The organism is Leptolyngbya iicbica LK (assembly GCF_004212215.1).
Taxonomy (GTDB): domain Bacteria; phylum Cyanobacteriota; class Cyanobacteriia; order Phormidesmidales; family Phormidesmidaceae; genus Halomicronema; species Halomicronema iicbica.
The window spans coordinates 55,402-113,072 of sequence record NZ_QVFV01000009.1 but is presented as its reverse complement, the minus strand read 5'-3'; the positions used below and the strand labels follow the sequence as shown (position 1 = coordinate 113,072).

Below are 57,671 nucleotides of genomic sequence, written 5' to 3'. Positions count from 1 at the left end.
GCGTATGTGGGGCTTGCCAGAGCAAATGGACTGGTACATTCGGCGCTTTCAAAAAGTACTGGCCGAGTCGGAGTTGGCCCGGGCGCTGTCGCCGTTTATCCAGCCCGTTGCAGGAGCCGTCCTGAATATTAGCGGGAGCCAAGAGTCCATCAACCAGCCCGTACAGCAGGCACGAGATTTTCTAGCCGCCGGGCGACAAGTGGTGCAGTCGGCATCACATCATTTGAGCTTTTTGGTGACCACGGCGGAGCCGGGCGATGCCGACATGGCGCGCTATCTCTGGGGGAGTGCGCAGCAAATCGGCATGACCGTAGGGGGCGCGATCGCTTACCAAGCCCAACTGGACGATCAAACTTTTGCCCCGTTGCCCGTCCATGACTTTCCTCCGTTGGCTGACGGCAACTGGCAACCATTGATGGCCGCCGTCCCGAGTTTGGATGCGGCCGTGCAAAATGCTCCTTCGCCAGTCGTGATTAACGAGGCAGAAAAGCAGGTCAAGCTCTTTTTGCCCGGCTTTAGCAAGGCCGATATTGACCTGACACAATACGGCCCCGAGGTGACGGTCACAGCAGGCGACCAACGACGCAACCTGTTTTTGCCAGCCAGCCTCAAAAACCGTTCAGTGCAGGGAGCCAAATTTCAGGAAGACTATCTCATTCTGTCGTTTTAGACAGGCTCGGGAAGGGGATCGTGAGCGATCACGGCTTTCCCCATAGCGCTGGAAGATTGGAAATTTGTGGGTAATCGAACACCCTAAACAGCGAAGTTTTGGGTTACCTTACTAACTTTGACGCGATCGTCCGGAGCGTTCCGACGAGGTCGCCCGTTCTCAGGTCATCGACAGTCAATATCCATCACAAACGCAGATAGTCACTGGAGATTTTATATGGTTGACCCCGTATCGGAAGCACCACAGGATGCAGTAGAGGCGGCGAAAGGGAGCAAAACACGCCAGCTCTTGGGCATGAAAGGGGCTGAAGCGGGTGAAACTTCCATCTGGAAAATTCGCCTCCAGCTGATGAAGCCGATCACCTGGATTCCACTCATCTGGGGAGTCGTCTGTGGTGCGGCCTCGTCTGGCCAGTACGTCTGGAATTTGGAATGTGTCTTAATTGCGGCAGCCTGTATGTTGATGTCTGGCCCGCTGCTGACCGGCTATACCCAGACCATTAACGACTTTTACGATCGCGAAATCGACGCCATTAACGAGCCCTATCGGCCCATCCCCTCCGGCGCTATTTCCGTTCCTCAAGTGGTGGTGCAGATTTTGGTGCTGCTAGGCGCTGGCGTGGGTGTGGCCTATGCGCTGGATCAGTGGGCTGGGCATGAGTTCCCCACGATTACCGCGCTGGCAATCGGCGGCTCTTTTTTGTCTTACATCTATTCAGCGCCACCGTTAAAACTGAAGCAAAATGGCTGGCTGGGCAACTATGCCTTGGGCGCGAGCTACATCGCGTTGCCTTGGTGGGCCGGACACGCCCTCTTTGGCGAACTCAATCTGACGATTGTCTTGCTCACCCTGTTTTACAGCTTGGCTGGACTGGGCATCGCGATTGTGAACGACTTCAAAAGTGTGGAGGGCGATCGCCAGCTGGGGCTCAAATCTTTGCCCGTGATGTTTGGCGTGGGCACCGCCGCGTGGATTTGTGTATTGATGATTGACCTGTTTCAAGGGGGCGTAGCAGCTTACCTGATGAGCATTCATCAAAACCTGTACGCGGTTATTCTGGTGCTGTTGATTATTCCGCAAATCACCTTTCAGGACATGTACTTTTTGCGAAATCCCCTGGAAAATGATGTGAAGTATCAGGCCAGTGCCCAGCCCTTTTTGGTGTTAGGTATGTTGGTCACGGGCCTTGCTTTAGGCCACTCGGCTTTGGTGTAAACCCCTTGAAGCGTCGCTGTTCAAATGGATCGACAACCTCGCGGGTCGATTACGGTTTCTTGGATAGCGTCTCTGGTATAGAGTGTGCTGAAGCGATCGCGGTAATGTTTCAATATCAGTTTGGTGAGAGGCTAAGTTGAGTCGTGGCTAATACTTTCGTTCAACGATTCAGACAATTATTTGCCAGTTCCAAAGCGGCTCCTTCTGCGCGGCCACATTCGAGACCAGTAACCAGCAGCTCATCATCAGCGGCGCAGCGGCAAGTGTATCCATCGGCCTCCCCTGGGGCGGACACTGAGCAGGAGCCCCGCCCGCCCTATCGCCGTCCCCTCCACTATCGTCCCCTGTTTTGGCTGGTGTTAGTCGCAGGGGCCATCAGTGCCACGGGGGTGAGTCGCGCCCATCGCATTTGGCAGACAACGGAAGCCGATTTGCCCGCTGTGACCGACTTAGAAACGTTTGAACGTCAAGGCACCATTACGATCACCTCGGCAGATGGCGTCATTTTGCAGAAAATCGGTCCCGCCACCCGTCAAAAGATCGAGTACGACGACATTCCCGATACGCTAATTGCCGCTTTCATTGCGTCGGAAGATCGGCGCTTTTACGAGCACAGTGGGATTGACTATCAGGGCATTGCGCGGGCAACTTTGGCCAATGTGCGCCAACGCGATGTCGTCGAGGGGGCTAGTACCATTACGCAACAATTGGCCCGGATCGCCTTTCTCGATCAAGAGCGGAGCTTGCAGCGTAAAGCCCGAGAAGCCTTGCTGGCCCTCAAGATCGAAGACGAATTTACCAAAGCTGACATTATTGAGAGCTATCTCAACCTGGTTTATCTGGGGGCCGGAGCCTATGGCGTGGCGGATGCCGCCTGGGTCTATTTCGGCAAGCCCGTAGATGAGCTGACGCTGTCGGAGGCGGCTTTAATTGCGGGCATGGCCCCGGCGCCAAGCGCCTATTCCCCTCTGGTTGATCCGCAAGCGGCAGAAATCCAACGCAACATTGTGATTCGCCGCATGTTGGAAAACGAAAAAATCACTCAGGCAGAAGCTGACGCCGCCTTAGCGGAAGAAGTAGCCACCACCCCCAATGAGCCCAAGTTTCTCTACAGCGAGTTTCCCTACTTCACGATTTTTGTCCAAAAGCAATTGAGTGAGATCTTGCCACCCGAAGTGGTCGAAGCCGGGGGGCTAACGGTTGAAACCACTCTGAACACGGACTGGCAAAAGAAGGCTCAGGAAACCATTAATGAAACTGTAGAGACGGTGGGAAGCCGCCAGCGGTTCAGCCAAGCCTCTTTAGTCGCGGTTGATCCCCGCAATGGCGAAATTAAGGCGGTCGTGGGGGGGACAGACTTTAACGACAGCCAATTTAACCGGGCAACCCAGGCGCTCCGACAACCAGGTTCTACCTTCAAGACGTTTGTCTATACAACCGCGATCGCTGCCGGATTTGACCCCAACAAAACCTATGCTGACGCCAAGTTCGTAGTCGACGGCTATGAACCCAAAAACTACAACGGCAAATACAGCGGCACGGTCTCTATGCGCCAGGCGCTGACCTCTTCCGTCAATATTGTGGCAGTCAAAGTCTTAATTGATGTGGGCTTTGATCCGGTCATCAATATGGCCCAGCGCATGGGCATCGAATCCGAACTGCGCCCGACCTATTCCCTCGCCCTTGGCGCGTCTGAAGTCACCCTGTTAGAACTGACCAGCGCCTATGGCACGCTAGCCCGTCAGGGCCAGCATCACCCAGTACACAGCATTCGTCGAGTCCGCGATAGCTCAGGCAAAGTCATCTACGAGATTGATAACACCCCGACCCAAGCCGTTGACGAAACCACCGCCGCGATTATGACCTGGATGTTGCGAGGTGTGGTGGAAGGTGGCACCGGGGGACGAGCTTACATTGGTCGTCCCGTCGCGGGCAAAACGGGCACTTCGGAAAACGATCGCGATTTGTGGTTTATCGGCTACATTCCCCAATTGGCGGTGGGAGTGTGGCTGGGCAATGATGACAATAGCCGCACTTGGGGTGTGAGCAGCTCGGCAGCGGCCGCCTGGGGCGATTTTGTCTCTAAGCTGTTGGATGATATCCCCGAAGAGGACTTTCCTCCCTTGCCCCAGCTCGCAGGCCGTAAGGGCAGTATCGAAGCCGAACCGATTAAACCCGGTCGCGTGAGAGCAGCCACCGCCTCAGATGATGACGAGGATGCGGCTGAGAATGCCGCCGCTGAGAGTGCCGATTCGGACGCCGGGGATGCTAGCGCCGACAGCGCGGCCGATCCTGCTCCGAGTGGCGCGGGGTCGCTGAGCGATATTGGTGGGGGGGCACCAAGCGAACCGGCGCCCACGCCCGCACCAACGCCTGAGCCTGAAGCCCCTGCACCTACCCCGGTTCCCGAACCCGCGCCCGCGCCCGCGCCGGCTCCGATTCCCGAACCCGCAGCCCCCGAACCCGCCCCCATCCCCGAACCGGCACCCGCTCCGGCCCCTGCACCGCCACCGCCAGAGCCCGCGCCCGTCCCCCAACCCGCACCTCCTTCTAACGACGGCTAAGGAGATTGTATGCAAAGCCGTGTTTGATTCATCGAGTCACGCTAGCGGGTGTTGCCTGGCACCTGAATTTCGCTTCAGGAGTTCTCTAGAAATAAATTTCCCCTCGTAAGTTGGTGTCGAGGAACGAGACCCAACATGCTTGAATCCTTGATGCTGTTGGGTTTCCTGACGTCAACCGCAACCTACGCCGCACCTTCTTTCGGGTAATTTCTTTTGCGGAGATCCCCTTAGGAGTTCAGCTTCCCAATTACTCGCTTAGATGACCACTTCGGGAATCTCTTCAAATGCTGTCAGCTCAGTCACGAGATCGTTCGTGTGGGCGCGCTGACAGCGAATCGTAAACGGACAGCGATCGCATTTTTCCAGTTCGTCAGTAATCTGTGGAAAGGGAATACCGACGGCCAACAAATCAGTGAGCCGTTGCGTCAGCCGTTCTAAATCTAGGCGAGTTTGCTGATGCTGTGGCGCAGAATAGGGGATGCGCACCTGCTGCGGGGTGAGTTTCCCAGACTGAGCATCGACCGTGCGCACAAACCAGTAGGTCATCGAAATAGCTGACGGCGGATAGTCGGTGGTTTCGGCCAGCACATACAAATAGAGACGGGTTTGCCAATCTCTTTGCAAATGAACCAAGCTTTTGGGCTGTAAGTAAGTCTTCCAATCCACAATTTCGGCTCGATCGCCCCACAGCCGCAGCAGGTCATACACCCCCGTCAGCCAAAAATTTTGGAAGATCAGCGATCGCTCATGCTCACTCTGACGAAACACTTCTCCTGTCGTGTCAAAGAGCTCTGGAGCTTGAGCTTGCAGTTGGGTCAGACAGGTTTGCAGTTCGGTATCGGCTTGCAGCACCGGGTCAATGGGCAACCCCATCTCGCGCTGTTGCATCAACAGGTGAAAGCGATCGCCCCACTGTTGCGCCGCCAGCAACTCCGGGGACGACGGCACTGACAGCGACTCCAAAATCGTGTGCTGATAGCGCCGGGGACAATATTCCAGCAGACTCAGTTGACCTTGCGACAATCGCAGCACGGCGTCTAAGCTTCGCCCCCCACGACCACATTGCGAATGCGCAGACTCGGCCCACCGCAGCCCACGGGCAGCCCACTTTGGCCCGCCTTACCGCAGCCTCCCGACTCATCCCAATAAAAGTCGTCGCCAATGCCCTCAATATCTGCCAGCGTGCGAAACACATTGCCCGATAGCGTCACGTCCCGCACGGGTTCCGCCAGTTCGCCATCGCGAATCATCCAGGCTTCCCCCGCCGTAAAGGTGAACATTTCACCATTGGTCATGCCGCCGAGCCAGTTTTTGGCGTAGACCCCTTCTTGAATGCCGGAGAACAGATCGGCCACCGGCGTGTTGCCGCGACCAATCCACGTATTGGTCATGCGCACCAAGGGCGGATAGTGATAGCTGAGGCAGCGGGCATTACCCGTAGGCTGCTCATCCAGTTTGCCTGCCGTCTCGCGGGAATGCAGCCGTCCCACCAAGACGCCATCTTGAATCAACTGCGTGGTCGTGGCGGGGCACCCCTCGTCATCATAGTTGTAGCTGCCGCGATGACCTTCGAGGGAGGCACCATCAAAAATTTGCAGATTCTCAGGGCCAAAGCGACGGCCCAGAGTCATGACTTCCAACAAATCAGGGTTTTCATAGGCCATGTCGGCTTCCGAGAGGTGGCCAAAGGCTTCGTGGACGAACAAACCCGACAACACCGGGTCAATCACCACTTCGTAGGTGTTGCCTTTGACCGGGGGCAAATCTAAGGCGGCGACTGCTCGTTCGGCGGCACTGCGCACCTGCGTATCCAGATTTTCCAGATCTTCGAAGGCTTGGCGGGAGCCATTCGTTTCTCGCCCGGTTTGGACGGTGTCCCCATTCCGCGCCGTCGCCGCCAAGCGCAATTCCATATCCGACCAGCTCTGCTCGATGTGGGTGCCTTCGGAGGTGACGAGCAATAGCCGTTGAGTGACGTCGTTATAGCGGACGGAAGTGGTGGCAATGCGCTCGTCCACACTCTGCAAGATGTCGTCGTAGTGGGTGCAGAGGGCTTTTTTGCGCGTTAGGGAAATGGTGCGAGGGTCGGTCCCCCGCATCAAGAGAGGCGATCGCACCTGCACGGGATCGATCGCCGCCAAGAGAGTTTCATCATCGCCCACCAACCGAGCCGCGTGAATCGCGCCCTCAATTCGCTCGATCAAATCTTCTAATTGGTTAAAGCTGGCAAAGCCCCAGCCGCCTTTGTGACAGGCCCGCACCTGCCCGCCCAGAGAAATGCCTTCACTCAAGGTCTCGACCTTGCCCCCTCGCAGCAAAATGTCGGTGCCTTCCGACTCTTCCAACCGAATGGCCAGAAAATCGACGCGATCGCGGTACTGGTCAATCAACGCAGCAATCTGATCGGTGTAGCGGTCAAACGATTGCGACATGCCAGTAGCCTCCAATTGGTCGCCCGACTTGAACTTTAACTATTGTGCCGCTCTTTTTCCAAATCGGTGCCCCCAACCAGGAGTAGTCTAGAATCACAACTACAGCTTTGTGGCTGTTATCCTCCCTGTTGTGAACCGAGATTCCGGCTGAGCTTGCCGCCATGACCCAAGAGCTAGAGTATTCATTGCCCCCAGCCATTCGCCGCATCTCCGGCGCGTTTCGGCGCTTTGGCTGGATTAGTTTTTGGGCCCAGATTGTCTTGGGGGTGATTGCGAGTTTGGCATTGTTGTTTGCGATCGCCAGCCTCTCGGCCCGCAGTGGTGGCAATAATCCTGGGGCTGGGGCCGGACTCTTTTTCACGTCAGTGGGGCAAATCACCGTCTTTGTTAGCGCGTTTTGGGCCTTTCGCTACACTCGCCTGGGCCGACAACTCCGCAGCCGCGACGAGACCAAACGCCCCAAACCCAAAGACGCCATCCGCACGTTGAAAATTGGCCTGTTCATGAGCCTCGGCGGCATGCTCGCCACCCTGCTGGGCGCAGAAGCCACTGTCGGAGCCCTCCTGGCAAAAGCGCTGTCTCAGCCCCAAGGCGCAGCCGTGTTTGGGGCGCCGGGCAACGTCAGCCAATATGTACAGCCTCTCGATATTTTTGTCATCCAGGCCAATACCAATATTCTGCTCGCCCATTTTGTCGGGTTGGTGTTGACATTGTGGATTATGAATTCTTTGGACAATACTTAGAGCTCATCTCAGGGAACCGTCCCCGCTTTACCTGATTTTTGGGTTGTGAAGCTGTGAAGCAGCCCCCAAGCACCGCAAATCACGATGGGCCCCTCAAGTTTTACTCGCCGCAATGAGACCATTGCCAACCGTAACTGAACGGGCGAAACCATTGCATAGATGGCTTAACATGCAATAGTGAGCACGACATGGCTGGGGCGATCGCACCATGGATATTCAACCGTTTTACGACTTTTTTGACTGCTGTGTGGGCGAATGGGTGACTGAGCGCACCTATCACTACCTGACCCATCAAGAAGTCGAGCGATCGCGTACGGAATTCGCCGTGGCCCCCATCACCCGCGACCTCAAAGAAAAAGTGTTGTCGGATAACCAGTATGGCGAGGTCGAGGACATCGACACCATGCCAGGATTTCGCCTCGGCTTTCACACCGTTTCTGAAACGGGCGAAGAGGTGAGTCAAGAACTGCGCATGCTGTTTGTCCCCCGACTCACGGGCGACGGCTTTTTGGAAGGAGATTATTTGCGCGATCGCGCCTATGAAGAGGCCAAGCCCATCATTTCCCACTTTCGCTTTGGCCTGCACCATCGCGAACTGCTGATGACAACCCGCTACACCCAGGTCGTTTCAGTGGACTCCATCACGCTGGTGAATCCGACCCTGCGCATTCGCCGCATTTTGAATTATCAGCGCCCCCCAGTCGATCACGCGCCACTCGAAACGGTGCGGTTAGCTGGGTTTGGCGTCGAGCAAAAGCAGCCCTAGGCCATGTATAGCAGTTATCTTGAAGTCTGATTGGTCTGGTGGCGCCAATCAGACTTCCGCTTTATGGTGATTACGAGAGGCATCCATCGGTTGAAGCTCGTCCTGCTGAGGTGGTGCATCTAACACGGTGACGCGGGCAAATTTCAGCCCCGTGACGCCTTGCAACGGTTCCACTGCACCCTGTTCGATATCGCTGCCGACCCAGCCTTCGCGCTGCAAATAACGCAGATACTCCTGATATTCCTTCCATTCCTCATTGGTGGAATAGACGAGCGTGAGGCAGCCGGGTTGAGTAATGCGATCGTGGGTCGTGGCATCAAGGGCTTTGTCGATGCGCTTTTTCACGATTTCATAGCGGGTGTCGCGGGTGCCCCGCACGTCAAACAACCGTTCAGTGCTTTCGTCGTGGGTGATATCTACCGTGCTGTCTTGCACTAAAACCAGGTGAGTCAGGTCCATATCAGTAGCGTGTTCTGCCTTGAGTCGAAAGCCCGTGCGAGCACAGGCACAAACGGCCCGGAGCTGCTCGTACCGCAAACTCCGCAGATGAAAGGATGAAAATCGCTGATCAATGGCGCTGCCCGCATAAATCATGTGATCAATGCCGTCAGTCGCTTCGATGTCGCAGTAGTGGGGCGAGACACACTGCATAGTGCGCTGCCAGCGTTGCCAGGTATCGCGCAGTGAAAGGTTGATGTGCTGCACGGTCTGGTCATAGCGCGATCGCGCATCGTACACACAGTCATGTTCGTTATCTTTAGCCGCGTCATAGGCCGCGATCGCCGACCGCACAGTCTCCCCACAGGTTTTGAAAAAGTCGAAGTGGGCTTCTAAATTTTCTTGCAGATATCGCAAGAGCGTAATCTCGGCATCGACCGTGATACCTTGCTGGAGCTGCTCAATCGTGGCTTGCAGATCTTGCTTAAATTGCGCCGCAAACGCCGTCTGGGTGGCTTCGTACACTGCCGTCGCGATCGCCAGCGCCAGCCGAAACTGGGTCAGTAAATCTTGCTGAATGGCCCGATTGCGTTCGTTAGAAGAGCCGCGAATATCGGAAATGCCATAGAGCGGATACACTTCGCGAAAGGTGATGGGCGCGGGCGGCAAGCCCAAGCTGCGCCGCTCAGCTTCTTCTTCAAATCGCCACCGCACCGATTCGTGAATGTGAATAAATCGCTCGTTGACGCTTTGGCGCATGGCAATGGTCAAGGCCGGAGCCAGGGTTTTGCCATTGTGCTCGTCGATCGCATCAAAGGCATCAGGTTGGTCGCTCATCACTCCCACTACGCCTAGCAACTGGGGCGAGTCTTGTAGACGGACTGATTTCAGCACCAGGGGCAAGATTAACAGTGACTGGGCACCGCGCTGGCGCAGCATCGGTTCGCAAGCCGACAAACACGGTACGCTCAAATCCTTCAGATTCAGCACAGTGCCTGCAGAGGCCGCTTTGAACAACACCGATTCTTGTAGGCAGTCGGCGGGCAGCGGATGCGTCGTCCACTCGGGTTTGTCCAAATCCAAATATAAGGCGGCGTTGCTATCTTCAGCCGTGAGAATAAAGCTATCGGTGGCGCGAAATAGCCGCTTCAGCAGCGTATTGGCCTGCAAAAAGCGGCGGGGTTGCAAAATCGATTCGCGATCTAGCAACAAGTGGATCAGCCGTTGCGTGACCTCGCGATCGCTAACGTCCATTCCCTCAACCAAAACCACTCCACTGGCGGTGTAGGTTTGCGGGTTGAGCAACTGCAACACCGCTTGCAACGGCGAATGGGCATCTTGGAGCTGCTGTAACACCTCACCCGCCTCCGGCGATTCCGGCCAGCAGCGATCCAAAGCCGCTTGCACTGCCGGGTCCAGGGTCAGCAGTTGGAGGCGATCGCTACTCACGGTAAATTCCACAAAGCGGGCGCGATCGCCATCCAGCGAACTCACCGAGACAATTAACGACTCATGCAGCCAGCGCGAGGGCAACAGGTCGCTCTGCCCATAGCGTTCGGTCAAAATCGCGTTCAAAATATGCCGCCGAATCCGCTCGCGTACCCACAGCTGATCATCGGGCGACAGTCGCTGCAACACAGCCGCCCCTAGCGATGGCGGCGCATCCACCATGCCGACCAACTGCCGAAAGCGATCGCTGGTCCACTCAATGCGGTGGGTGGCAATATCGATCGCGGCCACCAGCAGCCGACTGTGGTGCTCCAGCACCGACCACCAACTCGGTACGGTCACGGGTTCAAATTGCGGTGACTGCTTTGCTTGACCATCTGGCATTGTGGGGTTCCCCTGCTGATCATGATTGGTCGATCCCAAGACAGCGTGTCCGTCATCCATCTGCGACAAGTCTCGGAAGAATTTGAATCGGCGGTTCAGCTGAAGACTCTGATGCACCTTGCCCACTTACCCCTTGGCCTGCAATACGCCTACCCCTACAGCGGGTCAGAGCAATTTTCCAGAAACCCGTCGGCATCAAAGCCATAGTCCAAGGCATCAACCCCTTACAATAGAGATTCTGAAAAACCGTTAAAACGGCAAGGTACTCAACGACTATTTTGCCTACTTTAACCTTCGTTTCCGCTAACTTGCAGCAAATTGACTTATGTTTGAAGCCCTTTCTGAACGATTTGACTCGGCCTGGAAAAAGCTCCGAGGCCAAGACAAAATCAGCGAAGCCAATATTCAGGAAGCGTTGCGGGATGTCCGTCGCGCGCTGCTAGAGGCGGATGTCAACCTGCAAGTGGTCAAAGCATTTGTGGCCGAAGTGCAAGCGCAAGCGCTAGGGGCGGAAGTCGTTTCGGGCGTGAATCCGGGTCAGCAGTTCATCAAAATCGTCAACGACGAGCTGACGAAACTGATGGGGGAAACCAACGCTCCCCTGGCGAAGGCAGAAACCGCGCCAACGGTGATTTTGATGGCGGGCTTGCAGGGGACGGGTAAAACTACCGCGACCGCCAAACTCGCCTTGCACCTGCGCAAAGAATCGCGATCGGCCATGATGGTCGCCACCGACGTCTACCGTCCCGCCGCCGTGGATCAGCTCATCACCCTGGGAAAACAGATCGACATTCCCGTCTTTGACCTGGGCACGGATGCCAACCCCGTCGAGATTGCCCGCCAGGGAGTCGCCAAAGCCAAAGAAGACGGCATCGACACCGTCATTGTGGATACGGCTGGCCGTCTGCAAATTGACCCCAAAATGATGGCGGAACTGGCCCAGATCAAGGAAGCCGTGCAGCCTGATGAGGTGCTGCTGGTGGTGGATGCCATGACCGGGCAAGAAGCCGCCAACCTGACCCGCAGCTTTCATGAAGAGATCGGGATCACTGGGGCCATTCTCACCAAAATGGACGGCGACTCGCGCGGTGGTGCGGCGCTTTCTGTGCGACAAATTTCCGGCCAGCCGATCAAATTCATCGGCGTGGGGGAGAAAGTTGAGGCGCTGCAGCCCTTCTATCCCGATCGCATGGCTTCCCGCATTCTGGGCATGGGCGACGTGCTCACCCTGGTGGAAAAAGCCCAGGAAGCGGTGGATATTGCCGATGCCGAAAAGCTCCAAGAAAAAATTCTAGAAGCGAAATTCGACTTCGATGACTTCCTCAAGCAGACCCGCCTGATGAAAAATATGGGCTCCCTCGGCGGCATCATGAAGATGATTCCGGGGATGGCGGGCAAAATCTCCGACGATCAGTTGCAACAGGGCGAAACCCAACTGCGCCGGGTCGAAGCCATGATCAAATCTATGACCAAGGAAGAGCGCAAAAACCCAGAATTGCTCTCCAGTTCACCCAGCCGTCGCCGCCGCATCGCTCGTGGCTCGGGCTACCAAGATAAGGACGTGAGCAAGCTGGTCAGCGACTTCCAAAAGATGCGCACCATGATGCAGCAAATGGGCTCCGGCCAGATGGGGATGCCCGGCATGGGCGGCGGCTTCCCCGGCATGGGGGGTGGTTTTCCGGGCATGGGCGGTGGCTTTCCGGGCATGGGCGGCGGCGCCCAACCGGGCTTTCGTGGCTATCCCGGCATGGGCGGCGGCGGCAAAAAGAAGAAAAAGAACAAGAAAAAGAAAGGCTTTGGCGATCTGTAACGAGCGTCCTGCACAGCAGCGATCGCCGATCAAATCACAACCCAGTCGGAAGCCTTGGATGGGTGGATAGATTAATGAGTTACAGGCTCAGTTTCTTTTTTTGCCATATTCCTCAGCTCATGCGAGACTCCAGGGCGGCAGGAGGCTGCTAGCAAACTTGAATCAGTCTTTGTGGCGGTGGGCTAAATTTGCGTTAAACGATTTTATCGTCGTCGCCATAAACTAAAAAAACGCACGCCGTCTGGGGGCCGCCAAACCTATGACCCATGTCACCCCTACCCACGCTGAGAGTTGGATCGCGCGCTGGTGGCAGTCGCTCGGGCCATTTGCTCGCACACTGGTGATCTTGCTGGCCGCGCCGCTAGCAGTTCTTAACGTGTGGGCTTTGGCTCGCATTTTTGATTACTTTCGGGAAATTTTAGTGGCAGTGATCATTGCGTCACTGTTGGCGTTTTTGCTGGGCTACCCTGTCAGCTGGTTGCGGCGATTAGGCATTCGTCGCGGCATTGCCTCCGTTGTGGTGCTCCTGGGGGCGATCGTGACCTTTTTGACGGTGGGCATCACGATCTTCCCGCTGGTGTTTGAACAGGCGCAGCAGTTGGTGACTAAATTGCCGGAATGGTTTGACTCCGGCAAAGGACAACTGCTGATGCTCGATAGTCGCTTTGAAGCCTGGGGACTCCCCTTTAACCTGGACGGGGTGATTAGCCAGATTAACGATCGCCTCAAAGTCCGGTTTGAAGCGATCGCCGGCGAAGCACTCAACCTGACCTTTGGCGTCGCTCTCTTCACGGCCAACAAATTGCTGGATGTGGTGCTCGCGATCGTGCTGACCTTTTACCTGTTACAGCACGGTGATGACGTGTGGGGCGGCATCGTCATCTGGCTACCGGGCAAGGCGCAAGAGCTCTTTTCTGAAACCCTACGGCAGAGCTTTCGCAACTACTTTTTGGGGCAGGTGGTAGTCGCGTCACTCATGGGCACTACGCTGACCGTGATTTATGTTGCCCTGCAAGTCCCCTTTGGTCTGTTGTTTGGCATCAGCATTGGCCTCGCGGCGTTGATCCCTTTTGGGGGCACCGTCAGCATCATTATCGTCACGCTGCTGGTCGGTCTGCGCGATATCGGCATTGCGGTCAAAGTGCTGTTGGTGTCGGCCCTGGTGCAACAATTGGTCGAAAACGTTTTGGCTCCCAGAGTGTTGGGCAGTTTTACCGGCTTGAATCCGTTTTGGGTGTTCATTGCACTGTTATCCGGGGTGCGCATTGGCGGACTGCTGGGAGTCATTGTGGCGGTGCCGATCGCCGTCGTCGTCAAAGAGGCCCTTGCAGCCATTCGGATTGCCCGCCAAGACCACGATGCTGCCGCCGCGATATCACCATCGCCCGACAAATCCGCCAATGGTAATGGCATGGATACGTCTGCGACCGCTGCGACCGCGATCGCCCCCCCGCCGGAACCGTAAAATGCCCACCCGACAGGAACGTCACCATGCATATCTGGGTCGATGCCGATGCTTGCCCGCGCGTCATTAAAGAAATTATCTTTCGGGCAGCGCGGCGCGTCAGCGTCGCCACCACCCTAGTCGCTAATCAAGAATTGACCATTCCAGCGTCTGATTTGATTGAAGCGGTGCAGGTTAAAGCGGGCCTCGACGTGGCAGACACCTACATCGTGCAGCACCTCAAAGCAGGGGACCTGGTCATCACGGCAGACATTCCTCTCGCAGCGGAGGCGATCGCCCAAGCCGCTTACGCCCTCACCCCCCGAGGCGAATTTTTAGATCGCGGCATCATTCGCCAACGGCTCTCAATGCGCAACTTTTTGGACGAGTTACGCAATAGTGGTGTCGAAACAGGTGGCACACCGCCCTTTCACGCCCGCGATCGCGAAGCCTTTGCCAACCAACTCGATCGCTTTCTCACCCAACACACCTGACCCTCGCTGCCTGTCATCCTGATCCCCCCTATGAACCAAGGCTGGATTTACCGCGATCGCGTTCCTCCGGTGGCTGCCGGACAAACCCTGCTGGACTATTACGCTCAACGCTACCGCCATTCCACCCGCGAGGAGTGGCGCACCCGCATCGAGCAAGGGCAAGTCACCGTCGCCGACACCCCCGGTCATGCCGATCAGCGGCTGCAAACTGGACAACTCTTGGCATACCATCGCGCTCCCTGGCAAGAACCTGACGTGCCGCTGAACTTCGACGTGCTTTACGAAGACGAGGATTTGTTGGCGATCGCCAAGCCCTCGGGCCTTCCCGTCCTTCCCGGCGGCCAATTTTTGGAACATACGCTGCTACACCAACTGCGGCAGCGCTTTCCCCAGAACCCGCCCACCCCCGTGCATCGACTAGGACGGGGCACCTCAGGGGTGATGTTGCTAGCGCGATCGCCGTTAGCTCGGGCTGACCTCAGCCGTCAGTTACGCCAAGCCAGCGATCGCCAACGCCCGGCCACCCATTTTCACAAAAGCTATCGAGCGCTCATTGGCCCCAGCGATTTACCTGATACGTTTGAGGTGTCAGTGCCCATCGGGCCAGTTCCATATCCAGGTTTGGGAACCCTTTTCGCCGCGACCCCATCCGGCAAATGGGCCTACAGTCAGGGTAGCGTCTTACAGCGACAAGCCCACCAAACGTTGCTGGAGGTCAACATTGCCACCGGCCGCCCCCATCAAATTCGAATCCATCTGGCAGCGATCGGCTATCCACTCTTGGGTGATCCCCTCTATACGTCCGGGGGCCATCCTCTCAAAACCATGGCCACTGACAAGTCACCCATCCCCAGCGATATCGGCTACCACCTGCACGCCCATCACCTGAATTTCACTCATCCTCGCCAGCGCACTACGTTGCAAATCACCTGCCCGCCACCCCTGTGCTTACAAGTCAAATCTGAGGGCGGCGATCGCAAATATCCACTCACTCCAAATGAGGATAGCGCTACTCAGAGTACCTTCTAGGCAGAACCCGGAAAACACCACTAAGTGACAACGAAACTGAATGACTTAACCTTGTTCGCCACGTAAAACTCATCGAGCCCAGCAACAAATAAGAGCGTCCCACAATTTAGAGACACTTCCTTGGCCACGATAGGCCCACCACTACTATGATTGAGCCGCAGTCGTAGTCGGTCGGCAGTTAGAAGGCTCAACGCTGAACTTAACTAAATCCGCTAATTCTTGTAGCTGGTTAATCGCTTCGGCCCCTTCGAGTTTCATCAACTCTCTATCGTCACGCATTTCCGTCCAGGTAATGCCATAGTCGGAAACCAAAAAGCGAATCAGATGACTATCACCCAGGCTTACCATAAAGGATGCACTGTTCATCTGCCCACCACAGGTATAGCAAGAAGCCAAATATCCTCTGTTCTCAAGAACGATGGATAAAGCTTGCAAATTCATAACTAGATCTTGCACAAAACTCTTGTGCTGTTCCGCCAGGCGGACAAACATGGCATATCTCCTTCCGCTGCTAGATTCCTATTTTAGCCTTAAATCTTTAGATTGTCTTAACAAAGTCAGCAATGGACTCAATGACTTCTAAAAATGCCCCCTATGTATGTGAGAACGCTTGCTCAGGCCGTGTTTGGAAGGGCTTACTGTTTAACTGATAGACATCACCTTAGCGTTCAGAGAACAAAGTCTCTGTAGCTTTTTAAACGATTAAAAACGGGCTTAAGGTTTTGTTCTAACGCATTTTGAATGGAATCGCCTGTTGTGCCTATAAGTTTTCACCAAGTCGCAAATAACTTATTTTTATTTGTCCAACATTAACTTATCGAGATATTTAAGTTTTTTCTAGCTCCCTTGGAGGGATGTTTAAATACCTACAATCTGGCTAAAACCACTGCTGTCTCTACGATTTATCCTCATTAGATGGATCGTCAGAATGAAAGGTTATCAGCCGACTGACTGCCAAAACTCTCGTAGTTCCTATGCTGCCGTCAATGAGGTAAAGTCCTCCGGGCATAGCTTGGCTAAAGCGCCAGCGTAAATTACCGAAACTGTTGCTGTTCTTGGGTTTCCCTGCAGCTAGTCCAAGCTGTGCAAAGAACTTTTGTCAGGCAGTGAGGGGTAACAGGTTGCAACGTTACTAATGTTGGCTCGGCACCAGCTACTTGTGGGGTATGCAAGTTTCCTGCGTACAAATACCGCATCCCCTTCTGACTGGAGCGGCTAACTGCTGATTGATCTTGGGGTTGCTCGGCGTTATTCAGGAGTCAGCAATTCCCAGCGTCAGACTCTCCTGGGTCGAATGTTGGCAATCAACTCAACAACCTTGCAGAGGAAAAAACGTAAGCAAGATTTTGGGCGGCTAGCTCATGACAGTGCTCATCGAACCTTGGCTTGAGAAGATTGAAAGCCTCTTGGGCTTTTCCCAAAGGTGTGGCGGCATGGCATGCACGGCTCTTGATGAACTACGGGGAGACACGATTGTTACACCCACAGACCGCTCAGACACCTTATTTAGGCTGCGGTTGGGGGTATCAGTCTAGGAAGTAGGAGCTTTCACGGTAGTATCGTTGATGGTGTCAAAAGAGTTTGAGTGATGGTTGAACGGCCTATTAAGAAGTCGGAGAAAGCAGCCCGCGACGCCCAAGAGGGCAATAGCGATAGCGAAGGGCGGAGTGATAATCGCCGCGATCGCAAGGGTCGTAAAGGCGGCAAAGGTAAGGGACGGCGCGATCGCGAAGAAAAAGCTCCGGCAGTACCTCCCGCATTGATGCGGGGACCGAGACCCAAGCCGAAGGTTGAGGAACCGGAACCCGAAGCGAGCCCCGAACCCCAAGCGAGCTCCGAACCAGAAGCGACGGAAGCGTCCCCCGAAGCGGCAGCAGCAGACGCTCCCACAGCTGATGCTCCGGAAGCATCTGAACCGTCGACTTAGTTACCAACAGCCGATTAGCGAAATTTGTAGACAAAAAAATCCCCGGTCATTTGACCGGGGATTTCTATCAGGGTGCATCTACCGTTCCACTGTTCTTCGCTGTGGGTGAATAATCCGGATAGCTGAGAAGAGTTTTCTACAAGTTCAGTAAATTTGCGGGGAATACAACAGCGGCTGGCAGCGCTTCTGCCTGGCTCTCTTAGGTGGGTCAGTCATGGATACTGGATGAAGTGACGTAGCCGCCAGTCGGGGGCGCGAGATGAATCATCGTATTGCCGTTGTGGGCACCGCTGGTGCCGGTAAGACAACCTTGGCACAGGCCATTACCGCAAGGTTGCAAATTCCGCATATCGAGTTAGATGCGCTGTTTTGGCAGCCGGGTTGGCAGCCCTCGGCCACCGAAGAGTTTGGGGATAAGGTAACTGCCGCTACAGCTGGCAATGATTGGGTTGTTGACGGCAATTATTTACGAGCGCGACTCATTGTTTGGGAACGAGCTACCGTCGTGGTCTGGCTCAATTATTCATTACCGTTGATCCTTTGGCGGGTAACTCGGCGCACGATCGCCCGCAGTTGGCAGCAGCAAGAACTATGGAATGGCTGCTACGAAACGTTTCGCAAAGGCTTTTGGAGTCGTGATTCCATCATTCTGTGGGTGCTGAAAACTTACCGCCCAAATCGCCGATCGCTGCCCGATTGGTTAGCCATGCCGCAATATCGACATTTACAACTGGTGGAACTGCGATCGCCCGCCGAGGCTGAGACCTGGCTGCGATCGCTCCCTGAGAGCATCGCCACGAGTGGCCCAGACACCATCACGCCGAATCACGACAACTGATCGAGCTGGGCAAAATTGTAGGGAGCGGTGAAGTTGTTGTAACGAATGCGCAGGCGATCCTCAAATTGCTCGTCAAGCTCCTCAATCGCCTGACTAAACTTCACTTCATCCTCCCAAGGAATCAGGTAGGCCGTATTGTAAATCATGGCATCGGTGAGGGGATCATTCTCTAAAACTTCGATGGCGAGGGCATTGAGCCGTTGCCGGAAGGCATTGATAACGTCATCCTTGCGCTCGGTCATGGCGGTTTCAATGGCCTGACCAATATCAACAATTTGATCCATGCTCAGCTGCTGACCTTCTAAGCGATCGCGCTCAGCCCGTAGCCCAGCATCTTCTTCCATCAACTGATTGAGTTCGGCGTCAGGCCCCCATAAAAGTTTGACGCTGACCTCACGACGCCCCTCTAATTTGGCAAACAAGCGTTTGAGGGCATCGCCACGAGGGGTGATTAACTCCTTGATGACGCGATCCCAAGTCTCGATGATGAGGCCAAATTGTAGCGGCAACAGAGTGCGATACCCCACCTTCATCGCCGCCTCGAGCACCCGCTCATGGCCTAACAAATTTTTGCGGCTGGCCAGGTAACGTTCTTGCTGCGCCACCGAATACAAAAACACAAACTCATCAATGATGTGAGTGTGAATCGGCTGTTGATCCAACCCCTGCACCTCCAAATCTTGTGGCCCCGGCGCAGGAAAAATTCCGTATAGATATAGCAGTTGTGGCATAGCTAGCCATCAGAGAAACAATGAGGATGCGCTGAAAGCTTACCTCAGTTCACCGGTTTCGAGGTCAACACTAATCGTAATTTTGCTTGAATCAGATTGAGTTGCGCCAGTCCCAAGTCAACATCACCTTCGACGACAACGCCTGTATCGAGCAAGCGATCGAGCAATTCCAGCAAAGACGGTGAGTCAGACGTCTCGCCCGGATAGTAGCCACCGTTTCGAGGCAGCAAAGCCCCTAGCTCTCCAAGATCAATGTTGAGGTCAGCGGGATCGATTTCAAAAATCTCGCACAGCCGCACAATCTCGGCCTCCAATCGCCGCAAACTTTCAGCCGCGCGATCGAGCTGTTCATCGGCTAAATGCCCCGACTCCATACGACGAATCACTTGGGCTTCCATGAGCTGGCGCACCAATTCAGTCACCGTTAGCAATAGCGGTGCCAAACCGGCATCCGCATTGCCGGAACGCGCCAGGGCAAAATCACTTTCTGAAGGGGTATTTTCCGGAGGTGTCATGGGTTTAGCTTAGCGCTTGCCCTCTCAACCCCAACCGTAGGGATACGCTTTTTGATACTTTTGTGGCGACGGTGGCATTGGCCGCCTAGGGCCGCGATCGCCAGACGCCATTCAGCCATTGACGGCGAGCATCTTGGGTGAGCGCTTGAGCCCGCCCCATGACCATGCGTCCTTGGTCAAGCCGCTGACCTTGATCGGCTTGGGTTAACCGACGGCATGAGCGAAAGCTAGGAATAGTGCGGCTGCTAGCCACCTGCTTCATCGTACGAATTTGAATCATGATCGCTCCGTAGAAATGACACTGGAAAAATAGCTGACAGATATCAGGATGAGTTGCCGTTAAGTAACGTCTAGACGGGGGTTGATTTTGCTGTCTATGAGGCCCCGATGGAAATGCCTGGCATACATGGCACAGCGACAGAAGATGAGATAGCTGGGGTTGTCAGCTCCCCAGCGATCGCGGCCAACAGTCGCGAATCGTTTTCCGCGCAGGACTCATCTTCGTCTTACAACAACCCTGCTAGCTGCGCTATTTTTCCCGGTTGGTGAAGCGATCGAATCACCACGTCAAACCTTGTCACAACTCTGCAATGGCCGGAATACGAGCCGACAAACTGCCGGCGGGCAACCGCCCAAAACTATGCCAGCAAAATCACCAGCAAAATAAAGCCAAATACAGAAATTCCGGATTGCAAAAAAATGTCGAAAGTGGGGCGATTGTCTATGGCGGTATATTTCATCACGATTAACTACCTCTGAATAGCAACTACAGATTCACTGCGACTTGAGAGAATTTTTTAGAGGGATTATTCACCTCAGTAGAGCCAATCTACGAAATCGCTAAGGTACTGTATTTCTACATCTTTAGAATGCCCAATTCACAAAAAATTGGTGTGATCGTGCGCATACTTCATAGAGCCTTCATCAAAAACTGCTGGTGGCGCAAGACTTGAGATCGCCTTAGGGATCGATATATCAGAAAAATTACGTAGCAGGCCCCAAACAACATGCTTGGGGGGTGAGGGTCAAAAGGGTTGGCGAAACAAGAATATCTAGTTAGCCAGCCAAGAGCATTTTAGAGAACGGACTAATACTGAATCCTGCTTACATACCCTCGATTTTTAGGCGCGAATGGCCGTTCGCTCTTACGAGATAGCGCTTTTGTTCAAGGTGTTTGCATTCGGATTCGGCCTCACACAACTATCCCAAGATGAGTTGTGTGAGGCCGAAGAGAAGAGGCCAAAATCCCCTGATCAAATGACAGTTCAAGGGATCAGCGGCAGTGCCTCGGCTCAGGGGTGACTGAATGACTTGATCGCACTAAGGAACGAGATGTTCATTGAGGCAGTCGATGGCCGTATCAATGCTCAGGGCAGCGGTCTGCAGGTTAGTGTCTTCTAGCCCTGCAGCCAGGCAATATTCGAGATAACCCAATTCGATCACCAGGCGTTTCACGATCGCCCGCAGGCGATGTTGGCGAGTCAGGGCAGGATTGGTGGGCATGGAAGTGTGGTGCATGTCAGTCGTCCGATGAAGTTTGTCACTAACGCAGTGATATCGCGGGGCACCTTGTTGCAGCTAGTCCCTAATTCTCAACAGCTCTAGTGTTGCAGCGGGCCAAGCAGTGCAACAGCCGGGCGATCGCACCAGCCTCGGGCTCATTCTCAAAACCGACATTGCGAAAGTCGCTTGCCCACACCTGGGAAGAGACGGTGCCCCCTTTAAGATTGAATCAGTGACGCTAGTAGGAAAGTCTGATGGTTGATCGATCTCTGATGTATGAAGAGTCCTATTTTGTGCTGTTGATGCCGGGAGCGGCAGAAGAAATCTTGACCGCAGAAGAACTACACCAGCGCATCGAGACCATCTTGCGCGATCACCAAGCCGATCTACCTCGGGATCTGGCAAAGCAACCAACGGTAACCGCACAAGCGCAATATCTGATTAACACGGCCTGTGATTTTGAGCTCCAGCCCGGCCAAACAATGCAGTGGTTTGCCATTCGCTTAGAGAAATAATGTGGCGGCACCTCAGCGACTGGGGCGGGCGGGCGGCATCTGGTAGCAAGTCCGGATGATGGGCAAGCGGTGGGGATTCACCGAAATGAACGGCCCAACGGCTTGACGGAACTGCGATACCGACCCTGACTCCATCACTCGTCATTATCGGGGTGTGGGGCCTATCCGGCGCTCTACTGCCGGGGTGATCGGAGTTTTCGCACCAATTTTTCGCCCTCTACCCAGACAAACATCAGCGTGCTGAAGCCAAAGCAAATCAATAGCTCAGTGGGATTGAGCAAATGGGTACCAAAGAAATTGCGCAACGGTTCCACATAAATCAGCATCATCTGCAGCACTGTGGTGATGACCACTGCGGCGAGGACAAAGGGATTGGAAACGGGGGACATTTCGTAGGTCATCTGGGTGTCGGAACGTACAGCGATCGCGTGTCCCATTTGGGCAATACACAACGTGGTAAACACCATGGTTTTCCAACGTTCAGGATCACCGGGAACATTGGGATCTTGAGCGGCAAAGTAGGCCCAATACATCAACGAAATCGAAATCACACTGAAGACAAGGCCGATGCGGATCATATAAGCACCCAGACCCCGAGCAAAGATGCTCTCTTTGGGATCATGGGGCGGGCGCTTCATGACGTCGGGCTCGGCGGGTTCCACTGCTAGGGCCAACGCCGGAAAACCATCAGTCACCAGGTTCATCCACAAAATTTGTAGGGGCGTCAGCGGCACATCCAAAATTGGCAGCAAGATCGGCGAGGCGGCGATCGTCAGCACTTCCCCAATATTGGAACCCAGAATGTATTTCACAAACCGGCGAATATTGTTGTAAACCACTCGACCCTCTTCCCCAGCGGCGACGATGGTGGCAAAGTTGTCGTCTAGCAACACCATATCGCTGGCTTCTTTGCTGACGTCGGTACCGGTGATGCCCATCGCAATGCCAATGTCGGCCTGTTTAAGGGCGGGCGCGTCATTCACGCCATCGCCCGTCATGGCGACAATTTGATGCTCTGCTTGTAAGGCCTGGACGATGCGAAGCTTATGCTCGGGCGACACGCGGGCATAGACCTGCACCTGCTGCACGGCTTGTCGTAGGTCGGTTTGCGCCATGGCTTCGAGGGCTTGGCCGGTGAGCACATCAGCACCAGGGGCGGCGATCCCCATGTCGGCAGCGATCGCTTGCGCCGTCAACTGATGATCGCCCGTAATCATCATGGGACGAATGCCTGCTTGTAGGCACAGCCGCACCGCTTCTTTGGCCTCAGGGCGGGGCGCATCCATCATGCCCACCAACCCCAGCCACACCATCTCTTGTTCGACAATGTCAGCCTCGGCGTGATCATCGGGGGCAGATTGCAAAGGTTTGCACGCGAGTCCCAGCACCCGCAATCCTTGGGCAGCCATGCTTTCATTCTGGCGGAGAATCTGTTGGCGAATGGCGTCATCGAGAGGCACCACATCGCGCTGTCGCTGCAGCGACTGGCACCGCTCGAGTAAAAGCTCCGGAGACCCTTTGGCCAGCAGCCAATAGGGAGTCGCAGTCAGCTCATCCGGTAAGTTTTGACTGGTCGTGGGCGATCGCACGGCGACGCTCATCCGTTTCCGTTCAGACGAAAAGGCCCATTCTGAGACCCGCTCAAACTGGTGCAGCAACTGTTGTTGATTGAGGCCACCTTTGCCTGCCAAGACGACCAATGCCCCTTCGGTTGGGTCGCCCAAGATCACCCATTCGCCCTGCTCTTTTTGCAAAATTGCGTCGTTGCAGAGTAGCCCACAAAAAAGCAGCTGCACTAACTCCGGTTGAGCTGGGGCAGCGATCGCGCCCTGGTCTGCATCGGTAAATTGGCCCTCAGGAGCATAGCCATCTCCCGTAATGCGATAATTTGCAGACGCTGTCTGCGCGGCTTGGACGACCATTTTGTTCTGGGTGAGCGTTCCCGTTTTGTCAGAACAAATGGTGGTAACAGAGCCTAAGGTTTCAACGGCGGGTAAACGGCGAATCAGGGCGTTGCGGCGCACCATCCGCTGGGTACCAATGGCTAGGGTAACGGTGATCACGGCGGGCAAGCCTTCGGGCACTACGGCCACGGCCATACTTAGCGAGACTTCCAGCAGGTCTTCAAATGCGCTCCAGCCAGCGCGCAGCACCCCCCCGAAGACGACCAAGGCCACGAGAATTAGAGAGCCCGTCACCAGGGTATTGCCTAGCTGATCCATGCGCACTTGCAGGGGCGTAGGTTCGCTCTCGACTGCCTGCAACATGGCGGCAATGCGGCCCAGTTCGGTCTGCATTCCCGTTTGGGTAATGAGGACTTTGCCCCGGCCATAGACGACTTCGGTGCCCTGAAAAACGAGGTTGGTGCGATCGCCCACACTGGTTTCGGCAGGCAGGGCCTCTGCGGCTTGCTTGCTGACGGCCTGGGCCTCCCCCGTCAGAGCAGACTCTCGGACTTGCAAATTGGACGACTCTAACAACAGGCCATCAGCGGCAACCTGCATCCCGGCTTCCAACAGCAAAATGTCGCCGGGTACCAGCTCTTGCGATGGCACTTCCACCACTTTGCCCCCCCGGACCACCCGCACAATGGGCGAGGCCATCTGTTTCAAAGCGGCGAGGGCCTTTTCGGCGCGGCTTTCTTGGAAATAGCCCAACACACCATTGAGAATCACGATCGCAAAAATGGCGATCGCGTCTTTCGGCACTTCATCGGCGCGAAGGGCAATGATGCCAGAAATGATGGCGACCGCAATCAGCATCAGCAACATAATGTTGGTGAACTGATCGAGCAAAATGCGCCAGCTACTGCGCCCTTTGGTTTCTTCGAGTACGTTCGCCCCCACCTGTTCACGGCGACGTTCCACCGTTTCAGGCGAGAGGCCCGCAACTTGGTCACTATCCAGCAGGGTGAGTGCTTTGGGTGGCAGTAGGGTATGCCAGCCCCCCTCAGGAGGCGTGTGGAGCCAATCGGTCATAGTCCAAGCGCCTAGAAGCCCTGCTTGACGACGTACTTCATGTTATCGGCCTCCCTCCTGGGTAAATCAGAATCTATCGTTAGAATTCGTTCTTCGTAGAGATTCGTATTGTTTCTCGCTCAGTCCGTCGCGCGCGCGTCACGCATTGTCTAGGGGCGCACGCCGTAAAAACAGAACCAAGGCATCGGCCACTTTTTCGGCCCAGTCTTCTTGGGCGTAATGGCCCATTTCGTCGAGCTTCACCAGCTCGCCCGTTGGCACGGTGTCTACCCATTTTTCTGCTAGAGCTACAGGTACCCAGGGGTCGGCAGTGCCCCAAATCAGTTGGGTCATTTTGGGCCAATCAGGCAGCTTGGCGGCAATTTCTTGGGTGATCTCTGCCAATTTAAAGTTGCGCAAGGTAAATAGCAGCGATCGCCCCGCCGATGAAGTGGTCAAAAACGGCTTGCGATAGACATCCAAATCGCTGTCATCCACCTGATACGGACCGCCGCCCTCCAAAGTGCGATCGACCAAGAGGGGATCTTGGGTCATCATTTCGCCGGCTAGGGGCCAGGTCATGCGGCGAATGGCCCCCGGCAATTTCACCTCGGGGGCGAGGGGGGTGTTGATGATGACCAATCGCTCGACCCGCTCGGGATGGCGCAGGGCAAAGAGCACGCCATAGACGCCCATAAATCCCTGAGCCACCAGATGCACTTTGTCAATTTCTAGAGCGGTCAAAAAGTTGCCCAACTCAGTGACGAAGGCATCGGCAGTGTAGGCGAAGTCGCGTTTTTCGGGAAAGCAGGAAAAGCCGTGCCCAATCCAATCAGGGGCGATCGCCCGAAAGCCTTGTTCGTTCAGCTTAGGCATCACATCGCGCCAGCTGTAACTCTGGGACACTAACCCGTGTAGCAGCAGTACTGGCAGGCGATCGCTACTCGTCTGGGTGGGCGGCTCATCCCGATAAAACCAGTCCAGTTTGCCCACCTGCACTTTGTAGCCTTCGGTTAATGCCATCGCGCCCCCTTCTCTAGACCGTTGGAGTGTCGCTAAGCTTACGGTCTCACGTGGGGCGATCGCAACTGCCTCCCCAAAGCCGTTAGCTCTGAGGAGGCAGAAGTCTCAAGTCAGAATGGATATTAATTACAGAGAGGGGACCAATCGGTAACAGCCCCAGTGTTCAGAAACGTTAGTCAATCAGACTAATCTTGCCAGCTCGCACGTAATCTAAAAGTCGATTGATGTGGAAACGATCGGTGGCAGGCATACCAGGGTCAGACAACATGGCTGAGGTCAGCCGCAAATGCTCTCGGCGGCTTAGCTGTCGTGCTTTGACCGCATGTTTTACCAGCGTTTGAATCCCGGACTGTTCATGGGCGGCGGAAACCATAGCTGATCCATCCCTTTGCTAGGCGTGACATCTTTCACAGGAAACGTTGAAAAGCAAGCAGAGTAACCAGCAATTTGGCGCGTGACGGTTGGCTATACGGGAAATATAGCGATCGTCGGCTCAAAGTCGTAGCATCCGAGGCAAATATGGAACTCGTCTTGCTTTCCACCCAAACGGTAGCCCTCAGGTCACCTTTGTGTAATCAGGAGAGACACTGATTACACAAAGGCTTCACAGAAACTTGTCAGCACTTTTACAGAATTCCAATAAAGGCTTGGGATCATCAACATCAGTCAAGTGCCTGTCGCATTTATCGCCAGGGTATTGGCCCCGGCAAGCGGCGGCGGTGGTATCAGTCGACGAACTACATCGGCCTGACGAATGAGGGCGCGACAGTCCGGTTAATCAGCGGCGTGGAAGATGACTGACAGGTTGTTGGCAGGCATGGCAATGACCGCTTTGAGAACAAACCCCGATTGTTGCGCCGTCTCGCAAACCACGTCTAGATCGCGGACGCCCCAAGCCGAATTTTGCTGCCGCAGCGATCGGTCAAAGGCAGCGTTGCTCGGAGCCGTATGTTGTCCGCCCTGTTTGAAAGGGCCATAGAGATACAGCACATCTCCCGCCGTGAGCAGTTGGGCGGCTCCGGCGAAGAGTCCCTCACAAGCAGCCCACGGTGAGATGTGAATCATGTTGATGTTGACGATCGCTCGCAGTGCCGACTCTGGCGCATTTTGCTGCTGCCAGGTGGTGACGAAATCGGGCCATTGCGCTTGGGTGACATCCAGCGCCAGCGGTTCATGAAGGTTAGGCAGTTGGGCGATCGCTCGCCAACTGGCAATGCTCTCCCGCGCGATGGGATTGGGATCACTGGGTAGCCAGTGCCGAGGGGCCAGCTGTTCGGCAAAAAAGACAGCATGTTGCCCGGTGCCGCTGGCAATCTCCAATACGGTGGCCGACGCGGGCAAGTGCTCGGCCAGCACTGCACTAATCGGCTCCCGATTTCGCTCAGCAGCGGGGGCATATTGTCGCTTGTTGATCGCTGACATGGCATTCATCCGCTGGGTCAAGACAGGGTCGCAACCAGTAAACAGACCTGGCACTCCTGTAAAAGCAACGTATCATCTCCCGATATCGAGAGCCGCTAGGGATTGACCGCGAATTGGCCAGAGATTAGGGAGAATCTGAAGTTGCCGCAGATCGCCCGCCCACCAGCCAACTCACGGCTCATTCACCAGCGATCGCAACATCATCACCGCATCCACATAACGCCCATCGGGCAGACAGACGCCAGCCGGAATGCGACCAATCTCCTGAAAGCCCAGCGATTCCCACAGTTTTAGTGAGGCGATATTGGTTTCAAAGATCAGGTTATACATCACGGCGCGATAGCCGCGATCGCGGGCCAATTGCAGCATCACTTCCCCCATCCAGCGACCCAATCCCTGACCGCGCATTTCCGGCGCTACAATAAATCCGGCGTTGGCGATATGACTACACCGCCCCGGAAAGTTTGGCTTAAGATAGAACGCCCCGACGATTTGGTTGGGGGGCAAGTTCTCCGACAAAGTGCCCTCTCCCGTGCGGACGACAAAGGCCTCGCCCTTCTGCCAATAGGCGGCAAAGTCTGCCACCGTCAGTGGTTCGGCTTGAGGATAGCTGAGCCCCTCGGCCACCAGTTCATTCAGCATGGCCCGCACCGTTTCAGCCTCGTGGGCCGACATCACATCGAGACATACCGGAATAGATGATTTCGTTTGGCGGTAAATTGGGAGATCCACTGGCGATCGCGTTAGTTGGTAAGGTTTGTAGATAGATCTGAGTGTTGCATGGCAATCGTACACGGAAGCTGGTTACCCGAACAGCAGCAGTTCTTGCTCTGGGGCGAAATGTGGCAGCGGCTAGAGGCCAGCGAGTTTCCCCCGAAACCGGAACTGCAAGACCATCCGTTTTGTATGGCCATGCCTGAACTGCTGGAGCGGCTGAAGGCGATCGGGGGGTTGCCCAAACCTTTCTGGGTCGAGGTCGGCGACGGCGGCACTAGGCGCAGTCGCAAAAAATCTGCCCGCGCGTTGGAGCAACTGCTTGCCTTGCCGACGGCGATCACGGCGGATGCGTGTTTGCCCAAACACTCGGCGGAAGATTTGACCGAGGCGGGGGAAGCGATCGCCCTCCATCCCTGGAAGATTCTCGGGGTGGGACTGACCCCGGCGGAAGCCGCACAGTTTCTGGCAAGTTTGCCCTTGGGACAACAGGAAGTCGCAGGCATCGAAATCGGTGCCGACCTGCGCTTTTGGAGCCATGTGGCCCGGTGGAGCCTGGATTTGCAGGCGCGGGGCAAATTTTTGCCCGCGATCGCCATCACGCCGCAGAAAAAGACCGTCGCCCAGTGGCAACTTTTGCTCGACAGTGAAACCGATGCCCAACGATTGCAACACTTTAGTCGGCATCTGCCTCTCAGTGGTCGCACGTATCAGCCCATCTCCAAAGCCCGCAAGGGCAAGCCACTGGGTGTGTCGGTGCCCTTGCCCGCCACTGACAGCGATCAGCTTTACGACTTTTTGCAGCAGATTGTCGATGCGCAGGTGCGATCGCAGGCCCAGCCTGTCGGCAGCAACGAAGTGCTCAGCCCCGAGTTGCCCCTGCGTGAATGGCTAACCGCCCTGAGTAGTGAGCAAAACCCGGAGATCGAAAGTAGTGCGATCGCGGCCGCCCGCCTGCGGGATGCCCTCACCACCTGGACCATGCCCCTGCAAAGCAGCGTGGATGAAAACCGCTTTCGCGTCTGCTTTAAGCTGGAACCGCCTGCCACGGATGAAGACTCCTGGCACCTGGGCTACTACCTGCAATCCCGCGACGACGACAGCTTCTTAGTGCCCGCCGACACCCTGTGGAACTATCCCGTCGACCAGGCCGTGATCGACGGCCAAACGATCCCCAATCCCCAAGAGACGTTATTAGGCGGGCTCGGTCGGGCGTCCCGATTTAGCGATCCCGTTCGTGAGAGTCTGCAACAGCGGCGGCCTAACCGCGTTCCCCTCGATCCGGCCCAGACTTTCGTTTTTCTCAAAATGACCCTGCCGCGCCTGCGGGATAGCGGGTTTGGCGTCGCCCTGCCCCCCGGCTTGGAATCCCCCAGCGAAGATAACCGGCTGGGCATTCAAGTGGCCGCCGCTGCCCCCGATCGCAAACAGCGCCAGCGCCTCGGTCTGAAAAGCTTGCTAAATGTGGAATGGGAGCTTTCCCTCGCGGGCAAAAAGCTGTCGCAAAAGGACTTTGAAAAGCTCGTTGCCCAAGAAACCCCGCTGCTGGAAATTGACGGCCAGTGGGTGGAACTGCGGCCCCAAGACGTGCGCACTGCGCGGGACTTCTTCAAACGGCGCGACACCCCCATCGAACTCAGTGTCGAAGATGCGCTTCGCCTTAGCACGGGCGATACCCAGGTCATCGACAAGCTACCCGTCGTCAAGTTCGAAGCCTCGGGCATTCTGCAAGACCTCATTTCCACCCTGACGGAAGGCAACCAGTCCCTGGAACCGATTAGCGAGCCCGACGGGTTCAAGGGCAAGCTACGCCCCTATCAGGCGCGGGGCGTCTCCTGGCTCACGTTTTTAGAACAGTGGGGGCTGGGGGCGTGTCTCGCCGATGACATGGGTTTGGGCAAAACCATTCAGCTCATCGCCTTTTTGCTGACGATGAAGGAGCGGGATCTGCTCACTGGCCCGGTGCTGCTGGTGTGCCCCACCTCGGTGTTGGGCAACTGGGAGCGGGAAATTTATAAGTTTGGCCCAGAGTTGAAAGTGTTGATGCACCACGGCGACAAGCGATCTCATGCGGCGGTGTTTGCCCGCAAAGCCCGTGGCTCGAATATTGTGCTCACTAGCTATGCCCTGGCCCAGCGGGATCTGAAGGATTTTGAGCGGGTGGAGTGGCTCGGCGTCGTGCTGGACGAAGCCCAAAACATCAAAAATCCCGACGCCAAGCAGTCGAAAGCCGTGCGACAAATCGAGGCCCAATTCCAGATTGCGCTGACGGGCACCCCAGTGGAAAATCGCCTGGCTGAACTGTGGTCCATCATGGATTTCTTGAATCCGGGCTACCTCGGCCCCAAGAACTTTTTTCAAAAGCGGTTTGCCACCCCGATTGAGCGCTATGGCGACACCGCCTCACTGAAAACCCTGCGATCGCTCGTTCAGCCCTTCATCCTGCGCCGCCTCAAAACCGATCGCACCATCATTCAAGACCTGCCCGAAAAGCAGGAAATGACGGTCTTTTGCGGCCTGTCTAGCGAGCAGGCCCAGCTCTATCAGGCCACTGTCGAAAAAGCCATGCGCGACATCGAAGCGGCGGAGGGCGTGCAGCGACGGGGCCAAATTCTCGGCTTGCTCACTAAGCTAAAGCAGATTTGCAATCACCCCGCCCAGTTCCTCAAAGAAGAAAAGGACACCCTGGCCGCGGGGCGATCGGGCAAGCTGTTGCGCTTTGACGAGATGGTGGCGGAATTGCTGGATGAAGGCGATCGTGCCCTGATTTTCACCCAGTTTGCGGAATGGGGCAAACACCTCCAGGCCCATTTAGAGCGCACCTTTGGGCAAGAAACCCTGTTCCTTTACGGCAGTACGTCCAAAGGCAAGCGGGAAGAAATGGTCGATCGCTTCCAGCATGATCCCAGCGGCCCACGCCTGTTCATTCTGTCGTTGAAGGCGGGGGGCGTCGGCCTCAACCTCACCCGCGCCAACCACGTCTTCCACTTCGATCGCTGGTGGAATCCCGCCGTGGAAAACCAGGCCACCGATCGCGCCTTCCGCATCGGCCAGACGAAAAACGTGCAGGTGCACAAGTTCGTCGCCACTGGCACCCTGGAAGAAAAAATCCACGACATGATCGAGTCCAAAAAGGCGATGGCGGAACAGGTAGTCGGCGCGGGCGAACAGTGGCTCACCGAACTCGACACCGACGCCCTCCGCAACCTGCTGCTGCTAGATCGCACCGCCGTCATCGATGACGACTAGCGCATGATCATTACGACGCCTCGCGCCGCCACAGCTACCTCAAAAAACGTTGCGCCTGTGACCACGGGTTAGTTGAGATAGATTCGGCTTCCGGCAAAGCCAGATTGAGCTCATCCGCACACAACTTAGAGAGGATTCATGGGGCAATGAAGTCCTGTACTGCAAAGCGTTGCCTCCAGTGTGCCCAGACCCTTCGTTAGAGGTGAGGCCAGCCAGCGTGATTTTGCGCCTAAAGGTGAACCGATATCTACCGCTGCCATTCTGTAGGGCTGCTAGCGATCGCAGACAAAACAGTCGCCCCTAAATCACTGGTGAATTTTTGAGTGGGCCAGTCTGAGATGCCGCCCAGTGAGTGTCCACAACCACAAAGCGATGACCGTAGCGGCGCTTCGTGCCGGCTCACAGTAGATTATGGCGCGGTGGGCGGGTCGGTCTCTTCGACTTCCAGAGCGAGGGATTCCACATCCGTCGGTTCCGGTAGCGGCGCTTGGGTGACCAAGCGACATTCACCGTTTGGCTGACCCAATAGTCGGCGTGATAGATAGATGAACGCGCCTCCCAAAATGGGCACCGCAGGCATCGCAATCAGCCACACCACCGACGGAGCCTCGGTCGGTGAGTTCTCTCCAGTCGACTCATCACTCACATTAGCTGGGGCCAACTGCGCCCTCTCAGGGGACTGTGTGGGAGAGTCTGCCGACACTTGCGTAACGATTACTCCGGGAGCGATCGCGACAGGAGTCTCAGCCGCCCGGACGCCACCGCCGCTCAGGAAACCCAACAATACCAGTCCTCCCGCGATCACCCCTAACCGCCGCCCACTGCCAGCGGTCGGGCACATGCGTGAGTTGTTGACCGATGCCAGGGACGGCGATCGCGATGCATTTTGTGGGTTGAGAGAAAGCATGGCCAGCACCACTGCGAGGGAGCAAGTGTCAACTTATTTTAAGGGGTAGGCTTCACCAGATCAGGCATAGGCGCTATCCCCGCGCAGTCACTCCCCTCAAACTGGGAACAGCCCGAGCCAAAGCGGCAAGGTGACTAACAATAGCGCCGAACTGACCCCCAAACAGGTCACCGCCAAGTCGCGATCCAGATCAAAGGTCTCGGCTAAGACCAGGTTGGCAAAGGCGGCGGGCATGGCCGACTGCAAGATGATCACGAGGCGAGGGGCGCCCTGCCAGCCCAATAGCGTGAGTAAAACGCCGATTATCACCGGGGCGATCGCCATGCGAATCAAAGTCGACATCAGCGCCGGACGCAGGTTTTGCCACGATCGCAGTTGCTGTAGCCGCATCCCCATCAGCACCAGCGACAGCATCACCATTGACCAGGCAAACCCCTGAAGCCCGAGATCGAGCCAACCAGGAAACGGGACGGGACGCAGCAATAGCCCCAGGGCAAAAGCTGGAAAAGTTGGTGCTCTCACCAATGCATTCAGACTTTGTCGCCAGGGTGACAGCGATCGCCCCTGCCCTACCCCCTGACCGTAATAGGCCCCGATCATGGCCCCTACACCGTAAGCCCCAAATACCGTGCCCAACAGATCGTAAAACACCGCCCAGCCAAAGTAGGCAGTGCCCAACTGGGGCAGTAGCAAAACGATGGGATAGCCAATATAGCCCGTATTGCCCACCATTGAGGAGAGCAAAAAAATGCCTTTAGTGGCCCTGGGCCAAGGCTGACCACTGACTTGCAACCAACCCCAAGCCAGCCCAAACGCGATCGCAAACGTCACCCAGGCCATTATCGGCGCCATCCACACCCCGCCGGAGAGGTCAGTTTGTCGCAAAAAGTGAATCAGGCTACCAGGAACGCCCAGCCAAAACAAAAAGCGCCCCAATGCCAAAGGCGTGCGGGCTTGCCAGGATGCTCGCCGAGGCGATCGCTTTCCCAGCCAGCCCAGCAGCGCACTAGCTACCACACCAAGCAATACCCCACCACAAAGTGGGATATAAATTTGAGCCAAAAACCACACAGGCACCTCTGTCGAGACATTAAAAGCCAGGTGCTGACGGACTCACCCATGAGCCATGATCGGCCATGATGCTTGTCCTAGACCAGAGCAAGGATCTCTATGAAATGAAGGTCCAATAACATCCAAATTAGCCAAGGCAGGTAAGATGCCTGCCTTGGCATCGCCGAGACAGCGATCCCAACTGATTCAAGTCTCACTCCCAGACTAGAAGCCGTCCAGATCGAGGGCCTTAGAGCCGCCCCGCTGCAACTGACCCAAAATCACGCCGAGTTGACGCCATACTAGCCACGCCATTAGCACCGTGAGTACCGCACTAATCGCAAACGACGGTGGCGCAGAGAATCCAAAGATCTGAATACCTGCTGCCAAAGTCACCCAGACGCCGAGACAAATACCCACATACGGCAACTGCAGAGACAATCCCCGAATATCTTCTAAGGAACCCGCCTCCGGATTTTTGGCCCAGGCTTGGGTGGCTTGTTGTAATGAGGTATTAAAGGCTGAGCCAGCGGCGATCGCCGACAAAAAACCAGCAATCATCAACACATAGGGCGGATCAGGATACACGGCACAGACCTCAACGAAACGGCGAAATCGACACAAAGAAATGTAAAGCTGCGCCCATTATATCGACCTGTGGGTACCCCTACAGGCTCTTAGCAGGCTGCAAACTAGCAGACAACGCAGCGACTGGCGGCAACCAATCGGCGGCGCGATCGACGGAAGACTGCAAAATGACATTCCACGCCACCCCGAGTACTTTGGACGGAGTCACGTCCTCTTTCACCAGTTCCCATAGTTTTTGCACTTCCTCGGTGTGGAGGCGATCGTCTTCAGTCATGGCCAAAATGAGGCGATCGCGAATGTAGCGGCCCTCCTCCGACATCAAGAACTGGAGGCCCAAACTCGCCGTGGGCAGAATGTCGAAATCTTCATCGCTGCGAGCAATCTGCAACAGATTTTCCAACCGCTGCCACTGAAACTTCCCGTCTTTGAACAGTACTTCCAGTAATCGCCGCCGCAGCGAAGGCGTCTCACCCTTCAATAACCGTCGCGCCACGTAGGGATAGGCAATATCCACAATTTTAAAGTCGGGATTTAGGCTCAAGGCGACGCCTTCTTGAGTCACCAGCGAGCGAATGATTAGCGCAAACTTGGCGGGGACGCGGAAGGGATACTCATACATCAACTCAGAAAAGCGATCGGTGATGGTTTTGAAATTAAAGTCACGCACTTTAGCTCCCAAAGCCTCACCCAGCACTGTTTCCAGGGCAGGAATAATGGGCTCAATATCGGTATCCGGCGTCAGAAAGCCCAATTTAACAAAGTCGTTAGCCAAAGCCGCATAATCTTGATTGATCAGATGCACCAGGGCATCTACTAGCGTTTCCTTCGTTTCCTGATTGAGCTGATCCATCATGCCAAAGTCGATGTAAGCCATACGCCCATCGGCCATGGCAAACAAGTTGCCTGGGTGCGGATCAGCATGGAAGAAGCCATACTCCAAAAGCTGTTGCAAGCTCGTGGTAACGCCCACTTCAATGAGGGTGTCCGTATCGAGCGATGCCGCCTGAATACTGCCAACGTCGGTTAGCTTAAAGCCTTCAATCCATTCCAGGGTTAGGACTTTCGGACTGCTGTAACGCCAGAAGATGTTAGGCACCTTAACCGTCGGATCGTTCTGAAAATTAGCGGCAAATAGCTCAGCGTTGCGCCCTTCGTTGAGATAGTCGATTTCTTCAAACAGCTTGGTGCCGAATTCATCCACAATCAGGGTGAGGTCATGCCCTAAATTCAGCGGCAGCAACCATCCCAAACTTTGCGCCGCAAAACGCATGATGAATAGATCGCACGTCAGCACAGGCAACAACCGGGGGCGCTGCACTTTAATTGCGACTTCTTCGCCGGTATAGAGTCGCGCCCGATACACCTGCGCCAGACTGGCAGCGGCAACAGGTTCAGGAGAAATTCGACTGTAAATTTCTTCAGGAGAGTAGCCTAACTCTTTTTCCAAAATCATCATCGCCAACGGCGTCGAAAAGGGCGGCAGCTGATCTTGGAGCTTAGTGAGTTCTTCTAAAAAGTCTTTGCGAATCAGGTCAGGGCGCGTTGAAAGGGCTTGCCCCACTTTGATGAAAGTCGGCCCCAATCGGGTCAACAATTGGCGCAACTGCACGGCTCGCTTGGTCAGGTTGCGCTCTTCACGGTTAAACCAGCGATCGCTCTGCAACCCCAACACAAAGGTGCCCAGCCACCACAGCACTTGCAGCGATCGCCACACCACAATCCAAGGACGACGACCGTAACACTTCGCAATCACATCCGCGTCGTAAACCTTGGATTGAAATAGCGATGCTTGCATGGCAAAATTCCTTGACACTCTGCGGAGCGAACGTGAAAGCCAGCCAGGACAAGCCACCGAAGCAACTCAACCACCGTTAAGCTGGAGCCTTTTCCTCAAGCAAGCGCGCTAACAATCGTGCTTTGAGCACTTGCAATTCGGGGAAAATATTTCAACGCTCTTAACAATAGTATAGAAAAATACAGTTAAACCTGTTGACGACTTAACACTTGTATAAGTAAAACTACTCAAGTCCGTGCATAGAGTCAAATAAATACAGGTTCCACTTTTCTTTTGAGAAAGACTATAGTCCATTGTCTCGCGTGCCTGCTTAAGCAAGCGTACGCAGTCAACTTAATGCGAGTGAGTGGCATGCCGTCGCGCTTGCCGATGTTTCCTTTGCAAACCACGGCCATGAAGCAGGCGTTGCCCTCAAAATATTTACCGACCATCTTGACTTAAAAGGCTCGACGCGCGGAGTCAATCAACTGCGATGATGGCGGTCGCAAATCTTCGACTTAAGGGGCGCTGGGATGAACTGGAAAGAACACAGACTCGCTATTTATCAGGGCTGGGCTGATCGCTGGCAGTGGACTGGCCTAAGCGCAAGTGCCGGGGAAGTCCCTTTGAAGAAATTGTCTGACGTCGGCCTTTGAACAGATAGGTGTGCATTTGCCCACGCCCCTTGATGTCAATGCAGCCGCGATCATCAAATTGATAATGGTCTTGCACGTGGCGATAGGTACTCTCGCTGATTTGGATGCGATCGATGAGACCGTGGGATTCCATGCGGCTGGCGATATTAACAGCATCGCCCCACAAGTCATAGCTGAATTTTTTGATGCCAATGACGCCCGCGATCACAGGACCGGTGTTGATGCCAATGCGCAGCCGAAAGGGCGTACCGTCGTGACGCTTGAATGTCTGGATCGCATCCAACATTTGAATCGCCATTTCCAACGTGGCGGTAGCGTGGTCAGGTTGGGGCTCGGGTAGACCACCTACCACCATGTAAGCGTCGCCAATGGTTTTAATTTTTTCCAGCCCGAGGGCATCGGCAATGCAGTCAAATGTCGAAAAAATCTCGTTCAGAACGTCAACGAGTTCTCCGGGCGCTACTTGGGCTGAGAGTCCCGTAAAGTCCACAATGTCGGCAAATAAGATAGTGGCTTCGTCAAACCGCGAAGCGATCGCGCCCACTTCCTGTTTCAACTGCTCAGCAATGCTATCGGGCAGAATGTTCAGCAGCAGTTTTTCAGATTTGGCTTGCTCTTCTTTGAGAGCTTGTTCCGCTTGTTTGCGATCGCTAATTTCTTGATGCACGCGCTCGAACATGTCGCAAAAGGCCCGAGACACTTCCCCCAATTCATCATGGCGAGTGATCGCCTGAGTTTGAAACGTCGGCGGCTGGTCTTGGCTAACCGCTTCACCGGCCTGCTGTAGATCGTCGCGTAACCGCAAAATAGGAATGATCAGAATCTGCTCTAGCACCAAAATCGTGACGAGCGTGACAAAGGCCGAGATGATGAATACCAGTCCGGCAATGGCCAGGGCGTACTGCCACATTTCGTGAATGACCCCGCTCGCATCGTGACGCACGACCAAAATGTATTCATCGGCAAAGCGATCGCTGGGCCAGGCGACATCATATCGGCGGCGGCCTTCGGTTAACCGCTTGACCGCTTGCCCCTCAGGCACGGTCGCACAGTCGATAGTGGGGGATTCGCCAAAGGTGTCGATGAGCGTGCCATCCACGGTACATAAGTTAGCCCCTAAGATGACAGAGTCGGGCTTCAAATTTTGCTGAATGAGCTGCAATACCGTTTCCAGATCAGCATTCAGCATGGCCGTGGCTTTGGCCGTGAACAGCACTTCCGTCGAGACGTCTTGCAAGTCATCTAGTTTTTCGCGGTAACGGCGGATAAATGAAGGGATGAAAATCACCACCTCGATCACGACAATGCTGAGAAATACAGAACTCACAATGCGCCGAGATAGGCGCGATCGCAGCAGGCCGACGGAAGATTGCAAAATGCTGGCCATGGCATGACTCAAGGGGGTGAGGAACTCTTTCTCAATACTACTGACTGAAATTTCGGAGTTCCGGGTAGGTAGATATTCGGAGAGATAAGAATTTTCTGAGAGTTAGGTTAACTGACGCCCCCCAACGTTAAGTCACCGACACGCCGTTTACACGTACTGGACGGAGAGGTTACGGCCCTGCCAACATCGCCATCCGCAGTCAAGTGCCGAGAGCCCAAAAGTTTAAAGCATGGGCATTGAATCGAAGTGTGGACAGCCGAGACGGCTGTCCCGGCGCAGGCAAGATACCTGCGCAAATGAGTCGTGGTTAAGCACATAGCGTCAAGGCAAAATTTAGAAGGAGGCTATGACAGTCTTTCGGGGCGCATTGTTGATAGTCAAAGGTTAAGAACTGCGACATTGATTGCCGTCGCCAACTGCTATTTCCCCGAAAAAATAGTGCCCACAATATCAAGATTGTTTGACTTGTCGCCGACTTTTGTGAAGGAAGAATAAAGTTTGCGAGTTTCTACTGAGAAAGTTCGCCTCAAAAATTTGTATATCGCATCGAAAGACTTTTTCCCTAAGGGTTTACCCGGTTGGTTTCTCTAGAGGTAGGTGTAAATATCCGACTTAAGGGTGTAGATACTGATTGACTTGATGTTACGAGAACCGTTATTGATTTTTGGTTCACAACATCGGTTAACTCATCGCAATGATTGTTCCCTCGTGCTTAGCGTTGGTATCTCTTTTAGTCCCTTAGCCATTGGAGGAAGTGGCTATGTCGAAGCGTGTCTACCGACCCGATAGTGCCGCCAATCAAAACGCTGTAGAGCAGTGTCGTGATTTGGTTGCAGCTTCGGTAATTGCCCCTCACAAATTGCCCCGGTGCTTACCCGAGTCCGCTCGCCTGATGCGTCAACAGGCGCAACAAGCCATTCGGCGCGGCGACTACTCGCAGGCGATCGCCGCTTTGAATCGACTGATCATTCACCAGGGCGCACGGGCCGAAGACTTTAACAATCGCGGGCTAGTTCATTTATGGAATGGTCAGCTATATAAGGCTATCCGTGACTTTGACCACGCGATCGCCCTCAATCCAGAATTAGCCGCCGCTTACAACAATCGTGCCAATTATTACGCGGCGATGGGCGATTTTGAACGGGCCTTGGCTGATTATGAGCAAACCATTGATCTGAATCCGTTTCATGTGCGAGCCCGCATTAACCAGGGCATTACCCTGCGGGAGTTGGCGTGTTATGACGCCGCCCTCGAAAGTTTTGATAATGCTTTATTGTTCAATCAAAACTTGGGTGAAGCCTATGCTGAGCGAGGCCGCACATATCACCTGCGCGGCGATTGGAATTGCGCGATCGCGGACTACCGCCGGGCCTTGCAAGCGTTAGCCACCATTGATGCTGAAACGCGGCTAAACCTGAATTCTTGTCGGTATCGCGTGATGAACTGGCTCAGTGAGTTAAGTGTCGCGGCTTAAAATCGAAAAAATTAAGTCCCCTCTCTGTGGATATGCCAGAAAGGAGACTGGAGAAAGGGATACCAAAATCGCTGAGCGAAGCGATCGCTGCAGCCTCAGACATCACTCAGTATGGTTGCTGACGCTGCCTTGGCACTGATGGCAGCAAGGTCAACCTACGGAGCATTGCCGTAAGGCCCAATGAACCCTAGTCAATCGAGATTTTTTGTGGGCCGCTGCTGCTGCCGTTGTTAGCAGAGTCGTCGTCATCGTCAGTAACGTTGACATCTTGCTTGTTGAGCCAAGACTTGACGGGGTCGTCGTTGAGATCGAGGCGTAAGACCCCAGACATAAAGCCGCCGACAAAAGCCACGGGCTGACGAGTCAGTTCTTGAAGAAAAGGGGTCAGTTCATCCAAAAACATAAGTGAGATTCTCCTTACTGTTTGCCACCACACGGTTCTATCCTACACGGTGAAACGAATGGGCGCGATCGCTTCTCTCCCGCCGATGCCGTTTTGATCATCGAACGAACCGCGCTCAGGCACTCCTTTCCAGCGCGGCGTTGTAAATGCGCTCGTTGGCCTGCACCGACTTGTGTAAATCGACAATCGGGTTGGGATAGTCGACCCCTAATCGCACCTCAAAGCGCTTTTGTTCCACATTCGATAACTGCCAGGGGGCATGGACCTTAGACGCTGGCAGCCGCTGCAATGCTGGCAGCCAGTGTTTCACATAGTCACCCTGGGGGTCGTAGTCTTTGGCCTGCTTGGGGATGTTGAAATAGCGAAAGCCGCGCGCATCATTGCCAACGCCAGCGGTGTAGTTCCAATTCCCCCAGTTGCTGCAAACGTCGTAGTCTACCAGCAGCGACTCAAACCACTCGGCCCCCATGCGCCAGTCGATGCCCAAATTTTTAGTGAGGAAGCTGGCGACATTTTGCCGACCGCGATTGGACATAAAGCCCGTCGCCGCGAGTTCGCGCATGTTGGCATCCACCAGGGGATAGCCCGTTTCGCCCGCGCACCAGGCATTAAACCGGGGCCAATCTTGCTGCCAATCCACCTTAAGGCCGCGCAGACCCGAAGGGTAGAAGACGCGATCGCCATGCTTCAAACAAATTAATCGAAAGTAGTCGCGCCACAGTAGCTCAAACACCAGCCAGTAGGTGGAATCGTTGCGCACCCGCTCGTTCTCGTAATCTTGCACTGCCTGATAAACCCAACGGGGCGAGAGACACCCCAGCGCCAGCCAGGCCGAAAACTTGGAAGAATAGTTGGCGCCCAACATGCCATTGCGGGTTTGTTTGTAGACCTTAAGACAATCAGCGTCCCAAATGTAGGCTTGCAACCGCGCCAGGCCAGCAGTTTCACCGCCAACGAATTTCAGCACAGCGCGATCGTCAGATTGCGGCGCTTCTACCCCCAGTTTTGCCAAATCAGGCAGCTCTCCCACAGACGCCGACTGGGGCAAAGGCGGTAGCTTCTTCGGAGCACTAAAGGGTTCATAAACGATGCTCGACTTTTCCACTTGCTTTCGAAACTGGGTGAACACCTCCGGCACCTTGTTGATCGAGAAGGGTAAATCGTCCAGGTGGTAAAGGGTTGCGCCCCAATAGGTTTGCACCGTGGTGCCCATCGCCTCAAGCTTGTCGGCCAGGGCATTTTCCACTGCCAACTCTTCAGCGGTGGCCTCTTCGTGCCAGTAAACCGCCTGCGCGTCGAGTTCCTTGACTAGGGACGGAATCACGGTCTCGGGTTCGCCCCAGCGAATGATCAGGTCACTGCCCCGCTGCTGCAGCGATCGCCGCAAGTCCGCCACACTCTCTAACAAAAACTGGGCTCTAAACTTGCCCGTTTTGGGAAAGCCAAAGGCGGTTTCGCCAAACTGTCGCGGGTCAAAGCAATAGACGGGAATAACGCCACCCCCGGCCTTAAGGGCGGCTTGCAACGGTTCGTGGTCGTGCAGCCGCAGGTCATTGCGAAACCAAACCAGTATGGACATGAGAGCAAACGCATTTTCGTGAACTTATGTAAAGCTAACAAGTTTTTGCCCGCGTTGCTGAGGGCGTCATGGGGCAGGGATTCTAATTGCCAGCAGGGGAGGCCAAGGGTGAATCCGAGTTAATCACGATCAGGGATTGGCGCAAAAATCATATCCCGGTAGTGTTCTGTAGCTGAGATGGTTAGATAGCGGGTCGGTGGGGCAGATGGAGATTTTTAGTGCGAGCTTCTCCCTAACGTCGCGTTTCTAAATAATTGCGATGCAAGCCGCTAGGTGGCTAGCCGTTTTGCAGTATGATTGCGTCGAAAATCTGCCGATATCGTTGGCAGCGTCGTGATTCTGGGCAGTTGAGGCCCCTTAATACGGATGAAGCAAACGTTGCGTCGCATTCTGCACATGGGACTTTCCGCGATCGCCCTGCTCACAACAGGCGTCGCGGTGGAAGCGTTAGCCCCTCGCCCGGCCGAAAGTGCGGAAAAAATCCGCATCTTAGTCGATGGCCCCTTGTTGTTTGACCTCTCCGTCGAGTCCTTAGAGACCTTTGCGGAAACGGGAGAAATCATCGGGGATTTGCGACTGTATGCGCGATTTTTGAATGAAGGGACGCTGCAACTCTTGCGCCAGGGACTGACGCGCAAGATTCCCCTCGATGTGACCACGGTGGATAACCTCGCATATTCTCCCCTGGGGCGCGACGCCTTATTAAACGTCGGTAAAGTGCTGCAAGTCTATCGCGGGGTAAATGGTCAGCGAGCGTTGCGGGCTGCCGTGATTGGGGCCGCCGCCAACGCCGATGCAGAGGGGTGGACTTTTATCGATGTCCTCAAAGAATTTCCGACTCCAGCGATCGAGATTGAACTGCGAGATCTCCTAGAACTCCGGCGACAACTGGCGATTTATTTCAGCTACAACGATGCGGTCGTCCGCACCGTTCGGGCTGAGGCACTGGCCGAAGCCGCTGCCGCCCCCCTAGTCAACTTGAGCGAATTAGCCGACCTCAGGCAGCCTGGAACCTTCGCATTCACCAAAGAAACGGTGACAGTCACCAACCCCGCGCTACGTCAAACGGCGGCTGGTCTGTCCGTCAACTATGACTTTGATGTCGATGCTTACATTCCCAGTGGCTTAACCAGTCCTGCCCCAATCGTCATCATTTCCCACGGATTTGGCGACGTTAAAGAGAGTTTTGCGTTTATTGCCGAGCATCTGGCTTCTTATGGTTTTGTCGTGCTGCTACCGGACCATGTGGGCAGTGATTTGGCCTATCGCCAGGAATTTCTTCAAGGACGACTCAATACCTTGTTGAGCCCGATGGAGTTTATTAACCGTCCCCAAGAAATTTCCTTCCTCATTGACAAGTTGGAAGAACTGGTTGCGGAGTCTCCTGAGTGGGCAGCTCAGTTAGATCTCGATCGCATTGGCGTCACGGGAGATTCCCTGGGCAGCACCAATACCCTCGCCCTCGCCGGAGCCGAGATGAATTATGCGCGATTGGTCGAGGCGTGTGATGCCGACAACTTGATCTTAAATTTTGCCTTGTATCTACAGTGTCGGGCGCAATTTTTGCCGCCGCAAAATTTCAACCTCCGCGATCCTCGGGTCAAGGCGGTGGTCACGGGGCATCCTTTGGGCGGCTTTCTGTATGGCCCAGAGGGATTCAGTCAGATTGACGTGCCGTTGCTCATGGTCGGGGGCTCGGAAGATATTGTGGCCCCCGTCGTGGTTGAACAGTTTCATCCCTTTATTTGGCTAGAGACGGAGCATAAGTACTTCGCCATGCTCGATATTGGTACGCATTTTTCTTCGAAACCGGGGCGCGATGGGGCCGGGGGCATTTTTGGGTTACTGGCGGGGGCTAATCGCGATATCGGCAGTGGCTACTACAAAGCTTTGAGCGTGGCTTTCTACAACGTCTACTTACGGGAGCAAGCGGAGTTTTTACCCTATTTAAGTGCGAGCTATGGCAACCAGCTGAGTGCTGATCAGCCGATGGGCTTGAGCATCATCACCGAGTTGCGACCCGAACAGATTGAAGCGACCTACGGACGGCGATCGCCGGTGCCCATTATTCCGGCCCCGATCGCCGCTACGCCGCCCCCTAGAGCCCAAAGCGTGTTGTCCGAGATTGCCGAGACTGGGGTGCTCAAGGTCGCGTTTCGCAAAGACGCTATGCCTTTTGGCTTTATCAATCCGCAAGACGCTTGGGATGGGTACTGCGGGGATATGGCGATCGCCCTCAGCGACTATATTTCAGATGAACTCAACAGCGATGTTGATATTCGGCTAGTAGAACTGACTTCCACCCTAGACAACCGCTTTGATTTGGTCACGTCAGGAGCCGTGCATTTGGAATGTGGGCCAAATACCATTCGCAATGATGTGGAAGGGATTACTTTTTCAAATCCCATTTTTGTCACGAGTACCGAATTTTTGGTTCCCGCCGGACAGGAAGATACCATCCGACCGACAACGCCCTTGGCCGGAGTCCGCTTGGGCGTGTTGGAAAATACGACCACTCAGCGGTTTGTGGAAGAAAACTATCCGAATGCTGATGTTCGGCTGTTCTCCGGAGTGGAAGGTCGGCAAAATGCGATCGCTGCCACCGCCAACGGCGAGATTGAGGCCTTTGTCGGAGACGGCATTTTGTCCTACGGTCAATTGCAGCTAGAGGGGCGGGCAGTGGATGACTTTGCCTTGATTCCGGAAGTGCCGCTCACCTGCGAATATTACGGTCTGGCTCTGCCCAACAACGACCCCGAATGGCGGACGCTAGTCAATCAATTCTTGCTCAGCGATAGAGAAAATCCCATTTCCAACCTCTGGTTTGCCTCGATTTATCCAGATGAATTGAATAAGGCTGAGTTTTGTCTTAATCAGTAACTCTGCGACTGTCGCCACCCCGATTGCCAAAAGCCGTCGGGTTGCAAAAAAAATGGCACCTCTTAGCTCAAAATCAGCGATCGCTCCATGTGGCTCGGATGTAATTGGGGCGATCGCCTATCAAACTTGCAATCACTGTCCCCGTCCCGGTTGGCAATCAGCAAAGCCCAAAGCTTCGGAGTCGAGGAAGCTGGCGATCGCCATTTCCACCACAGCCTCGATGGGATAGTCAATGTCTTGGGCGCGATCGCTCAAAGCCTGCCGTATGCGCTCAGGCAGCCGCTCTAAAATTACTTCAGCGTCGGCACGGGAAAGTTGTTCTTGCAGTTTAGCTGGCATAGCATCACCTTTCTGTTGGAATCTGAGCGTTATATGGAGGTTCAGTCGCTCTGAGAATGATGGCCTCTAACTCCAATAGTAACGTGGGGTTTTTCCAGTAAGGAATTACCTGGATCGCTATGCGAACATCTTCATCGCGATACCTATCAAGCCATGCCCACAAAAATGCTTTGTGACCACCTGTAAAACGACCTCGCAAACTTTTGGTTTTACCGATGTAAAGCAACCCATGAATTCTATGGCGAATTGCATAAATACCAGGACGTGAGGGAATCAAATTAAAATCGCGGGTTAGTGGTTGGCATTGCTCGAACGGTGTGAAGGCGATCGCGTCTAGAATGCTTCGAGCTTGGGCCTTTAATTCAGAATCGCTCGTTGACATAGAAATAAGAGCTTGGGTGCCATTCAACTACTTTGGCAGAGTTGATGGAGAGTTGCGCGATCGCGCTCCAAATCAGTTTCGTCGTAGTGTAAATCGGCTCTGTGAGCTTTCAAAAACTCATCAACGGCCCAGCGGGACGAGAGCCCGAGAATGCGCCCGACCTCTGCGTGAGTAATTTTTTCGGTCTGGTATGCTTGCATGGCAAGCGCTTCCAAGATCTCCTGGGGCAGGCGATTTGAGTTGAAGTGCTGCATCAGCTCATCTGGCAGGTCAAGCATAATTTGCATGATCGAGACTCTCCGATCGCTTTGATATCCATTGTCGCCAAAACTGCCCATTCCGCCACAGCCTTAATGGAAGAGTCAGTGGGTTGGACGCGATCGCTCAAAATGACTCGGATGCGATTGGGGCGATCGCTCTAAAATCATTTCAGCGATCAACATAGGAAAATTGCTAAAAATTGCTATTTAAGAGCGTCTTGCATAATTTTGAGGGGGCAAAATTGATTGCCTCACTCATTGTTTGACTAATACTGCTGAGGTACGCGCCGAAATTCCTTCACCAATTTTTTTTTGAAGCCAAGGATAATCTTTCAGTATTTCCTCAATTTCTGGCCAGGATGACATTGTTTTTTGAATAACTTCATGCGCTACATCGCGTAAGCCAATTCCAGAAGCATTGACTTTTCTTTCTAATCTTTCGAAATTTTCGAGTGTAACTGAGTCGAAGCTCCTAGACTTTGCAAATTTCAGACCAAGGTCTTCAGGGTTTCCTGATGGACGATATACGGCTGTTGAAACTAAATCATAGGCGGGAGAAAGAACTGGTCGGCGAGGATCGGTGTATATCAACGACCAGTTTTTCAAGTGTGCATCACCATTGCCTATGACATAGTTGAACGCTAGTCTTCGTGTAAATTCAATCAATGAATTTGTATCATACTGACGATAAATCAAATTTGCGAGTGTCTCAAACGTGCCCGTATACTTCTTATGAGGATAAAGGTTTCTGACCTGTGCAAAATCCTCAATATGAATCAACTCTCTTGAAGGGGTGCGATCAAAGCGCTGAATTGCGTAGGCCATATTTTCAAATTCAGGCCATAGGTCATCAGGTACATCAGCTAACTGTTCTCGATGAACAAGACGCACTTCAGGTACGTCAATGCCGACCCGACGCGCAAGTTCCATCATTGAAAATTCGTTAATTGGTACATGGCGGTAGCTACGGTCTGGAAGCTTAATAATCCAGTCACCACCCTCGCCAACACCTGGCGAGGTAAATCTTTCACCAACATTCAACATCGAGAATTTGAGGGCAACTCCAGCCAGCGAAAACCGCCAAATGTCTCTCTGGAGATTCCCGGCATCTGCATCTGAAACTATCTCGCGTCTAGTACTATCAAATTCTGTCTGACCAATTTCTGCTTCGGCGACTCGAATTGCCCCAGGCAAATCATGGCCAACCTTGAGTAGTAGCTCTATTTCCTTATTTTCATCTACGCTTGCATCTTCAGCAATCCAGTGACGCAATCGCCCTTCTGGAAGTAGGTTTGAAAACCACGGAGGCAATCGGTTTTTGGAGCGGTGGATGGCTTCAAGATCATCTTCAAATACGAGACCTAAAACAGCATGAGTTGGATCATGGACGTAATCATTATCCAATTGAAAACGGATAATGCCACCGTTCAGTGTGATGCTGCCAATACGTCTTTGATAAAGCCAAATCCCATAGATTTTTTTGACTTTACTCATCAACTAGAGCCTCATCATCATCTTCATCAATAATTAAAGAGGAAAGTGGGGGTGTATCCTCAAACGAAGCCTTCATCATAGATTTAAGGAAATTCCCAGTTATTTTTTTTAATCGGTTCTCTCGAAGTTCCAAAAACTGAGTGACGTTTCCTTCGAGCAAATACGATCTCATGTCATCATCAAAAATGTGAGAGTTTAACAATTTAGTCCAAGATGAACTAGACATCGTAATAGGTTGATTTAGAAAAATATCTCTCACGTGCTCAACAGAATCTTCTCCAAGAAAGATGAATCGATTTGCGGTAGGTGTTTTTTTGCCTAATGGTTCAATGATTTCAACAATATCTCTTGCTGTCTGTTCTTCTTTAAGAGCTCTTCCTAGATCTTCTTGAAGATAATGTTCCGCTGTAAGGAAAGACCGAGGCCGATGCGCCCACATTGCGCAGAGAAGAATACGAGTACTAGCCGAGGTGCTATTGAAATCACTCAGATTCAAATCCTTTCGGTCACTTGAAACAGCCTTCACTAAATCTGTGACAGACTTTGCCTCATCATTAGGAATGATTTTCGAGCATAATGTTCGGCTGGCTTTAGTCCAAGTACTGAATGCCTCTGGGCCAATCACAGCAGCACGCCAAAACCATCGTCTGAGCAGTTCAATGCTGCGGGGCTTAGGTTCGGGATAATGCGCAAAGAAGCGCGCAAGAACAACAAGGAGGTATCGATAGGGCAAAAAACTAAAGTGTGGAACTCCAGCTTCACTCTGCAAGAAGTTGACGGCTTTTGATAAAGCTCTTTCCCCAGCAATGTATGCTTCTTCACGAGTCTCACCTGGAAACTCTGATGATTTTTTCTTCTGACTGAATTCCGCACGAATATCACGTGTTACATCGGAGCCTCTGCGAGCTAGAATGGCACTTAAGACAGTATTATCATCAATTTCACCAAAGGGAAAAGTCGCACTGATTTTTTCGATGATATTTTTTACATCATACTTTGGTCCGCCATGTAGGGCCGAGAAAACTTCTGCACGCGTCAACCTTTTGCCGTAATTATTCATGCGGTCGAAGATATCTCTAAGAACCTCTTCATCTTCTTGCTTCACGATATAAGCCGGTATTGAATATTCACGAATTGCTTTAGCGACTCTTGTGGCCTCTTCAAAATAAATTGCGGATTCTGGATGCTCACTAAACCATTTCAACAATCTCTGTAAGTCAAAAATTATCGGTAGGCCGATGACGTGAATTTCTTCATCAATGGGCTTGACAAATTCTTTGCGTGCTAGATCATAAGCGATCGCAAAGCGTGGATCCTTAGAGCCATCATCATTCAATGCATTCGCAAGACTAGTAAGCCTTTGTTGACCATCAACAACCCATCTTGCTTCATCTAGACTAGGAGCCTTAATCTCTAGCGCTCCGATTTTCAGCGTGTCCTCTAGAGCAGGACGTGCCCAAAGAAGCAAGCTTCCAATTGGATAGCCACGAACAATACTATCCATGAGTCTTTTTACATCTTCCCATTGCCAGCGAAATATCCGTTGAAAGTCAGGAATGCGTATGTAGCCAGATAACACTTCACCTACGAGGTCTTCAAGTGGAAAGGTCTTAGCGTTGGTAATTTTTGAACCTACCATTTTGTTGATCTTACGCTTAGTGAATAAAAGCCAGGATTGCCTGTTGATCTGATTTTTAACTCGGAAATTTCAAGGAGGTTATCGGAACCTCATACCTATTTTCTTTCACATTCAGACAGTTGGGATGTATTTTGGCGGATTGGTAGCTTTATCAATTGCCAGAGACCTTCCTTCAGTTCACCCAAAGTCCTCCACAAATAACATTGCAGAGGACTTTCGGGTCAGTATATCGAAAGCAGTCCGGAACTAACTACGAGATTAACCTACCCCAACAAATCGCCAGTTTCTTGGAGCATGTGGAGACGGTGGTAGAGACCACCGTGGTTGAGCAGGTCTTCGTGACTGCCCATCTCCAAAATGCGGCCCTGATCGAGGACGACGATGACATCGGCATCGCGGACGGTGCTCAGGCGGTGAGCGATGATCAGGGTCGTGCGGGTACCGAGGATGCTGCGCATCGCCAGTTGAATCGCCCGCTCCGATTCGTAGTCGAGGCTAGAGGTGGCTTCGTCAAAGACGAGCACATCGGGGTTCATCAGCAGGGCGCGGGCGATGCCGAGCCGCTGGCGCTGTCCCCCCGAGAGGCGCACGCCCCGTTCCCCCACCACCGTCGAATAGCCATCGGGCATCAGGTTGATGAACTCGTCCACGCGCGCGATCGCACAGGCTTCATCCACCTGCTCCCGCGTCACGTGGGGATTGCCATAGGTCAGGTTATCCATCAGCGTGCCGTTAAAGACATCCACCTCCTGGTGAACGATCGCCAATTGCTTGCGATAGCCCGTGATATCCAGCTTGCGAATGTCTTCGCCATCGATCAGGATGCGGCCCTGCTGCGGCTCAAAATAGCGGAACAGCAGCTTCACCAAGGTGGACTTACCGGAACCGGAACGACCCACCAGCGCCACGGTCTGCTTCGGCTGAATCAGCAAATCGATGTCCTTCAGGACGGGGCGATCGCGATCGTAACCAAAGCTGAGATGCTCGAAATGTACCTTCCCCGTGAACTGGTAGCGGGTGACGGCTTCGGGAGTGCCTGATACGCTCGCCGCTTCGATGCCTGTGGGCTGCTGCAAAAACTCGTGAAAGCGCAGCATCGAGGCATAACGACGGGCGAAGATTTCCGCCAGGTTGCTGATGGGTTCCAACTCGGCGTAGGCCATGCTGGAAACCGTCAGCGTGGTGACGAAGTGCCCCAGGGAGATGTTGCCTCGCAGGGTCGCCACCAGCGTCAGCACCAACACCCCAAACACACAGGTCTGAATGAACAGTTCCTGCCAGGTCATCAACACCACGTACCCCCGGTGGATGATCTGATCGACCACCTTCAGCTCACGACCCAACCGCTGACGTTGACGCGCCAACTCGTCGTGCTCCGTCGCAAAGGCTTTGACCGTTTTGATGTTGGTGATGATCTCGGAGGTGCGGCTCTCCGTCGTCTCCATGTACTTGTCAAGGGCTTGCTCTTTGCGGTTCAGCCGAATCAGGTCGCGCATACTGAACGCCAGAATCGCCACAAAGGACAGGAAGAAGAGTCCGGCGATGCGCCAATCGATGATGGCGATAATGCAAAAGATGCCCGCCACCCGCACCAGCTTCGGGAAAAGCTGTCCCGCGATTTCGGGATAGGTCCAGGTGTGGTTCGACAGACCCCGTGCGACCCGTCCGGCAATGCGTCCGGGGTTGTTTTCGTCGTAAAAGCCGAGGGGCAAGCTGAGCAGCTTTTTCACCACCTCTACTGAGTGGTCGCGGCGGCTTTTGAGAGCGATGTCCCAGTGGAACCAGACGCCCAGCCACGGCTCAATCGGGGCGCGGACGACCGTCACCAGGAAAATCATCCCCAGCAGCAGGCCGAGGGTCAGCGATCGCGTCACCTCCACCCCGGCCAGTCCCGCCAGCCCATCTGCCAATCCCTGCGCGAGACGGTCCACCGGACGGTCTGACAGCAGGTTGAGCAGCTGACCGATCGCATAGGGCACCACCAGATCCAGCAGCTCAAAGAGACTGCTGGCGGCAATGCTGAAGACTGCGATCGCCTTGTAGTTTTTGTAGTATTGAATAACGTCTGCGAACTTCGCCATGACAAAACCATGAGTTCGATATGAATCTGCCTAGTATATACTACAAATACTACAAGCGCTACAACTACGACCTGATTCCTTATTACGGGAATTTGATCTAAGTGTGGGCAGCCGTCTCGGCTGTGCCGGAGCAGGCCAGATGCTTGCCCGACAAAACTTGGATTTTATAAAATCTTTCTTCTTAGCAACGCGATAAAAAAAGTCCCAGGAAATTCCTGGGACTGGCGATGATCAGCGTGATCACGTTCTTGGTGCGTGGCTTACCACCAAGTGCGATCGCCATTTTCATCGACCCGAGCTTGGCGAATCACGTCGGAAATCTCTTCCGCATCGTGGATATGGTGTAGCGCTTTCTGACCTTCCTCGGGGTCATCCACGATGAAATAGGTCGGGACGACAATCTTGTCACCAGTAATGTCTGCCACGTTCACCGCGACTTTTTTCGCCTTCTCTTCCAAGGTCAATTCGCGATTTATAATGTCGCCAGGATTCAACGTCGGATTGCCTTCCTGCATGGCGGCGGCATTAGCTTGGGCCTGCTCGGGCGAGACTTGCTCGGGCGTCAAAGGCTGACGAATCGATTGATTATTAGTTGATTGAGTTTGAGTATCCATATTTGGGATATCGCCCTCCTTTTGCGTGCATCTGTTTAAACCATAGGTGGCTACCCCCAGCGACGACATCGCTCAAAAGCGACAATCCATCAGGGATTCCGGCCACATTCCTCCCTCGTTCTATAGAGATCGATCGCTGGCCATGCCGCCTGAGTTGGGGACGGAATTGGGCACCATGGCGATGCTCTCGGCGGTTCAGGCAGCGGCTTAGCTCGGTGGCGCATTGGCTCCCGAACCGGGGTGAAATGATTCAAACGGGGGGGGATTGCGGAAGTTGAGCGTGTAAATGTCGGTGGGCATCTCGATACCAGCGGCTTCCAAGCGCTCTTTGATGGCCTGGCGGGCCTCAGAGGTGACTTGCAAAAACGACTTGCGGCGCGAGTTGACCCAAAAGAGCACTTCGAGATTGACGGTGCTGGCCGCCAACTCTTGCACCAAAACGATGGGGGGTGGGTCAGCTTCGATGCCATCAACGGGGGCGATCGCCGTCAGAATTTCGGTTTTCGCCTGTCGCAGATCCGCCTCATAGTCAATGCCCACCAGCACGCTACTGCGCCGCACGGGTGACGCGGTGTTGTTGGTAATGCTGCTCTGAAAGACCTCTTGATTGGGAATGTAAACCTGCCGACCGTCGTAAGTTTGCACCGTGGTGACCCGCAACTGCACCTGCACCACGCGCCCCTCATATTGATCGATCACCACTTCATCACCAATGCGAAAGGGCCGCGCCGCCAGCAAAATCAGCCCCGACAGGTAATTACTCAGAATATCCTTGAGGCCAAAGCCGATCGCCACGCTGGTGAGTCCCAAGGTGCCGAGCAAGGCCGCAAAGTTCAGTCCCAATACGCCCAGGGCGATGACGCAGCCAATAAACCAAACCGCGCCATAACTCAGGCGACTGATCAGAATTTCGGTAGCGCGATCGCCCTCCGTCTTTTCGGCCCAGAGATAGCTGCCCCGCGACACCCCCTTCGCCGCCAGCCAGGTCAACAGCAGCACCAAAAGTGCGCCAATCATCGACGAGAGATTATTGAGAATGCCGCGCCGCAATTGAACGAGAGTGCCCTCTAGTCTTCCCGCCACTTCTATGACCAGATTCGGCTGCTCGAACGAGGCATTGAGTTTTTGCGCCCATTCCTGGGCTAGCGCCTCTACAGTGGTGTCAAAATCCAGCGCATCCTGGGGCGTCACGGTCATGATCACTCGATTGTTGAGTTGCAGGGTTGCCAGGTTACGGGAGCGGTCATACCGCACTTGGACTGCATCTAGCGGTTGCGGTTGTTGCACCAGGCCCGCAATGCGGCGGCTAATCTGTTGAGCCCGCTCGGTCGCGCTCAGTTCGCCCACGCTGCCCACTTGCAGCACGGGTTGCCCCCGCACCAGCACATCGGCAAAAAAGACGGCTTCTTGCATCGTCGTCGTGGCAGCGGGTGCCGGTTCCGCGATCGCGCCATTGTTCTGAGCCGCCAACACCCCCGGCCACATCACCACGCATAGGAAGCTCAGCAGCATCCCCCAGAGGCCCCATTGCACCTGCCTTGACCATCGCCGCCCCATCCCTGTCATCTCCTCACCGATGTCCGCCCTTTTCCCCCTGAGCCTGCCATGCCGACAAGATGCCTGGCAACTGCCCCCCGACTTCCCCGCTCCCTCCACTTTCCATCTTTCAGCGATCGCAAATCCCTCTACTAACGGAGTCGGTATCGGTAATTTTTTCGTCAAGGTAAAAGTATGCGTTTAGCGATCGCGGCTACACCGTCGCCTCGTTAAACGGAGACGCAGTAACGGACAACACTTTATGACAGCCCAAACAACACAACAGCGGCCCACCACTCAAACTCAACAGCTGGCAGTGTTTGACAATCGCCAAGCGGCTGAGGCCGCCCAAAATTTGTTGCATGAGCAGGAAGACTTATCCCTGAGCAACATCAGCATCGAAGGCGACATCAACACCTATGAAGAGGTGGCCGCAATGGGCACGACCGTCGGCCCAGAAGCGGGGTTGCTGATTGGGGCCTTTTCCGGCGGTGTGGTCGGCGTCGTCTTTGTCGCCATCTACTCCACCATTGCCTACGGCGATCTGGTGAACACGACGTTTAATCAGTTCTCCATCGTGGCCTTTATTGCGGCTGGGGCAATCTTCGGTCTGTTTACGGGCAACCGGATTCGCAATGCTCAACTGCCCGCCCAAAAGCAAAAGGGCAACCCAGATGTGCCTCGCCGCTTTCAGCTCATGGTCGAGGGTGATGCCGAAGCACTCAACCAAGCCCGCGAGGTTTTGGGCTATCCCACGGCTAGCTAAGCACGACGGCTAACGAAACTCATTTCAATACTTGCGGGAGCGTCATCGGCGCTCCCGTTTTTTGGTGGTGAAAGGTCCGTTTTGAACTTTGGACGTTACGTGCTGCCATTGTCGATCAGCCAGAGCAAGATGCGGCCTGGCAGTGAACTGCCAAGAGCAAATCAACTTCGATTAGCTGAGCACCGGGACGGAGGACGGGCGTTCAGTGGCTAACGTTTGGCGCAGAAACGCTCGTAGCAGCCCCACCACCACCGACGGCTCTTCAACATGGGGCAACACACCGACATCGGGCACCACATGAACGGTTTGGATGGCGGCGCGGTTCATGGCGGCCATACGCTTGGTTTTGTCAGGGCGATTAAATCGGGACTTTTCGCCCACGACGATGGTGGTGGGCACGGTAAGTTGGCCAATGTAGCGGGTCAGGTCAAAGCAGACATTCCCTTTGAGGGAAGCCAGCGCGGAGTATTCGGCATTGGGTTGTTGGGTACAGGTGGTGTAAGCCTGCACAATTTCTGCCGTGATGCGATCGGGATGGGCAAACAGAAAGTTGGTAAGAAACTGAGTGACTGCCGTTTCGTTGGCGGCGCCGAATTGGTAAATGAGGCGATCGATGACGGGGGTGCCCGCCAAAATGGCCGGCAGGCTGTAGCCATAGCCCACGCCAAAATCGTCATTGCCGGACGGTGATACCAAAAATAAAGCCTGAAACAGTTCGGGCCGCTGAATCGCCAAGCGCACCACCACTCCTGCCGTTAACGAGGTGGCCGCCACGATCGCCGGAGCCCCGGCCACCTGTTCGATTAAATGCGCAATGATGTCGCAATAATCCTCGGTGCAATACTCGCGCTCGGGATGCGCCGACTGCCCCCACCCCACCAGATCGGGCGCAATGATCCGGTAGTCCGCCGCCAAAGCCCCGTAAATCTTTGACCATTCGTAGGCCGATGAGCCACCGCCTAAACTGTGCAGACAGACTAAGGTGGCTGGTTCAGCGGCATCAGACGCAGTCGCCCATCGGCGATCGGCAGCTTGGGTGTAGTAGGCCATGATGCCCAAGGACGTGGCCGTGACCTTTTGCTCAAAGCCGGGAGGAAGAAATTGCAGCATGAGGGAGCACAAGCAGATTGCTACTGCTAGGGTACCGCCTGACTCGTGAGGGTGGGCAAGGTAAAGCGGAGTTTCAGCGATCGCGACTCTAGTGAGATGCCAGCCTTATGACGGATTACGCTTCGTTGGCCCATCTCCTGAAAACCATCAGGTACTGAACTCAAGGCTCGACCGTTCATAAGGTTGAGCCCGATCGCGATCGGGCAATGATTTCCAGATTAACGGTCGATCACAGGCTGAGGCGGCCGCTGCTGGCGCCCATACACAAAGCCAAAGATGGCGGTCAGCAACCCGGCGGGAGCAGCGATCACGCCTCCCAGGAGCATCATCATCATGCGGGAATAGCGGTAGCTAACGCCCAAATGGGCACCGCTTAACAACGACTCGCTGCCCCACACCCCAAGCCCGCTGAGGCCCCAAAACAGAGGAATGCTAAGGGGCATGACCAGGAGGAAAGTCAGCACGAGCCCCCCGCCCGACCAAGCGTGACGCTGGGAAATGCCTCCGAGCCAGTAGTACAGCCAACCCGTAACGGCAAAGGCGATCGCCACGCCAACCACCAGTGACAGCCCCCGCAAAAAGCCCGCGATCGGTGAAATCAGGGGCCGACTGGCGATCGTCAGGACATCACCGGGCAGGCCATCAAAGGTTTGTTGCCAGTGACCCGCCTCGACTCCCGCCAAATCGGGATCGAACATCGTTTCCCAGTTAGAAGGCGCAAACACGTCCACCGTAAGGGTGCCGAAAGACTGCCACTGGCGGGCGGGGGCCAGCCAATATTGCAGCGTGTATTCCCGATAGACGCCCGCGTCGTCGCTGCTGGGCAAGCCTTGGTAATTCACCGCGATCTCGTGCTGCCCCGAACTCAGCGGCACCTGAAATTCTAGCCCCTGGACTTCTTGATAAAAGCTGGCGTCGTCCCAGTCGTCGGGAATGGTGGGGGCAGCAGTTGGGGTGGCAGCGATAGCCTGCGTTCCATCCAGCGTGACGGTGCCCGATTCCAGCCCAGGGGCAGCAAACAACAGCGCCACGGTGGTTGCTTCTCCCGGATTGTTGATGGTGTAAGTGGCTTGTATATGCGCGTAACGTTCGGTTTCCAGCGGGCGCAAATCGAGCACCAAGTCCTCGTGCACGATCGCTAGGGTCGCCACATCCGTCCACGGTTCGGTGAGCAAATGACCGGGCCACTCCGGATTCGCCATGTTGGCCTGAGCCGGGGGCAACAGCGCGATCGCCCAAACGAGCCCCAGGCCACTCAGCAACCAGGGGAGCGATCGCCCTCGCCGTGACCGTTTGGCCCTCACCCTAAATCCCTCTCCCAAAACTGGGAGAGAGACTTTTTCCGGCCCCCCTGCGCCCAGTTTTGGGAGAAGGGGCTGGGGGATGAGGGAACGGGTGAGGGCAAACAGCTGGTTCAGCAAGTTGTTCATGGCCGTCTCAAGAGGCATTGGGCCTCGACTTGAGCAAGGGGAAATCAGCGATCGCTGGGGCTCGCGCCCTCATATTGGCAAATTATGGCGGCAATGAACGCGATCGCGGTTGTCGCTTTCGTCGTGGGGCGGCCTCGCGCGGATGACGACACCCAAAAGCCAGCAGCGCGATCGGGAAATTGCCACAAATCCAGATGATCCACGGGCGGATCGGCATAGAAACTGTCGGCCCCCGCCCCCAGCACAGCGGAACTCCAGTGGGTGAAATAGTCGTGGCTGACCCGATACAGCGGAAAGTCGCCCACCTGCGGCACCCCCCACCCATCCACCGCGATCGCCGCCGCAACCATGCGCCCCTGCCCTTGCCACAGGTTCGCTGCCGCGATCGCCCCCACCACCCCGGCACTAAACCCAATCAGCACCAGCGGTTCGGCAGGATTCGCTTGTTCTTGCAAAAATGACCAGACCGCCAGGCCATTGAAGGGAGCCTCACGATCGCTGGGGAAAACCTGACCTTCGGCAATGTGTAGCGTACTGCCAATGGTGGTTAGTTGCTGGTTCAGGGCAGCGAGGAAGCGATCGCTCAGCGCCACATCATGAATACCAGGGCAGATAATTAGGGTCATGGGTGAATGGTTACGTAGGGGCGAGGCATTCTCGAAATCACATGCTGGTGATCCCGAACCGTTACTTCGAGAATGCCTCGCCCCTACAGGATATGTGGGGAAACAGATGCCATCACGGCTCGGCCCCAACCCGCCCACACCAGAAATAGGAGCGATACCATCAAATATGGTCTGTCTATTCGTGATTTTGGATGTCGTCTAATTCCACCGTGCAGAATTCCCCCGCCGTTGTAGCCTCACATCCCGGACTGGCTGCCCCCCAGGCGGCCTACGTTCACATACCCTTTTGTCGGCGGCGGTGTTTTTACTGCGACTTTCCCATTGCGGTGGCGGGCGATCGCGCGCGGGGTGAAACGTCGCCCCGCATCCAGTCCTACGTCGATACCCTGTGCCAAGAAATTCAGGTGACGCCTGCCCTGGGAGCCCCACTGAAAACGGTCTTCTTTGGCGGGGGCACACCGTCGCTGCTGGCAGTGGCCCAGGTGGAGCAGATTTTGCAGGCGTTGAGCGATCGCTTTGGCATCAAGCCGAACGCGGAAATTTCCATGGAAATGGACCCCGGGACCTTTGACCGGGTGGCGCTCACGGCGTTGCGGCAACTAGGCGTGAATCGGGTCAGTCTGGGCGTGCAGTCCTTCACCGATACACAACTGGAAGCGTGTGGTCGCACCCATCGACTGGCGGACGTGCAGCAGGCCATTGCAGCTCTCCACGCTGCCGCCATTCCCGGGTGGAGTCTGGATCTGATTTCTGGCCTGCCCCACCAGACCGTCGAGACCTGGAAAATTGCGCTGGAGACGGCGATCGCCTATAACCCTCAACACCTCTCTATTTATGATCTGACGGTAGAGCCCAATACCGTCTTCCATCGCCGCTACACCGCTGGGGCCGATCCCCTGCCGACGGACGACCAGACCGCGGAAATGTATCGTCTGGCCCAATCGCTCCTCACTGCAGCGGGCTACGACCATTACGAAGTCTCGAACTACGCCAAACCCGGCTATCAGTGCCAGCACAACCGGGTGTATTGGGAAAATCGCCCATTTTATGGCTTTGGCATGGGGGCCGCGAGCTACACCCAGGGCCAGCGGTTTCAGCGGCCCCGCACCACCCATGACTATGCCGACTGGCTGCAAACCTATGCGGCGGCGGGGGGACAGTTGGATTTGGAGTCCGTGACGACGGGCGATCGCTGGCTCGATCGCTTGATGATGGGCCTGCGCCTGGCCGAAGGCATTTCCTTAAAAGATTTGGTAGAAGAATTTGGTGAGGAACGAGTTACCCAGTTGCAGAAATGTCTGCGACCTTACCGCCGCCAAGGCTGGGTCGCTGACGAAGAGGAACGGGCAACCGTGGTCAGGTTCACCGATCCCGAGGGCTTTTTGTTTTCCAATGTAGTGCTGGTCAAGCTGTTTGAAACCTTCGATGCGACCTAGCATTCGCCGTGTGCAGGCCGCAGTCATGCAGTAGAATGGCATCTGGAAATTTGCTGGAGCCCTATTGAGGGCGACTGTTGGTTCTTGCCACCATCAGCAATTTCCCACGCGCAGGCACCTCATTATCTCTGACTCACCATGCCCAAGGTTTTAGTATCTGACCCCATCGATCAGGCCGGCATTGATATTTTGTCGCAGGTCGCTCAAGTGGACGTGCAGACCAAGCTTTCTCCCGACGAACTCGCCAACATCATCGGGGACTACGATGCGCTGATGATTCGTTCGGGCACCAAAGTCACCCAAGCCGTGATTGACGCGGGGCAAAACCTCAAAATCATCGGTCGGGCTGGGGTCGGCGTCGATAATGTGGATGTCCCCGCCGCCACCCGACGCGGCATCGTGGTGGTGAACTCCCCCGAGGGCAACAC

49 protein-coding genes (2 of these 49 only partly in view) are annotated in these 57,671 nt (G+C 54.7%); 18 read left to right on the top strand and 31 right to left on the bottom strand.

Features of this window, described 5'->3' with window-relative positions:
• From DYY88_RS21860 to DYY88_RS21850, 3 genes are all read left to right on the top strand, one after another.
• Window positions 1-670, top strand: partial view of a Get3/ArsA fold putative tail anchor-mediating ATPase NosAFP gene (locus tag DYY88_RS21860; RefSeq protein ID WP_039729122.1) — the 3' portion only. 419 nt of this gene lie to the left of the window's left edge; only the last 670 of its 1,089 coding nucleotides appear in the window; its start codon lies off the left edge, out of view; it ends in the stop codon at window positions 668-670.
• Between the two features lie 216 nt (window positions 671-886).
• Window positions 887-1,885: a chlorophyll synthase ChlG gene (gene chlG / locus DYY88_RS21855; protein WP_039729123.1), complete on the top strand. Its 999-nt coding sequence runs from the start codon at window positions 887-889 to the stop codon at window positions 1,883-1,885.
• Between the two features lie 263 nt (window positions 1,886-2,148).
• Window positions 2,149-4,449 (top strand): transglycosylase domain-containing protein, encoded by a 2,301-nt coding sequence (locus tag DYY88_RS21850; protein WP_207223369.1) that lies wholly within the window; start codon window positions 2,149-2,151, stop codon window positions 4,447-4,449.
• 255 nt (window positions 4,450-4,704) lie between these two features.
• Here DYY88_RS21850 and DYY88_RS21845 read toward each other — a convergent pair whose 3' ends face one another.
• Both DYY88_RS21845 and DYY88_RS21840 read right to left on the bottom strand, forming a co-directional pair.
• Window positions 4,705-5,481: a PD-(D/E)XK nuclease family protein gene (locus DYY88_RS21845; RefSeq protein ID WP_039729124.1), complete on the bottom strand. Its 777-nt coding sequence runs from the start codon at window positions 5,479-5,481 to the stop codon at window positions 4,705-4,707.
• A gap of 5 nt (window positions 5,482-5,486) precedes the next feature.
• Window positions 5,487-6,881, bottom strand: coding sequence for a TldD/PmbA family protein (locus tag DYY88_RS21840; protein ID WP_039729126.1), 1,395 nt, complete (start codon window positions 6,879-6,881; stop codon window positions 5,487-5,489).
• A 161-nt stretch (window positions 6,882-7,042) separates the two neighbouring features.
• Between DYY88_RS21840 and DYY88_RS21835 the strand changes: the two genes are divergently transcribed.
• Both DYY88_RS21835 and DYY88_RS21830 read left to right on the top strand, forming a co-directional pair.
• A complete protein-coding gene (locus tag DYY88_RS21835; RefSeq protein WP_039729127.1) occupies window positions 7,043-7,624 on the top strand; it encodes a DUF3611 family protein in 582 nt (193 codons plus the stop codon).
• 208 nt (window positions 7,625-7,832) lie between these two features.
• On the top strand, window positions 7,833-8,390 hold the full coding sequence (locus tag DYY88_RS21830) for a phycobiliprotein lyase (RefSeq protein WP_039729128.1): 558 nt from the start codon (window positions 7,833-7,835) through the stop codon (window positions 8,388-8,390).
• A 48-nt stretch (window positions 8,391-8,438) separates the two neighbouring features.
• Here the strand turns inward: DYY88_RS21830 and DYY88_RS21825 are convergent, their stop codons facing one another.
• A complete protein-coding gene (locus DYY88_RS21825) occupies window positions 8,439-10,661 on the bottom strand; it encodes a GAF domain-containing protein (protein ID WP_130199557.1) in 2,223 nt (740 codons plus the stop codon).
• A 325-nt stretch (window positions 10,662-10,986) separates the two neighbouring features.
• On the opposite strand from DYY88_RS21825, the gene ffh reads away from it, so the two are divergent.
• From ffh to DYY88_RS21805, 4 genes are all read left to right on the top strand, one after another.
• Window positions 10,987-12,471 (top strand): signal recognition particle protein, encoded by a 1,485-nt coding sequence (gene ffh / locus DYY88_RS21820; protein WP_039729130.1) that lies wholly within the window; start codon window positions 10,987-10,989, stop codon window positions 12,469-12,471.
• Between the two features lie 259 nt (window positions 12,472-12,730).
• Window positions 12,731-13,936 (top strand): AI-2E family transporter, encoded by a 1,206-nt coding sequence (locus DYY88_RS21815; RefSeq protein ID WP_044148825.1) that lies wholly within the window; start codon window positions 12,731-12,733, stop codon window positions 13,934-13,936.
• Window positions 13,937-13,962: 26 nt separating this feature from the next.
• Window positions 13,963-14,409 (top strand): YaiI/YqxD family protein, encoded by a 447-nt coding sequence (locus DYY88_RS21810; RefSeq protein ID WP_039729131.1) that lies wholly within the window; start codon window positions 13,963-13,965, stop codon window positions 14,407-14,409.
• A gap of 30 nt (window positions 14,410-14,439) precedes the next feature.
• Complete coding sequence (locus tag DYY88_RS21805; protein ID WP_063776210.1) at window positions 14,440-15,438, top strand: RluA family pseudouridine synthase; 999 nt, start codon at window positions 14,440-14,442, stop codon at window positions 15,436-15,438.
• 144 nt (window positions 15,439-15,582) lie between these two features.
• Here the strand turns inward: DYY88_RS21805 and DYY88_RS21800 are convergent, their stop codons facing one another.
• Complete coding sequence (locus DYY88_RS21800; protein ID WP_039729132.1) at window positions 15,583-15,930, bottom strand: DUF1815 family protein; 348 nt, start codon at window positions 15,928-15,930, stop codon at window positions 15,583-15,585.
• A gap of 1,096 nt (window positions 15,931-17,026) precedes the next feature.
• Between DYY88_RS21800 and DYY88_RS21795 the strand changes: the two genes are divergently transcribed.
• Window positions 17,027-17,365 (top strand): hypothetical protein, encoded by a 339-nt coding sequence (locus DYY88_RS21795; protein WP_039729133.1) that lies wholly within the window; start codon window positions 17,027-17,029, stop codon window positions 17,363-17,365.
• Between the two features lie 259 nt (window positions 17,366-17,624).
• Entirely contained in the window at window positions 17,625-18,203 is a 579-nt protein-coding gene (locus DYY88_RS21790; protein WP_044148826.1) for a P-loop NTPase family protein, read from the top strand.
• Here the strand turns inward: DYY88_RS21790 and gvpF are convergent.
• From gvpF to DYY88_RS21770, 4 genes are all read right to left on the bottom strand, one after another.
• On the bottom strand, window positions 18,191-18,934 hold the full coding sequence (gene gvpF / locus DYY88_RS21785; protein ID WP_039729135.1) for a gas vesicle protein GvpF: 744 nt from the start codon (window positions 18,932-18,934) through the stop codon (window positions 18,191-18,193). The genes DYY88_RS21790 and gvpF overlap by 13 nt on opposite strands.
• Window positions 18,935-18,978: 44 nt before the next feature.
• Window positions 18,979-19,449 carry a gas vesicle protein K gene (locus DYY88_RS21780; RefSeq protein ID WP_039729136.1) on the bottom strand — a complete coding sequence of 157 codons (471 nt, stop codon included), beginning with the start codon at window positions 19,447-19,449 and terminating at the stop codon, window positions 18,979-18,981.
• 85 nt (window positions 19,450-19,534) lie between these two features.
• Complete coding sequence (locus DYY88_RS21775; protein ID WP_039729137.1) at window positions 19,535-19,729, bottom strand: hypothetical protein; 195 nt, start codon at window positions 19,727-19,729, stop codon at window positions 19,535-19,537.
• A 1,040-nt stretch (window positions 19,730-20,769) separates the two neighbouring features.
• On the bottom strand, window positions 20,770-20,967 hold the full coding sequence (locus tag DYY88_RS21770; protein WP_130199556.1) for a hypothetical protein: 198 nt from the start codon (window positions 20,965-20,967) through the stop codon (window positions 20,770-20,772).
• A gap of 239 nt (window positions 20,968-21,206) precedes the next feature.
• Between DYY88_RS21770 and DYY88_RS21765 the strand changes: the two genes are divergently transcribed.
• A complete protein-coding gene (locus tag DYY88_RS21765) occupies window positions 21,207-21,467 on the top strand; it encodes a CRR7 family NDH-1 assembly protein (protein WP_039729140.1) in 261 nt (86 codons plus the stop codon).
• Window positions 21,468-21,640: 173 nt separating this feature from the next.
• Here the strand turns inward: DYY88_RS21765 and DYY88_RS21760 are convergent, their stop codons facing one another.
• From DYY88_RS21760 to DYY88_RS21740, 5 genes are all read right to left on the bottom strand, one after another.
• Window positions 21,641-24,445 carry a cation-translocating P-type ATPase gene (locus DYY88_RS21760; RefSeq protein WP_039729141.1) on the bottom strand — a complete coding sequence of 935 codons (2,805 nt, stop codon included), beginning with the start codon at window positions 24,443-24,445 and terminating at the stop codon, window positions 21,641-21,643.
• Window positions 24,446-24,583: 138 nt separating this feature from the next.
• Window positions 24,584-25,447: an alpha/beta fold hydrolase gene (locus DYY88_RS21755; protein ID WP_039729142.1), complete on the bottom strand. Its 864-nt coding sequence runs from the start codon at window positions 25,445-25,447 to the stop codon at window positions 24,584-24,586.
• Between the two features lie 172 nt (window positions 25,448-25,619).
• A complete protein-coding gene (locus DYY88_RS21750; RefSeq protein ID WP_039729143.1) occupies window positions 25,620-25,820 on the bottom strand; it encodes a hypothetical protein in 201 nt (66 codons plus the stop codon).
• A 401-nt stretch (window positions 25,821-26,221) separates the two neighbouring features.
• Window positions 26,222-26,869, bottom strand: coding sequence for a DUF938 domain-containing protein (locus DYY88_RS21745; protein WP_201279082.1), 648 nt, complete (start codon window positions 26,867-26,869; stop codon window positions 26,222-26,224).
• Window positions 26,870-27,040: 171 nt separating this feature from the next.
• Window positions 27,041-27,601 carry a GNAT family N-acetyltransferase gene (locus tag DYY88_RS21740; RefSeq protein ID WP_039729147.1) on the bottom strand — a complete coding sequence of 187 codons (561 nt, stop codon included), beginning with the start codon at window positions 27,599-27,601 and terminating at the stop codon, window positions 27,041-27,043.
• Between the two features lie 48 nt (window positions 27,602-27,649).
• Here DYY88_RS21740 and DYY88_RS21735 point away from each other — a divergent pair, with 48 nt between their 5' ends.
• Window positions 27,650-30,832 (top strand): sll1366 family intein-prone helicase, encoded by a 3,183-nt coding sequence (locus DYY88_RS21735; protein WP_039729148.1) that lies wholly within the window; start codon window positions 27,650-27,652, stop codon window positions 30,830-30,832.
• A gap of 409 nt (window positions 30,833-31,241) precedes the next feature.
• Here DYY88_RS21735 and DYY88_RS21730 read toward each other — a convergent pair whose 3' ends face one another.
• From DYY88_RS21730 to DYY88_RS21710, 5 genes are all read right to left on the bottom strand, one after another.
• Entirely contained in the window at window positions 31,242-31,739 is a 498-nt protein-coding gene (locus DYY88_RS21730; RefSeq protein WP_130199555.1) for a hypothetical protein, read from the bottom strand.
• Window positions 31,740-31,835: 96 nt separating this feature from the next.
• Complete coding sequence (locus DYY88_RS21725) at window positions 31,836-32,756, bottom strand: AEC family transporter (RefSeq protein ID WP_242517656.1); 921 nt, start codon at window positions 32,754-32,756, stop codon at window positions 31,836-31,838.
• A 258-nt stretch (window positions 32,757-33,014) separates the two neighbouring features.
• Complete coding sequence (locus DYY88_RS21720; protein WP_084607181.1) at window positions 33,015-33,377, bottom strand: hypothetical protein; 363 nt, start codon at window positions 33,375-33,377, stop codon at window positions 33,015-33,017.
• A 79-nt stretch (window positions 33,378-33,456) separates the two neighbouring features.
• Entirely contained in the window at window positions 33,457-35,172 is a 1,716-nt protein-coding gene (locus DYY88_RS21715; protein ID WP_039729150.1) for an ABC1 kinase family protein, read from the bottom strand.
• A 537-nt stretch (window positions 35,173-35,709) separates the two neighbouring features.
• Window positions 35,710-37,194, bottom strand: coding sequence for an adenylate/guanylate cyclase domain-containing protein (locus DYY88_RS21710; protein ID WP_063776212.1), 1,485 nt, complete (start codon window positions 37,192-37,194; stop codon window positions 35,710-35,712).
• A gap of 760 nt (window positions 37,195-37,954) precedes the next feature.
• Between DYY88_RS21710 and DYY88_RS21705 the strand changes: the two genes are divergently transcribed.
• Window positions 37,955-38,668 (top strand): tetratricopeptide repeat protein, encoded by a 714-nt coding sequence (locus DYY88_RS21705; protein WP_044148830.1) that lies wholly within the window; start codon window positions 37,955-37,957, stop codon window positions 38,666-38,668.
• 187 nt (window positions 38,669-38,855) lie between these two features.
• Here DYY88_RS21705 and DYY88_RS21700 read toward each other — a convergent pair whose 3' ends face one another.
• Entirely contained in the window at window positions 38,856-39,071 is a 216-nt protein-coding gene (locus DYY88_RS21700) for a ssl0294 family protein (RefSeq protein ID WP_039729151.1), read from the bottom strand.
• 115 nt (window positions 39,072-39,186) lie between these two features.
• On the bottom strand, window positions 39,187-40,650 hold the full coding sequence (locus DYY88_RS21695) for a DASH family cryptochrome (RefSeq protein ID WP_039729152.1): 1,464 nt from the start codon (window positions 40,648-40,650) through the stop codon (window positions 39,187-39,189).
• Between the two features lie 366 nt (window positions 40,651-41,016).
• Here DYY88_RS21695 and DYY88_RS21690 point away from each other — a divergent pair, with 366 nt between their 5' ends.
• Window positions 41,017-43,530, top strand: coding sequence for an alpha/beta hydrolase (locus tag DYY88_RS21690; protein ID WP_039729153.1), 2,514 nt, complete (start codon window positions 41,017-41,019; stop codon window positions 43,528-43,530).
• A gap of 132 nt (window positions 43,531-43,662) precedes the next feature.
• Here the strand turns inward: DYY88_RS21690 and DYY88_RS21685 are convergent, their stop codons facing one another.
• The 8 genes from DYY88_RS21685 to DYY88_RS21650 all read right to left on the bottom strand — a co-directional run bounded on the left by DYY88_RS21685 (window position 43,663) and on the right by DYY88_RS21650 (window position 51,905).
• Window positions 43,663-43,869, bottom strand: a complete 207-nt coding sequence (locus DYY88_RS21685) for a hypothetical protein (protein ID WP_039729155.1) — start codon at window positions 43,867-43,869, stop codon at window positions 43,663-43,665.
• A 4-nt stretch (window positions 43,870-43,873) separates the two neighbouring features.
• The gene (locus tag DYY88_RS21680; protein WP_044148831.1) at window positions 43,874-44,251 is read right to left on the bottom strand and encodes a GIY-YIG nuclease family protein; all 378 of its coding nucleotides are present in this window, start codon (window positions 44,249-44,251) and stop codon (window positions 43,874-43,876) included.
• 23 nt (window positions 44,252-44,274) lie between these two features.
• A complete protein-coding gene (locus DYY88_RS21675) occupies window positions 44,275-44,538 on the bottom strand; it encodes a UPF0175 family protein (RefSeq protein ID WP_039730485.1) in 264 nt (87 codons plus the stop codon).
• Between the two features lie 228 nt (window positions 44,539-44,766).
• Entirely contained in the window at window positions 44,767-46,005 is a 1,239-nt protein-coding gene (locus tag DYY88_RS21670; RefSeq protein ID WP_039729156.1) for a type II toxin-antitoxin system HipA family toxin, read from the bottom strand.
• Window positions 45,998-47,644 (bottom strand): DUF262 domain-containing protein, encoded by a 1,647-nt coding sequence (locus DYY88_RS21665; RefSeq protein ID WP_039729157.1) that lies wholly within the window; start codon window positions 47,642-47,644, stop codon window positions 45,998-46,000. Before DYY88_RS21665 ends, DYY88_RS21670 begins: the two co-directional genes overlap by 8 nt.
• 263 nt (window positions 47,645-47,907) lie before the next feature.
• On the bottom strand, window positions 47,908-49,725 hold the full coding sequence (locus DYY88_RS21660; RefSeq protein ID WP_039729158.1) for an ABC transporter ATP-binding protein: 1,818 nt from the start codon (window positions 49,723-49,725) through the stop codon (window positions 47,908-47,910).
• 260 nt (window positions 49,726-49,985) lie between these two features.
• Entirely contained in the window at window positions 49,986-50,339 is a 354-nt protein-coding gene (locus DYY88_RS21655) for a hypothetical protein (RefSeq protein WP_039729159.1), read from the bottom strand.
• Between the two features lie 207 nt (window positions 50,340-50,546).
• Window positions 50,547-51,905 carry a mechanosensitive ion channel family protein gene (locus DYY88_RS21650; protein WP_130199554.1) on the bottom strand — a complete coding sequence of 453 codons (1,359 nt, stop codon included), beginning with the start codon at window positions 51,903-51,905 and terminating at the stop codon, window positions 50,547-50,549.
• 232 nt (window positions 51,906-52,137) lie between these two features.
• Between DYY88_RS21650 and DYY88_RS21645 the strand changes: the two genes are divergently transcribed.
• Entirely contained in the window at window positions 52,138-52,641 is a 504-nt protein-coding gene (locus DYY88_RS21645; protein ID WP_039729160.1) for a hypothetical protein, read from the top strand.
• A gap of 171 nt (window positions 52,642-52,812) precedes the next feature.
• Here DYY88_RS21645 and DYY88_RS21640 read toward each other — a convergent pair whose 3' ends face one another.
• The 3 genes from DYY88_RS21640 to DYY88_RS21630 all read right to left on the bottom strand — a co-directional run bounded on the left by DYY88_RS21640 (window position 52,813) and on the right by DYY88_RS21630 (window position 55,807).
• Window positions 52,813-53,751, bottom strand: a complete 939-nt coding sequence (locus DYY88_RS21640) for an alpha/beta fold hydrolase (RefSeq protein WP_039729161.1) — start codon at window positions 53,749-53,751, stop codon at window positions 52,813-52,815.
• A 218-nt stretch (window positions 53,752-53,969) separates the two neighbouring features.
• On the bottom strand, window positions 53,970-55,199 hold the full coding sequence (locus DYY88_RS21635) for a hypothetical protein (RefSeq protein WP_152624710.1): 1,230 nt from the start codon (window positions 55,197-55,199) through the stop codon (window positions 53,970-53,972).
• 26 nt (window positions 55,200-55,225) lie between these two features.
• The gene (locus tag DYY88_RS21630) at window positions 55,226-55,807 is read right to left on the bottom strand and encodes a hypothetical protein (protein WP_039729163.1); all 582 of its coding nucleotides are present in this window, start codon (window positions 55,805-55,807) and stop codon (window positions 55,226-55,228) included.
• A 191-nt stretch (window positions 55,808-55,998) separates the two neighbouring features.
• Between DYY88_RS21630 and hemW the strand changes: the two genes are divergently transcribed.
• Both hemW and serA read left to right on the top strand, forming a co-directional pair.
• A complete protein-coding gene (gene hemW / locus DYY88_RS21625; protein ID WP_044148833.1) occupies window positions 55,999-57,243 on the top strand; it encodes a radical SAM family heme chaperone HemW in 1,245 nt (414 codons plus the stop codon).
• Window positions 57,244-57,381: 138 nt separating this feature from the next.
• On the top strand, window positions 57,382-57,671 hold the 5' end (the start) of the coding sequence (serA, locus tag DYY88_RS21620; protein ID WP_039729164.1) for a phosphoglycerate dehydrogenase. It continues 1,294 nt past the right edge of the window; the window shows 290 of its 1,584 coding nt (coding positions 1-290); it begins with the start codon at window positions 57,382-57,384; its stop codon lies beyond the right edge, outside the window.

Coding starts and splice junctions, on each gene's coding strand:
- DYY88_RS21815 (WP_044148825.1), top strand. CDS start 12,731: ATGACCCATGTCACCCCTACCCACGCTGAGAGTTGGATCGCGCGCTGG.
- DYY88_RS21735 (WP_039729148.1), top strand. CDS start 27,650: ATGGCAATCGTACACGGAAGCTGGTTACCCGAACAGCAGCAGTTCTTG.
- ffh (WP_039729130.1), top strand. CDS start 10,987: ATGTTTGAAGCCCTTTCTGAACGATTTGACTCGGCCTGGAAAAAGCTC.
- DYY88_RS21755 (WP_039729142.1), bottom strand. CDS start 25,447: ATGGCATTAACCGAAGGCTACAAAGTGCAGGTGGGCAAACTGGACTGG.
- DYY88_RS21640 (WP_039729161.1), bottom strand. CDS start 53,751: ATGCTGCAATTTCTTCCTCCCGGCTTTGAGCAAAAGGTCACGGCCACG.
- DYY88_RS21745 (WP_201279082.1), bottom strand. CDS start 26,869: ATGTCAGCGATCAACAAGCGACAATATGCCCCCGCTGCTGAGCGAAAT.
- DYY88_RS21790 (WP_044148826.1), top strand. CDS start 17,625: ATGAATCATCGTATTGCCGTTGTGGGCACCGCTGGTGCCGGTAAGACA.
- DYY88_RS21715 (WP_039729150.1), bottom strand. CDS start 35,172: ATGCAAGCATCGCTATTTCAATCCAAGGTTTACGACGCGGATGTGATT.
- DYY88_RS21750 (WP_039729143.1), bottom strand. CDS start 25,820: ATGGTTTCCGCCGCCCATGAACAGTCCGGGATTCAAACGCTGGTAAAA.
- DYY88_RS21830 (WP_039729128.1), top strand. CDS start 7,833: ATGGATATTCAACCGTTTTACGACTTTTTTGACTGCTGTGTGGGCGAA.
- DYY88_RS21690 (WP_039729153.1), top strand. CDS start 41,017: ATGAAGCAAACGTTGCGTCGCATTCTGCACATGGGACTTTCCGCGATC.
- DYY88_RS21670 (WP_039729156.1), bottom strand. CDS start 46,005: ATGAGTAAAGTCAAAAAAATCTATGGGATTTGGCTTTATCAAAGACGT.
- DYY88_RS21805 (WP_063776210.1), top strand. CDS start 14,440: ATGAACCAAGGCTGGATTTACCGCGATCGCGTTCCTCCGGTGGCTGCC.
- DYY88_RS21705 (WP_044148830.1), top strand. CDS start 37,955: ATGTCGAAGCGTGTCTACCGACCCGATAGTGCCGCCAATCAAAACGCT.
- DYY88_RS21770 (WP_130199556.1), bottom strand. CDS start 20,967: ATGCACCACACTTCCATGCCCACCAATCCTGCCCTGACTCGCCAACAT.
- DYY88_RS21645 (WP_039729160.1), top strand. CDS start 52,138: ATGACAGCCCAAACAACACAACAGCGGCCCACCACTCAAACTCAACAG.
- DYY88_RS21835 (WP_039729127.1), top strand. CDS start 7,043: ATGACCCAAGAGCTAGAGTATTCATTGCCCCCAGCCATTCGCCGCATC.
- DYY88_RS21665 (WP_039729157.1), bottom strand. CDS start 47,644: ATGGTAGGTTCAAAAATTACCAACGCTAAGACCTTTCCACTTGAAGAC.
- DYY88_RS21775 (WP_039729137.1), bottom strand. CDS start 19,729: ATGATTCAAATTCGTACGATGAAGCAGGTGGCTAGCAGCCGCACTATT.
- DYY88_RS21630 (WP_039729163.1), bottom strand. CDS start 55,807: ATGACCCTAATTATCTGCCCTGGTATTCATGATGTGGCGCTGAGCGAT.
- DYY88_RS21700 (WP_039729151.1), bottom strand. CDS start 39,071: ATGTTTTTGGATGAACTGACCCCTTTTCTTCAAGAACTGACTCGTCAG.
- gvpF (WP_039729135.1), bottom strand. CDS start 18,934: ATGCCACAACTGCTATATCTATACGGAATTTTTCCTGCGCCGGGGCCA.
- DYY88_RS21780 (WP_039729136.1), bottom strand. CDS start 19,449: ATGACACCTCCGGAAAATACCCCTTCAGAAAGTGATTTTGCCCTGGCG.
- DYY88_RS21680 (WP_044148831.1), bottom strand. CDS start 44,251: ATGTCAACGAGCGATTCTGAATTAAAGGCCCAAGCTCGAAGCATTCTA.
- DYY88_RS21685 (WP_039729155.1), bottom strand. CDS start 43,869: ATGCCAGCTAAACTGCAAGAACAACTTTCCCGTGCCGACGCTGAAGTA.
- DYY88_RS21760 (WP_039729141.1), bottom strand. CDS start 24,445: ATGACCGATTGGCTCCACACGCCTCCTGAGGGGGGCTGGCATACCCTA.
- DYY88_RS21825 (WP_130199557.1), bottom strand. CDS start 10,661: ATGCCAGATGGTCAAGCAAAGCAGTCACCGCAATTTGAACCCGTGACC.
- DYY88_RS21840 (WP_039729126.1), bottom strand. CDS start 6,881: ATGTCGCAATCGTTTGACCGCTACACCGATCAGATTGCTGCGTTGATT.
- hemW (WP_044148833.1), top strand. CDS start 55,999: ATGTCGTCTAATTCCACCGTGCAGAATTCCCCCGCCGTTGTAGCCTCA.
- DYY88_RS21800 (WP_039729132.1), bottom strand. CDS start 15,930: ATGTTTGTCCGCCTGGCGGAACAGCACAAGAGTTTTGTGCAAGATCTA.
- DYY88_RS21795 (WP_039729133.1), top strand. CDS start 17,027: ATGGTTGAACGGCCTATTAAGAAGTCGGAGAAAGCAGCCCGCGACGCC.
- DYY88_RS21765 (WP_039729140.1), top strand. CDS start 21,207: ATGGTTGATCGATCTCTGATGTATGAAGAGTCCTATTTTGTGCTGTTG.
- DYY88_RS21650 (WP_130199554.1), bottom strand. CDS start 51,905: ATGACAGGGATGGGGCGGCGATGGTCAAGGCAGGTGCAATGGGGCCTC.
- DYY88_RS21730 (WP_130199555.1), bottom strand. CDS start 31,739: ATGCTTTCTCTCAACCCACAAAATGCATCGCGATCGCCGTCCCTGGCA.
- DYY88_RS21635 (WP_152624710.1), bottom strand. CDS start 55,199: ATGCCTCTTGAGACGGCCATGAACAACTTGCTGAACCAGCTGTTTGCC.
- chlG (WP_039729123.1), top strand. CDS start 887: ATGGTTGACCCCGTATCGGAAGCACCACAGGATGCAGTAGAGGCGGCG.
- DYY88_RS21655 (WP_039729159.1), bottom strand. CDS start 50,339: ATGGATACTCAAACTCAATCAACTAATAATCAATCGATTCGTCAGCCT.
- DYY88_RS21660 (WP_039729158.1), bottom strand. CDS start 49,725: ATGGCGAAGTTCGCAGACGTTATTCAATACTACAAAAACTACAAGGCG.
- DYY88_RS21675 (WP_039730485.1), bottom strand. CDS start 44,538: ATGCAAATTATGCTTGACCTGCCAGATGAGCTGATGCAGCACTTCAAC.
- DYY88_RS21695 (WP_039729152.1), bottom strand. CDS start 40,650: ATGTCCATACTGGTTTGGTTTCGCAATGACCTGCGGCTGCACGACCAC.
- DYY88_RS21710 (WP_063776212.1), bottom strand. CDS start 37,194: ATGGCCAGCATTTTGCAATCTTCCGTCGGCCTGCTGCGATCGCGCCTA.
- DYY88_RS21810 (WP_039729131.1), top strand. CDS start 13,963: ATGCATATCTGGGTCGATGCCGATGCTTGCCCGCGCGTCATTAAAGAA.